Consider the following 57,671-nt stretch of genomic DNA (forward strand, 5'->3'; position numbering starts at 1 on the left):
ATCGTGCTTTACAACATGATTTGCAACGTTTGGTTGACCGTTTTGAGCAATTTGAATTGTTGAATCCAACTGATCAAAGCTTGAAATGGCACTCATAGGAAATGGAGCTAGTCTGTAATGGAGCTGAGTGATGCATGCTGATGTAATAATTGAAATTCCATTTCATGATGTAGATACCATGAATATTGTTTGGCATGGGCATTACATCAAATATTTTGAAATCGCACGTTGTAAATTATTGGATGAATTTAATTATAACTATGTGCAAATGAAAGATTCTGGTTATGCATGGCCAGTGATTGAGAGCTATGTACGTTATGTACAAGGCATCGAATTTCAACAGAAAATTCGTGTACGTGCCATTTTAAAAGAATGGGAAAATCGTTTGAAAATTGAGTATCAAATTTTTGATGCCAATACAGATAAGCGCTTAACCAAAGGATTTACCTCGCAAGTTGCTGTCAATATTGAAACGCGAGAGATGTGTTTTCAGTCTCCGCAAGTATTATTTGATCGTTTAAATGACTGGTCAAAGTTTCAGCCTGCTTAGTCTAAATCTTTATAGGAAATGATCATGAAGCAGAACACAACGCTGATGTCGCAACAGATTTTGGATTTGCATTTTTTATTGGCGCTCAAATCATTTTATTTATCGAAAATGGTGAAAACTTGGTGCAAGCTGGTGATTCTGGTTTTAAGTATGGTTTTGTGTGCAACTTATACAAATGCTACGCAGGCTCAAAATACTCAAGTGGGGCAGATTTTCAAGCAACTTTCTACAACACCCACAGTACGTGCTAATTTTCAACAGCAGAAGAAACTTGCTGCTTTAAATAAAACTTTTGTTTCGAATGGTACTGTATTATTTTCTAAACAGTATGGCGTGTTGTGGCAAATTCAAAAACCCGTGCAAGCCAGTTTGATTGTGACGCCTCAAAAGTTGGTACAAAAAACGCAGCGTACGTATAGTCAAATTGAAATTGATAAATCGCCTTATGGTTCTGTAGCAACCATGTTTTTACAGTTAATGTCAGGTAATGAAGTTGCTTTGGCAAAGAACTTTAATATTGTGTCAGCACAGTATTCTCCGACGCAATGGAATGTGACTTTGACACCAAAAACGAGTTTATTTAAAAAATTATTTGATCGTGTAGAGGCTCAAGGGCAACGTTATGTCGACCGTATTGTGATTACTGAAAAAGCCAATAATTCGACGACCATTCAATTTAGTCAGCATAATCCCCAACCCGTTCAACTTATGGCTTCAGAAGATGCACTTTTCAAATTGGCCAAATAAATTTACCGCACTTTGGCTGAGCACTTTATTGTGTGTTGCTCTAAGCTTGGCGTATTCGTGGTTTAAACATGATATTCATATTCAAACCAATGTCTTTGCATTATTACCCAAAGAACATCAAGATGCGCAATTAGAAAAGACGCAAGACTATGTTAATCAACAATTGAATAATAAAGTGTTCTTGGTGATTGATGCGCCGAATGATCAGGCGCTACAGCAAGCAACAGATATTCTTAAACAGCAAGTCACGAATTCACAATTATGGCAACCTTTAAAACCACAATTAGACACTGACAAATTTGCTCAAACTTTATATCAACATCATGCCGGTTTATTGAGTCTGGAAGACAGTCAACTGTTAAAACAAAAAGATTATGCCGCTTTAACCGAGCAGGCATTATTACAAGTCATGAGTCCAGGGATGCCGATTACCGCAGACCTGTTGAATCATGATCCATTATTACTGTTCCCTCGTTTCGCAATGGGTTTGTCGAATCAAAAAACAGATCAAACCATCGAGCTAGAACAGGGCTTTGCCACCATTCATGATGAATATGGGCATTCTCGCTTCTTTAGCTTAGAGCTCACTCAAAGCCCATATAATATTGATTATCAAGAAAGTACATCCGCTTGGATGCAACAGGTTGATGCTGAGTTAAATCAGTTGAATGTTAAAACGCATTGGACTGGAACGCTGTTATTTTCAAGTTTTGGCACGCAGTCCGCGGAAAAAGAAATTTCAACCATTGGTTTAGGTTCTAGTTTAGGGGTTTTGCTACTGGTCTGGTTTGGTTTCAGATCTTTACGCCCGATGTTGACTGAATTTATTGCAGTCAGTAGCGGTATATTGGTTGCTTTTACGGTAACTCATTGGGTTTTTGGTGAAATCCACTTAATGACTTTGGTATTTGGTGCAAGCTTAGTCGGTGTATGTGTCGATTTTTCTTTTTATTTCATGGCATTGCAGTCGCAGCATCGGAATACAAATGGATTCACTATTTTAAAACCTGTTTTACCCAGCCTGTTCATGGGACTGATGACGACCTTAGTGGCTTATGTATTTTTGACCTTTACGCCGTTTCCAGGCTTTCGTCAAATTGCAGTATTTTCAATTGTTGGACTCAGTGCTGCATGGGTCACCAGTATCTTGCTATTACCACGCTTGAAAGCATTGAATGCTCAACCTGCGATTCATGCATTACGTTTCATTGGATTGGCGCGTCACTATTTTTTACAGCGTGATTTTTTGCGCTATGCCGTGATTGTTGTGATTATTTTAACGTCGACCACAAGCTTATATTTCTTAAAAGCCAATGATGATATTCGTAATTTACAGAGTATGGATCAGAAGTTGAAACAAGAAGACCGTTATGTGCGGGAGCGTTTTGGTCAGCAGCAAGGGAGTGATTATTTTGTGATTCGGGCAGAAAATACAGCGCAGCTCGAAAAACAAGAACAAGCATTATTGATCAAATTAAATCAACTTAAACAGCAAGGTCAGTTGCAAGGTTTTCAGGCTATTGGTCAGTCAGTACCCTCTATTGCAACACAACAGGAAAATATTCGGTTATTACAACAGATTCCAGTAACAGAATTAAAAGCTTATGCTTTGGCAATGCAGTTGAATATCGATGATGTTTTGACATGGCAAAAGCAATTGGCAAATCAGTCTGTGTTGACTTTAGGTGCATTTCAAAATCATCCTTTGGCTTTTTTGCAACCTAGTCAAAATGAGCGTTTGGTTTTGCTACAAGGTATTCACAATATCCAAAATATAAAACAACTTGAAACTGTGCAAATTAAACTCCTTCAACCCGTTACTCAGTTATCTCAACTCTTTAAAGAGCATCGTATTCAAGCACAGTCTTTATTATTTTATGCTTTGATTGTCTTGGTGATTGGCTTAAGTATTATTTATGGAATTGGCTCAATCTTTGCCTTAATATTACCTGTAAGTTTAGCCTTACTGAGTACCTTTGCTGTGCAAGCGTGGTTAGGTGTAGAAATCAACTTATTCAGTATTATGGGAACATTTTTAATTATAGGGATCGGAGTGGACTACGCTATTTTCTATCGGCATAGCCATGACCACCCACAAGTTGTTGGAATGGCGCTGTTTTTATGTATGATGTCGACTTTACTCGGTTTTGGATTGTTGTCGTTTAGTCATACCTATGCCATTCATTGTTTTGGTTTGACTGTTTTATTTGGCGTAATCTTTTCATTTGTGTATGCCACGATTTTTACCAAAGCAGACGATCAACATCGGGTTATTTTACAAAATCAGCAAGATAGCTGAAAACAAAGAGAGAATAATGAGTTTAATTCAGCAAACAGATGTACTAATTATTGGTGCAGGGCCATCAGGTAGTTCGGCAGCCGCACTATTACGCAAAAAAGGCTATGCAGTAACCATTATTGAAAAACAATATTTTCCACGCTTTTCAATCGGCGAATCTTTATTGCCACAGTCGATGGTGTTTTTAGAAGAAGCGGGTTTATTAGAAAACGTTAAAAATCATGTCGATGAATATGCATTCCAGTTTAAAAATGGTGCTGCTTTTTTAAAAGGGCAACAGCGTAGCTTTTATGATTTTACTGAGAAGTTTACCGATGGCCCAGGTACCACATGGCAAGTACGTCGCGCTAATTTTGACCAGCTTTTAGCCCAGCAAGCTGAACAGTATGGGGCTGAAATTCGCTTTGGGCATGAAGTCACGGCTGTTGATGTTGAAACTCAAAATCCAATCCTTACTGTGAAAGATGAACAAGGCGAACAGTATCAAATTCAGGGTAAATTTTTACTGGATGCCAGTGGGTTTGGACGGATTTTGCCGAAATTTTTAGACTTAGAAAGCCCATCAGACTTCCCTGTGCGCCGTGCGATATTCACGCATATAGAAGATGGGATATTGGATGATCCTGAGTTTGACCGTGAGAAAATTTTAATTACGGTACATGAAAAAGACCCACGTGCATGGTATTGGTTGATTCCGTTTGCAGACGGTCGTTCATCGTTTGGGATTGTTGCTGAACAGGATTTCTTTGAGAATTATCAGTTTGATGATACAAGCGCAGAAACTTTACAGGCAACATTTGAACGTATTCTTGCAGATGATCCAGCCTTGTCTCAGGTATTGCGCAATAAAAGGTTTGATACAGCGGTAAGAACCTTGGTGGGGTACTCTGCCAATGTTAAACACCTCGCAGACCGCAATTATGCGTTGTTGGGTAATGCGGGTGAGTTTTTAGACCCTGTTTTTTCTTCGGGTGTGACGATTGCTTTAAAATCCTCAAGCTTGGTTGTGCCTTTACTTGAACGTGTTTTAGAGGGCGAGACTGTTGACTGGATGCAAGCGTATGAAAAACCGTTAAGAGCGGGAATTAAAGTATTTCGAGCATATGTTGAGTCATGGTATGAAGGTGAGTTTCAAGATGTTGTATTCTCCAAGAATCAAAACGACAAAATTCGCCGCATGATCGCATCATTATTGGCAGGCTATGCTTGGGATAATACCAATCCAATTCATAAAAATCCGAAACAGCGTTTAAGTACTTTGGCTGAATATTGTCGTGAAGAGCAGTCACAGATTGCTTCGATTGGAATTGAATAATGTCGAATAAATGGAAACATTGTGCTTTGGCGATAGTGTTGATTTTGCCTTTAACGGCATGTCAGCAAATACGTCCTAAAGCACAGGGTTTGGCACATTCTCAGTGGATTACACAGCATTATCAGCGTCAAGATTTGGTTGAAGTGCAATGGAAATCACACAGTTTTAGTTTTTTGTTATATCAACAACAGCAAGCGCAGAATTTAGATTTATTGGCTTTGAGTTTAACAGGGCAACAGCTTTTTAAATTAGGTTTTGATGGGCAGAACGTGAAGGTAGAACAGCGTATTGATCAAATGAAGCTGTTGCCTTTTGATTTTTTAGTGCGTGATATCTTGTTTGCAACCTACCCAAATTTTATCAATCACCCACCTCAAGATGTTCAAGTAGAGTCTAAGCAACAAGACCATTCAACCACGATACAGAACATTTTGATTCATCAAAATAAGGTGTTAACAATTCGACATACGCAAGATCATATTGAATTGGATAATGTGCAAGTGCCATATCAAATGGTGTTTAGTGAAGTGCCAAATACTTTGGAAAATAATGAGTAGTTGCCAAAATGCCTGAAATTATCGATCAAAAAAATCCAGCAGTAGGCATTCAGTATAGTGTTGGATTGTCTGCTTTGGGTTCCACCTCAACGCAATTAAAACAAACCCTGACCAATATTGAAAATACTTTAAGTTTGAGTCGCGTATTTATTCCCGAAAAAGATGTTTGGGTGGGGGCTTATTCTGCTGAATTGATTCAACAGGTTCCTGCACCTTTAAACATGTTTGAAACACGTAATTTACGTTTTGCACTGACAGCATTGCAGCACATTGAAACTGATATTCAGCGTTATGTTGCTCAGTTTGAAAATAAACGTCTTGCTATTGTGATGGGAACCTCAACATCAGGTATTGCAGATAATGAACCCGAATTAAAACTTCACTTTCAAGGTGATAGCACCATACAAATCAAACAAAAAAAACAAGAAATGGGATGCTTAGCCAAAGCTTTACAAGTTTATTTGGGCTGGGAAGGGGTGGCATATACCATTTCTACGGCATGTTCTTCTAGTGCTAAAGCATTTGCAGCAGGGCAACGTTTAATTAATGCAGGGCTTGCTGATGCAGTATTGGTCGGTGGTGTTGATACCTTGTGTAAATTAACGCTCAATGGTTTTAATAGCCTAGAAAGTTTATCTGATGGTATTTGTCAGCCGTGTGGACAAGATCGAGATGGGATTAATATTGGTGAAGCAGCAGCTTTATTCTTATTATCCAAAGAAGTTGCACCTGTCATGTTAATGTCAGCAGGTGAGTCGATGGATGCATGGCATATTTCTGCACCTCATCCTGAGGGGGATGGTGCTGCGAGAGCAATGCAAGCGGCTTTGGACATGGCAAATTTGAGTGCATCAGAGATTGGTTATTTGAATTTACATGGTACGGCGACGCCACAAAACGATGCGATGGAAATTAAAGCGGTACATACAGCCTTTCAAAATTATGCTGTGCCGTTGAGTAGTACTAAACATAAAACAGGGCATTGTTTAGGTGCTGCGGGGGCGATTGAAGCAATGATTTGTAACCAAATTTTAAAAGATCAAAATTGGTTGCCATTGCATCAACAGGTTGTTGTGGATAGTGAATTGACTGGGTCGAACTACGTACGCCATCCACGTTTGGATCAACCAATTCAATATGTTATGTCCAATTCATTTGCATTTGGTGGCAGTAATATCAGCTTAATTTTTGGAACACAGTTAAAATGAATTCGTCTAAAAGTTTAAATGCGATTGATTTTATTCCGCATGAAAAACCGATGGTTTTTATTGATCGTGTTGTAGAAATAGGCGATAACTTTGCTATAGCCGAATTATTGATTCGCCCAGAGTTGATGTTTTGTGAAGAACAAGGTTTACCGACTTGGTCGAGTATTGAATTGATGGCACAAACGGTTAGTTTGTATGCGGGTTCTCAAGGTGTAAAGCTAGGACAACAGCCTAAAATTGGTTTTCTTTTAGGAACACGCAAATTGCACTTACCCATTCCATTTTTTAAAATGGGTGAAACCGTTACGATTCGAGCAGAAAAGCAGTATTTACACGAAGGATTGGGACAATTTGCCTGTGAAATTTATTATCAAAACCATACAATCTCGGCAATGTTGAGCGTGTATGAACCTGAAGAATAACAGCAGGTTTATAAAGATTAGGATGAAAGTGTGACAAGAAGAGTTTTAGTAACAGGGTCGAGCCGTGGTATTGGAAAAGCGATAGCATTACAGCTGGCAGAAGCAGGTTTTGATGTTACTGTACATGCACGTTCAAAAAAAATAGAAGCAGAACAGGTGGTTGCTGAAATTAAAGCCTTGGGTCGCAAGAGTCATACACTTTTATTTGATGTCACTGAACGAGAACAAGTACGACATTTATTAGAACAAGATATTGCACAACACGGTGCTTTTTATGCTGTGGTATTAAATGCAGGCTTAACGCATGATGCTGCATTTCCCGCTTTAACTGACAATGATTGGGATGAAGTTATTTCTACATCTTTAGATGGTTTTTATAATGTATTAAAACCATTGGTGATGCCAATGATTCGCCTAAAACAAGGTGGCCGTATTGTGACCATGTCTTCGGTATCTGGTGTGATGGGAAATCGTGGGCAAGTGAACTATAGTGCAGCCAAGGCAGGATTGATTGGTGCAACCAAAGCGTTAGCGTTAGAGTTAGCCAAAAGAAAAATTACCGTCAATTGTGTTGCACCTGGTTTAATTGAAACTGAAATGGTCAGTGACGAAGTTCAGGAACATGCTTTAAAAATGATCCCGATGCAACGCATGGGGCAAGTGGATGAAGTCGCAAAAGTGGTTAAATTTTTATGTAGCGATGATGCAAGTTATATCACCCGCCAAGTGATTTCGGTGAATGGGGGATTGATATGAAGCGTGTTGTTGTAACTGGAATGGCTGGGATCACTTCATTAGGTGAAACAGCAGATACTATTTTTGAGCAAATTACAGCAGCAAAAAATGGTATTCGCTATATGCCTGATTGGGAAGTCTTTGCTGATTTACGTTGTAAAATAGCGGGTCCAGTTGAACATTTTGAAATTCCTAAACATTTTAATCGTAAAGTTACGCGAGGCATGGGACGTGTTGCTTTAATGTCAGTGATTAGTGCTGAAAAAGCCTTAGTTGATGCCAACTTATTAAACGATCCTATTTTACAAAGTAGTGAAACTGGGGTTGCCTTTGGTTCTTCAGCAGGAAGCGTAAACGCCGTTGCTGAGTTTGGTTCAATGTTATTGGAAAATAACATGAGCAAAATCAATGCGACGACTTATATCCGTATGATGTCGCATACCAGTGCGGTCAATATGACGGTTTACTTTGGCTTAAAAGGACTGACATTACCCACATCGAGTGCATGTACCTCTGGTTCAATGGCGATTGGTCAGGCTTATGAAGCGATTAAGTATGGTAAGCAGACCGTCATGTTTGCAGGCGGAGCAGAAGAGCTCAGTGCCGCAAGTGCCGCAGTATTCGATGTATTACTGGCAACCAGTGGTATGAATGATCATCCAGAACGCTCTCCTCGTCCTTTTGACCGTGACCGAGATGGATTGGTTGTTGGTGAAGGCGCAAGTTGTTTAATTTTAGAAGAATATGAACATGCCAAAAAGCGTGGTGCAAAAATATATGCAGAAATCATCGGCTATGGCAGCAATACCGATGGACAGCATGTAACTCGTCCAGACTCAGAAATGATGGGGCGTTGCATGGCTTTAGCGCTAAAAGATGCACAAATCTCAGCTGAACAGATTGATTATGTCAATGCGCATGGAACATCGACAGATCAAGGTGATATTGCAGAAACCCAAGCGACCGCACGTATTTTAGGTTACAAACCGATTAGCTCACTGAAAAGTTATTTTGGTCATACCTTAGGTGCATGTGGTGCGATTGAAGCTTGGTTGAGTATTGAAATGATGCGTCGGCAACAATTTGTTCCCACATTAAATTTAGAAAATATTGACCCATTATGTGGTGATTTGGATTATATTGTGGGACAAAATCGAGAAATAAATGCCAAAATTTTAATGAGTAATAATTTCGCTTTTGGAGGAATTAATACTTCGATTATTTTTAAAAAATTAGATCACTAACGAGGGTATAACATGTCTATTCAATCTATTAAAAAAATCGCCATTGCTTTCGCTTTAACTACCAGTGGAATGGCTTCTGTACATGCAGCTGATACAATTCATCAATTTAACTTTCAAGAAGCAGTTAATCGTGCTGTTGCCGATGGTTTTTTAGATGGTTCAGTGAAGTTTTATTTAGCTGGAACTAAATCTGGTGGTAAAGTCATTGAAAAAGGTTTAGTGACCAATAAAAAGACCAATGGTTTTGCTAAATCTGCTGAATCTTCTTGTGATCGTGTTTTGCGTTCAGCACTTATTCAATTCCAAAATACAGCGAAAACGCGTGGTGCAAATGCTGTGACCAATGTTGTCAGCTTTTACAAATCGAATGAAACACGCAGCACGACAACGTATGATTGTGCAAAAGGAACTGCAATTGCAGGTGTTGCATTGAAAGGCGATATTGTAAAGTTCTAATGACGGCATAGATGTTAAGGTAATTGGGTCAATGAAACAGAATGAAATTCAAATACATTTGATTGCATTGGCTCAGTTACTCGGACTAGATCGAGATCAATTCAAAGATTTTCCTAGTTATAATCAATATAAAAAAAATCAAATTTATCAATATCGTAATCAAATTTTATCAGACTTACTTCAAATTGAAATTAATGATCAATCGATTGTCAAAACTGAATATGGCAAACCGTATTTAATTGATTATTCTCAAGTTGTTTTTAACCATTCCCATAGTCAAAAACATTATGCACTTGCCAATAGTCTACGAGTGCAGGATGTTGGTATTGATGTGGAAGATTTAGATCGAGTCGTTCGTTTTGAAGCCTTGGCCAAACATGCTTTTCATCCAGAAGAATTACAAACTTGGCAGGATTTAGATTTTGATTCAGCGTTTTGGTTTAAAGTTTGGACGACCAAAGAGGCAGTATTAAAAGCATCAGGTTTGGGAATTCGATTAAGTTTGAATGAATTAAATACGCATGCGCATCCTATAAACGATGGGGGGATCTGTACCCATCCGCAATTGGGTAGTTTTGCATATCAAAACTTTAATTTAGGTCATGTGATGCTGACTGTGTCTTGGCGCACAGCTTTGTCGTGTAAAGGTTTTGCGTTTCCAAATATACAGATTATTCAGCATTGATGATGCATAAAAATAAATTCAAAGATTGTTGTTAACACTTAAAAACTTTCAAAGCGTAAAAAAGCCCATCAGAAGATGTAATGTCGATTAGTTAAGCGTAATTTTATTATTACCGATGATAAATCTCCCCTAACCCCTCTTTACAAAAGAGGGGAATACTCGTGAATTCAATGCGGTATTGAATCCAAGATACTCCCTCCTTTTTCAAAGGTGAGGAGCATGCTCCGCAAGGGGGAGGATTAAAAATACTTAACTAGCATTACATCCAAAGATGAGCTATTTTTAACCTAAAACTGAGAATTAATGAGGAATATGCTCTTCATCTTCAAATTCAGGTTTAACTTGTACAATAAAGTCTTGACGGTTTAGACCACGCCATAATGCAAATGCAGTCCCGATATAAATCGAAGAATACGTACCGACAAATACACCAATAAACATTGCAACAGAGAACCAATGTAGACCATCGCCACCCAAGAACATCATTGCAAGTACAACCAGCAAGAGTGTCATAGACGTATGAATGGTACGTTTTAAGGTTTCGGTCAAAGCAATGTTGACGATTTCGAGTGGTGATGCACCACGAATCTTACGGAAGTTCTCACGAATACGATCCGATACAACGATGTTATCGTTCAATGAGAAACCGATTAATGCCAAGACTGCTGCTAAAACAGTTAAGTCAAATGGCCATTGCATCATTGCAAAGATACCAATGGTCACGATGACGTCATGTAGTAATGAAAGCACTGCGCCCACTGCGAGTTTAAACTCAAAGCGGATGGTGACATAGATCAACATCAGTAGCATAGCTAGTGCTACAGCACCCGCAGAACGTAAATACAGCTCGTTACCCACTTGACCACCGACTGAGTCCACTTTATGCACGACAGCAGGGTTATTTGGTAATTGAACCGCTTTAGTTAACGAATTGCTTAAATCTTCAACATTGACGTCTTGTGGTGGCATACGCACGATGAGATCTTTATTACTTCCCAAGGTTTGTACAACAGCATCTTTAAAGCCAGCTTTATCTAAAGTCGCTATCACTTCAGCAGGTTTTGCTGCAGATTGATAATTCAATTCTGCTGAAACACCACCAGTAAAGTCTAAACCAAGGTTTAGTCCTTTGGTGACAATAAAGAAAAGACTAGCAATCGTGAGGATGATAGAGATGATTGCCGCTGGTTTGGCAATCTTCATAAAGTTAATTACGTGCTCATCATCTGGGCGCCCGTATTTCTTTTTCGCTTGAGTCACATCAGTCATCATAGATCTCCTTATATGCTCAACTTATTCAAGTTACGTTTTTTGCCATAGATCAATTGGATAATTGCACGTGTTACTGTAATTGAGGTAAACATCGAACAAACAATACCAATCATCAATGTGACAGCAAAGCCTTTGATTGGGCCTGTCCCAATAGCAAACAAGATAAACGCAACCAAGAAAGTGGTTAAGTTTGAGTCGAGAATGGTGTTATATGCTCGATCATAACCCGCAATAATGGCCTGTTTCGGTGAAGCACCCCAGCGCATTTCTTCTCGTATTCGTTCACAAATCAATACGTTGGCATCGACAGCCATACCAATGGTGATGACAATACCAGCAATACCCGGAAGGGTAAGCGATGCGCCAATCCACGACATGATGGTCAATAACATGGCCAAGTTTACGACCAATGCAAAATCTGCAATTAAACCAAATAGACGGAAGAATATTACCATCCACAGTGCAACAAGGAGGAAACCTACAATTGTAGAGGTTACACCTTTATCAATATTTTCTTGACCAAGACTCGGGCCTACAACACGTTCTTCTACGAAGTACATTGGCGCAGCCAAAGCACCTGCACGGAGCATCAATGCAAGTTCTGCTGATTCTTGTGGAGAGTCTAAGCCTGTAATACGGAATGAAGAACCTAATACCGCTTGAATCGTTGCAGCGTTGATCACTACAGATTCAGTATAAGGCGTACGAACTTCCGTCATCACACCTGTTACAGGATCTGCAACAGACGTAATTTTCTGTTTATTTTCAATAAACAGTACAGCCATACGTTTACCAACAGCATTACGTGTTGCATCAGACAATAACTTACCGCCCGCGGTGTCTAGAGTAATGTTTACTTCAGAGCCACCTGTATCTTGGCTAAAGCCACTCGATGCATTTTGAACACGTTCACCTGTTAAGATACGGTTACGATTTAATAAAAGCTCTTTACCACTGTCCAGAGACTCATAAGCAAAAACTTCAGTGCCTGGAGGTAATGGCTGGCCATTATATTTACCTGTAAAACGGTCAATATATTGATCATTCAAATCAGAAACCAAACGGAATTCTAAGTTCGCTGTACGACCTAAAACACGTTTTGCTTCAGCAGTATCTTGTACACCTGGAAGCTCAACCACAATACGGTTGCTACCTTGGCTTTGTACCAATGCTTCAGCAACACCAAGTTCGTTAATACGATTACGTAAAGTCGTTAAGTTTTGATTCAGTGCATAAGACTGGATTTCTTGTTTAGTTGTATCGTTATAGGTCAGTTTTAGCGTAGAACCTGATTCAGTTGCTAAAGCTTGTTGGTTATATTTATTACCTTCACGACGTAAAAAGTCCATGACAGCAGCGCGGTCATCATTATTTGCAAACTGAATCGTAATTGTGTTGTTATTTAAAGTTAAGCTGTTGAACTTGACTTTATTTTCACGGAATTCACGACGTAAATCAGATGCAGATGTTTCCATACGCTGTGCAATTGCTTTATCCATATCTACTTCAAGTAGGAAATGAACACCGCCACGTAAGTCCAAACCAAGCTTCATTGGTTTAGCACCAATTTTTTGCAACCACTCAGGTGTCGTTGGCGCGAGGTTTAGTGCAACCGTATAGTTTTCACCTAAGCCTTTGCTCAACGCATCTTTGGCTTTTAACTGTGCTTCAGACGTACTTAAGCGTAGAAGAGCAGCGTTGTTGGTGAAAGTATTATCATGACTGCTAATATTTTCGCTTTTTAAAATTTGCTCTGCTTTCTGTATCACAGTCTGATCAATCGTGGTACCTGCCTTGGCGCCAGAAATTTGAACAGCAGGCTCGTCAGGATACAGACTTGGCAGTGCGTATAATGTACTGATCACAAGTACAACTAGGATCAATATATATTTCCATGCAGGGTAACGCATTCGCTTTCTTCTTAAAATGAAAAAGTCGTGCTCATGCACGACCGTTTTATGATTAAAGGTTATTTAATGTGCCTTCAGGAAGTACTGAAATGACACTTGCACGTTGAACTTTTACTTCATTTCCTTTGCTTAATTCAACTACTGCAAAGTCACCATCAATTTTGGTGATACGACCCATTAAGCCGCCAGCAAATACAACTTCGCTACCTACACCTAAGCTTTCGATTAAAGTACGGTGTTCTTTTGCACGTTTTGCTTGAGGACGCCAAATGAGAAAATAGAAAATTGCGACAAATACTGCAATCATCAATAAGTTTGCCATCATACCTGGCCCCTGAGCGGGAGCTGCAGCAGCGTGAGCAGAAGAAATAAATAAGCTCATTTCAGTTTCCTAAAGTTAAAAAATTTTGTCATTTTCATGACTTTTAAATTGACTTGTTCAGCAATTTACCTTGTCTTGGAGTTCAGCGCAAATACTGTTGAATGAATCTTCAATGCAGATTTATATTGGGGCATTAGTTCTCAGGACAAGGCGGAACTTCTAAACCACGACGTTGATAGAAATCTGCAACGTACTCATCGAAAGTTCCATTGTCTAATGCATCACGAATATCTTGGGTAAAACGTTGGTAATAGCGTAAGTTATGGATTGTACCTAACATTGAAGCGAGCATTTCTCCACATTTTTCTAAGTGGAATAAATAAGCACGGGTAAAGTTAGTACAGGTATAACAATCACAGTGTGGGTCTAATGGACGTTGGTCATGGCGATATTGACTGTTACGAATACGGACTAAGCCATCTGTGACAAAGTAATGTCCATTTCGTGCATTGCGAGTTGGCATGACACAGTCGAACATATCGACACCACGACGAATCGCTTCAACGATATCTTCTGGCTTACCTACACCCATTAAATAACGCGGTTTATCTTCAGGCATTTTTGCAGGAAGATAATCTAAAACTTTGATCATTTCTTCTTTAGGTTCACCGACGGATAAACCACCAATCGCAAAACCATCAAAATCAATTTCTTTTAAGCCATTTAAAGACTCTTCACGCAGGTCTTCATACATACCGCCTTGAATGATTCCAAACAGGGCATTTCTATTTTTCAATACATCGTGATGTTGCGTTTTACAGCGCTTAGCCCAGCGTAAAGAAAGCTGCAATGATTTTTGAGCTTCTTCGTGAGTTGCAGGATAAGGCGTACATTCATCAAAAATCATCACGATATCTGAGTTCAATGTATGTTGAATATCCATTGAAATTTCAGGCGATAAGAAAACTTTTGAGCCATCAATCGGTGAGCGGAAGGTTACACCTTCTTCTTTGATTTTACGCATTGCGCCTAAACTAAAGACTTGGAAACCACCAGAATCGGTGAGAATTGGTTTGCCCCATTTCATAAACTCATGTAAGCCACCATGTTCACGAATAACATCTAAACCGGGTCTTAAATAAAGATGAAAGGTATTACCTAAAATAATTTGTGCTTTGATATCTTCAATATCGCGAGGAAGCATCCCTTTAACAGTACCGTAAGTACCTACAGGCATGAAAACAGGTGTTTCAATCACACCATGTTCTAAAGTTAAACGACCACGACGGGCACGCCCCGACTGACCTAATTTTTCAAACTTCATAAATGACCTAAATCTGGCGGAAAAACAGTCCGCTGATTGATAATAGCAAAAGGAGGCTATTTTCCCTGATTTTGTGGTCGAATACCAGTCATGTTGTTTTTGATTCTGTTTAAATTTCTAAAACTAGGCTTGGACGGTATGCTTTAATTTTGATGGATTGAACGCAAAGTTATTATCCTTCAAGCTTGAAAAGATCATGTAAATGAACCCGTTTACTTTGCTATATTTAAAAACAAATAAAGCAAGCCATTGCTCACTTTATTTATGATTTTATTTTTTAGATAAGTTTTGTATTCATTGGTTTAATTCTATTTTTTAGAGAAACGTCCAATCACAATAAAACCAACAACCAATAAAATCATGATGAAAATTCCATAATGATTCCAAAAGTTACGTTGCATTTTATTTTCTTGATACTCAGGGTTTGTGCTCAATGTCGTCACAACATCTGCAGGTAACTCGTAAAAGGTATCTGGTTCTGCATCGGTCATTCCGACGAGTGTACAGTCCCAAGTTTTGACATCTGCCCATAGAATACCAAAATGACTACATTTATACCCAGCATTCAAGTCTTTAAGTTCTTCATATTGGCTTAAAACTTGTTGTGGAAATGCACCCACTTTAAACATTTCATCCCCAGTATTAAACACCAGTAAACCCTTGGCTTGAGCTGGCGCTTGCCAGAGGAAGCATAGGCATAACATCATAAATAGTTTTTTTAACATTGAATATTCCCCAATCTTTAGATTGTTTTGTTGTAAAGAAATCAGTTGTTTTTTTAGTCAATGGAAAAATATCAGAAAAAAATCGAGATGTCATTTTTTATATTTTATAAAAATAATGAATTCTTTCAATGATATCTTCCTTACTTAGTGCAAAGTCATGATTATCTATTGTTGAAATATGTCGAACTAAATTTTGAATATGAAGATTTGCTTCATTAAATTCATGTTCAAATGTCAGTAAATAGGCTTGATGCGCGACAAATAATGAGTCGAATGGTTCAACCATTTCTACGATTTGCGCTAAATCGATCAGTAGATCTTTATCCGCTTGATTGAGTTTGATCGGCTGTTGATTTGTTACTTTAGACCGAATTTTAAAATCTGCAATAAATTCAAATAATAATGATGATGGCGGATTCAGCTCTTGAGCAGTCTCTAAGATTATATTTTGTTGATTTTTTACATTTATTAAGAAAATAATCCGAGAACGATCGAGACTATAAATTTTAATCAAATACACAATGGCTTGGGTAAATATGTCTAAATACAAATTGAGCTTTTCTTGTTGATCTTGTTGTGGGTAAATATCTTGAAATATAAGCGAAATAACAGAATCTTGCTCTGAAAAATGACGATCTTTATTGAGAATCTGTTTATTTTCTTCACTTATTTTATTGCGATATTTCCATTTGCTTAGATTCCACTTGTCTTGTTCAAGCAAATATTGCTGTTTATCTTCAACATCACTAAAAATAGAAGCTTCTGTAGAGACTAAAAAATTTTGTAGAGTCGAGTTTTCATCCACTTCGATGACAAAAGCATAAAGTGCATGTTTTTTATAACGATAATAGAATTGCTGAAAGGCATCAATAATCAATGTTTTAAGCAGGACTTGCTGTTTTTCTACTTGGTTAGGCATCGCCATCTCTACATGATTTAAACATTTTCATTTTTCTAAAATAAGATCAAATTTTTTTATTGACCTTCAGTTTTTTGCACTAGCTTTTAAGAAATAGAAGCAATGGAAAAGTATGCAAATAAATGACTTTTGTATTGCTTATCCTTCTTTTGAAAATAGTCACGCTTTCCATTTATTTGTATTCATTGCACTTATCATCAATATAAATTTCAGGTTGTTGCTATATTCAAAGGGCTTAGATCACAAGTCATATTGCTTTAAGATTGTTTTGGTCGAAATTTGGAAAAGGCAAATGCCAAAAACAATCAAAGTGAATAATTGTGATTTAGTATGCATTTTATATTAAATTTGTTAAATAAAAAATACTATTGTTGGCTATTTATTCAGTTTTTCTTTAAAATTATATGGAATAAATTGTGTAAACATTCTGTTCCGCCATTTATATTTGTACAGAACAGATATTTTTTAGAAGACGCTTGCAGTGAGTAGAGCGTTTAGAAATTTGGTTTATAATCAAAATTTTGTGTAACAACATGATCAGAGAATGGGCGAATCGATTTCTTTGCTAATGTGATGGTATTGACCATATTGTTCGGAAAAACTTCAATGGTGTTATTAAACTCTTCAACATTGCGGTTAAAAATCGTGATTGCTGCGCCCACATTTTCATTCTGTTCTTGGATATCATCCATCATTTTGGCATACAACGTATCTGCTTTAAGTTCAGGATAGTTTTCAACCACAACATTCAAACTTTTCATCAAATCTTGGTTTAATTTTTCAATGTGTTGAAGTTGAGAAACATCTGTATTATTCAGGTTTAAATTTAAAATCTGTTGGCGTAATTCAGTTACTTTTTCTAAGGTTGATTTTTCAAATTGAGTATATTGCGCTAAAGTTTGTTCTAAGCTTTCCAAAGTCTTTACTTTTTGACGTTCAAAATTGGCAACTTCTGCCCACGCACGCTTAGTCGCATTGAAATAACGCACGATATTATTTCGGATCAGAACGCCCCAAACCATGAGAATGATAAAAATCCCAATAAATACGATTAACCCCATTTTGATTATTCCTTATAAATTATGAAATTAAGTTTAACATGCATCGTTTGAATTTTTCATATTCAGGCATGGTCAATGTTCTTAAATGTCCCCTCAAAAGCGAAATATCATTTAAATTTTGTTTCTTGCGTGAAATATAAAAGAGGTTCTGATCTCCCATATAACACAACATATTTTCCTCAAAATGATAAACAATATCACCTGAATAATATTGAAAAAAATCAATGAGTTTGAGTGTAATACTTGGGCTAATGGTTCGTGCAAGTTGATGTTGATTTAAACCAAAAATGTGTAACTTTTGATTCACTAAAATATCACTGGTTTTCCAAATTTGAGTATAAGGTGCAATAAATTCATCATGTTGATTGCTGGCAGCAAATCCGAGCGCAGGCATTTGAAATACAAAAGCACCCCATTGGTTTTTATGTATTTCCTTAATTTTTTGTTTTTCACCTTGACGATTTGGAAGTGAATACTCATCCACATAGTGATAATGAAAAAGCATAACATGATGCTCTTGTTCACCATCAAACCATGTTGTCGAAGCAAACTGTTCTATTTCATTTGACAGATTGCCTTGAGAGAAGAATGGAAAATTTTGTTTGAGCTTACTCATTACCAATAAGGTATTGGTTGTTGTTGGAATATGCTTAGGTGTTTTGTTGTAATGTAAATCGTAACGCAGCAACATGATGCGTTGTTCTAGAAAATAGATGACATCATCAATTGGATCACGTTCTTCATAAATTAAATAGGCCAGAAAGCAGCACAGCAGACCTGCCAATAAACTCAGTGGATAGGGAATATAGTGATGAATCAGCAACCCAAATAAGGCTGTGAATACACCACAAATAAATAAAAGTTTCGGAATAATATTATGAAAATACAAATCCTTAACTTCTCCCCACGGATGTAAACCATCCAAAATATCTTGTGCAGACTGTGCTTTCTGACCGATTTCCCAGAGGCGAGCAATATTTCGCATCACGTGCTGATTTTTCTTGGTTCGAATGTGAAGCAGTCGTTCAACAGTTTCTATTGGCATATAAAAATCTAAAAAGGCGTTATTTTAATCGTGGAGATTAGCGTTGAGGTGTGATTCGCACATCAAAGATAACTGAAAATAAATTATTTTCATGTGTTCTAGTTGAATGATTATGCAATAAATTTAATCAGAAAAGAATCTAATTGTGACATTGTTGGAAGGGCAGCATTTGTGATGAGTTATCGCTTTGTTGTTTTTAAGATAAGGCGCAATATGTATATAACGCCCTATCTTAAGGTCAAACTGATTTAGTTGGCATTCTCAATCAGCATGGCGTCACCATAACTAAAGAAGCGATATTGACTGTCTACAGCATGTTTATAGGCATTTAAAATATAATCACTTTTGGAAAGTGCCGAAACTAACATTAACAAAGTTGATTCGGGTAAATGGAAGTTGGTAATCAAACGATCCACAACACAAAATTGATAACCTGGATAAATAAAGATTTGAGTGTCTCCAGTCCACGCCCCAATTTTCCCACCACAAGCTTGTGCTGCACTTTCTAAAGCTCGTGTTGCTGTCGTACCAACGGCAATGACTTTATTGCCACGTGCTTTGGTTTCTTGGATGAGCTTAACGGTTTCTGCAGGTACATCACACCATTCACTATGCATGATGTGATTTTCAATATTGTCTGTGCGTACAGGTAAGAATGTACCCGCACCGACATGTAAGGTCACAAAAGCTTTTTGAATATTCTTTTGTTCGAGTTTTTCTAATAAAGCTTCATCGAAATGTAAGCTTGCTGTTGGTGCTGCAACACTCGCTAATTTTTTTGGGTCATTAAATACGGTTTGATAGCGTTTAGTATCAATATCTTCTGCTTCACGATTAAAGTAGGGTGGAATAGGAAGCTGACCGTACAAATCCAAAACTTTTAAAATCGGTTGTGAAAATTCAACAATATATAAATTTTCATGGCGACCTGTGACGGTCACTTTAACTTCATCAGGGCCTATAAAAAGCTCTGCACCTGCTTTAGGAGAGTTACTGGCTTTAATATGACAATGCGCAATCGTCTGGTCGAAAATACGCTCAACTAAAACTTCAATTGCACCACCTGAAGCACGTTTACCTTTGAGTCGCGCTTTCATGACTTTGGTATCATTTAAAATGATTAAGTCACCTTCGTTAAATAAGTCGAGAATGTCGGTAAACTGATGATCTTGGTAAGAACCATCAGCATTTAAATGTAATAGGCGAGATGCGCTACGCGTTTCTAGCGGGTAACGAGCAATCAGTTCGTCAGGGAGATCAAATTTAAAATCAGAGAGTTGCATCATGGAGAGAATATTTGGCATTTAAAAATTAAAAACTTTGGCTAGTATAGTCTTTTTTCAAATTAATGGCTGAAATTGATGCTTTATAATCCAAAAAAACGCGATATGATTTAAAATTAATCAAATATAATAACTTGTCGTTGACAAGAAAGTTAAACGCGTTATTATACGCACACAACCTCTCCCGAGGTGGTGAAATTGGTAGACGCGGTGGACTCAAAATCCACTGTCAGCGATGACGTGTCGGTTCGAGTCCGACCCTCGGGACCAGATTTAGAATCTGATGATTCTACAAAACCCAAGCTTGTACTAACAGCTTGGGTTTTTTGTTTTTTAAATTTGCTCATTATAATTTTTCTCAGTTTTATTTTGAGTTTCTCATCAGTAGCATTCGCTTATTGGGCGGTATAGATCTTAATTGCAGTTGTTCAGCCTATTCGAGATTTTGTTATATCAAGGCATAAACTGACTCAAATTGTGTATTTGGTAAGTTTAGGGTGTATTTTTAACGTATTAAATTCTGTTTGATGATGTCCTAAAACAGTTCTCTAAATAACGAAAATAAAAAAGCCGATGCATTTACATCGGCTTTCTTTTTACACCACTGATTCAATCAGCGTTGTATTTAACTTATTGAGCTGCTGCAAGTGTTGCATTTAAGGTTGCACTTGGGCGCATTACAGCTTCAACTTTAGCTGTATCCACTGCATAGTAACCACCGATATCCGCTGGCTTACCTTGAGCAGCTGCAAGTTCTGCAATGATTTTGTCTTCATTCTCAGCCAATGCTTTTGCAAGAGGAGCAAACTTAGCTTTCAATTCAGCATCATCATTTTGCGCAGCCAGTGCTTCAGCCCAGAATTTCGCAAGGTAGAAATGGCTACCACGGTTGTCTAATTCACCCGTACGACGTGATGGAGACTTGTCATTATCCAGTAATTGACCAGTCGCTTGATCCAATGTCTTCGCCAATAACTTAGCACGTGCATTGTCTTCTTTAAGACCTAATTCTTCCAAAGAAACAGCCAAAGCTAAGAATTCACCCAAAGAATCCCAACGCAAGTGGTTTTCTTCTACAAGTTGCTGTACGTGTTTAGGTGCTGAACCACCCGCACCTGTTTCGTACATACCACCGCCCGCCATTAGCGGAACAATAGACAACATTTTTGCAGAAGTCCCCAATTCCATGATTGGGAATAGATCTGTTAGATAATCACGTAAAATGTTACCTGTGACTGAAATTGTATCTAAGCCACGTGCTACACGTTCAAGCGTATAGCGCATTGCACGTACTTGAGACATGATTTGAATATCAAGACCACTGGTATCATGATCTTTCAAGTATTTTTGTACTTTTTTAATCAATTCATTTTCATGTGGACGGTATGGGTCAAGCCAGAAGATCGCAGGCATACCTGAGTTACGTGCACGTGTTACAGCAAGTTTTACCCAGTCACGAATCGGAGCGTCTTTAACCTGACACATACGCCAGATGTCGCCTTCTTCAACGTTTTGCGACATCAACACTTCACCTGTTTCAAGATCGGTGATGTTTGCAACACCAGCTTCTGTGATCTCAAAAGTTTTGTCGTGTGAACCGTATTCTTCAGCTTTTTGCGCCATCAAACCAACGTTTGGAACAGTACCCATAGTACGTGGGTCAAAATTACCATTCCACTTACAGAAGTTGATCATTTCTTGGTAGATACGCGCGAAAGTTGATTCAGGCATAACAGCTTTACAATCGTACTGCTTACCATCAGCACCCCACATCTTACCACCGCCACGGATCATTGCAGGCATAGAAGCATCAACAATTACATCATTTGGTGAATGGAAGTTGGTAATGCCTTTTGCAGAATCCACCATTGCAAGAGCAGGGCGGTGTTCTTGGCATGCATGAAGATCTTCAATGATTTCTTCACGTAATGATGTTGGTAAAGTTTGGATCTTTTCGTAAAGACCTGCCATACCGTTATTGACATTGATACCTAATTCGTCAAATAACTTACCGTGTTTTTCAAACGCATCTTTGTAATAGATTTTCACGCAGTGACCGAATACGATCGGGTGTGAAACCTTCATCATTGTTGCTTTTACGTGTAATGAAAATAAGATTCCTGCATCACGGCAATCATCAAGCTCTTTTTCATAGAAATCACAAAGCGCTTTTTTGCTCATGAACATTGAATCGATGACTTCACCATCTAACAATGCAACTTTTGGTTTTAAAACAATGTGCTCACCACTTTTCGTGATCAGTTCCATTTTTACATTGCGCGCACGATCAAGTGTCATTGACTTTTCGCCGTGATAGAAATCACCTTCTTCCATGTGCGAAACGTGAGTTTGTGACCACTGTTTCCATTCGCTCATTGAATGTGGATGTTTCTTGGCGTAGTTTTTTACTGCAGCAGGTGCACGACGGTCAGAGTTACCTTCACGCAAAACAGGGTTTACTGCCGAACCTAGGCATTTACCATAACGTGTTTTGATTTCTTTCTCTTCATCAGTTGTAGGATTTTCCGGATAATCAGGAATTGCATAACCTTTTGATTGAAGTTCTTTAATACACGCTGTTAACTGTGCAACTGAAGCACTGATATTCGGCAGTTTGATAATGTTCGTGTCAGGATCTTGAGTAAGACGACCAAGTTCTGCAAGGTTATTCGGTACTTTTTGCTGTTCAGTTAAGTAATCTGTGAATTCTGAGAGTACACGTGCGGCCACGGAAATGTCACTTTTGACGATTTCGACACCTGCCGGCTTAGTAAAAGTCTCAATGATCGGCAGCAGCGAGTAAGTCGCCAACAATGGCGCCTCGTCGGTCAGTGTGTAAATGATTGTTGACTTTCCACCAGCCATATATAGCCCCTTACGTTGAATTAAGTTTTTAGGAGTGAATTTTCAACTCAACTCCTATGAACCGATTTGCTAAAAATAAACCCTAAGAGTATCAGCCTTCATTGCATTTCAGTCAACGTGAGTTCTGTGATAACGACATTTCGCTGAGAAATACTACATCATTCATGTTTATAGTCGTGCCGCTTTTTTATGTGAAAAGGTGATCTTTTTAAGGTAAAAATAATGATGATCTTTGGAAAAGTATAAAAACAATAAATAGTAGATTGTATGTGTGAGTACTAAGCGTGTTGATTAGCACTACAGTAATAGTTTTAATTTTAAGCCTTATTTTGTCCATTTGAACAATTTCGAAATTGAAGATTTAACACTACAAAATTCGATAAAAGTGAAGTGATACCCGCTTGGTATTTTCATTTATAAACTTATAAGTGATCACATGTTTAGTTAAATTGATACAAATAAAGGATGAGTTTTATCGAAATTTAAATAGATTTGGTTTTATTTAACAATATAACTGTTATATTATTTTATGTGAATATTTGTAAATACTATGTTTTATAAGTTGATTAAATTTTTTTAATTTTTGAAGGGTTGGATAAACGACATTATATTTTAGGGCTATTTTAGAAAAGCTACTTCATTAACTGAAAGGCAAGATGAGGTGAATATGGGATTAGAATTTTTAGAGGCTCATCAAACAGACCAGCTCAGTGCTTGTAAGTTGTCTTTACTTTTGGGTGTTTATACTGCTGATAATAAAATTGCACGCTTTATGCGCATTGCACGTGCAGTTTTGAATGTCGAAAATGCAATTTTTACGTTTCATAATGAACCTTATAAATGGATCGCATCGGAAGCGTCCGATTTTCAAGCATTATTGGTACAAAATAAGAAAAACTTTGCTGCTTGTTTTGAAAATGATTTAGTCATTACGCAAACACATCCCCATTATGAAACGCTCTCAACACATTTATTCAAATTGGGTATCGACCATGCTCGGTTGTTGTGTTACGACTTACGGTTTGAAATGCAGGAATCGATTGCTCATGTTTATTTCTATGATCAGCAACAATTAGAATTTACCACTAAACAGTTAGATTTATTAAAAGAATTAACGACTGGTCTAGTTGCAACATTGCAAAGAAATTTTGAATCCGAAGATTATTATGAGTTATACGAACAAGAACGTGCCTTGAATTTTAGTAAAACAAAATTCTTTCAAGTGATTGCACATGATCTACGCGCACCATTTCATGGGCTAATTGGTTTTTCAGATGTCCTTGCCAATGAGCGCGACACCTTGGATGATGATAATGCTCAGAATATTGCCAATTATTTATATGAGACTTTGCAGTCTACGTATTCTTTACTTGAGAATTTACTCAATTGGGCAATGTCAGAGGGGGGGCGTTTTGAATATCATCCGATTAATTTTAAATTAAAACAAACCTCTAGAATTGTTTATGAGGTGTTAAATACATTAGCAGTCAAGAAAAATATAGAGCTGATTGAAGATATTTCACCTGATTTGTCAGTCTATGCCGATATGAATATGGTGACATCGATTATTCAAAACTTGGTGTCTAACGCTTTGAAATTTACCCATACCGATGGAACGGGCAAGGTTAGTGTTACTGCAAAGCGTGTTGGGCAAAATATTGAAATTACCATCAAAGATTCGGGACTTGGGATGACACAGTCTCAAATAGACCAAGTTTTTGAGCCGAAAATCAAGGTCAGCTTTAAAGGGACAACAGGAGAAAAGGGAACGGGTCTAGGTTTGGTGCTGTGTAAGCGATTTGTTGATCTGAATCATGGTGAAATTTCAGTAAGTTCGAGTAAAGGCCAGGGAACTACATTTAAAGTCTTATTGCCGATGGCGAAAGAACCACATTTAACCTTATCTGCGAATGAAGTTGAGCAAACTTAAGAGAATCTTCCCAAAATAAGAAAACGATTTGCTAAACAAGCCTCTTTGTTTGTTTTGCATGCTTTATAGATTAAGAAAAATATAAAATCTTCCCCTAAAGTGAAGCCAAACTGCTATAAATAAACTGAGAAAATAGACGTACGAGCTTTCCCGATGAACGCTGAGCAATTGCAAAAAACATTACATGCAAGTCAGTATGCAGAACAAGTATTAAGTTTACATCAAGTTGCTTTAGAACAAGATTATGCGATAGACCAATTTCAGAAGCCACTGAGCACACAACAAATACAACAGTTGATTCAAGATGAATTGATCAATATCCAAGATGAAATTGTTTGGATGAAAACCTTACGTATTTTACGTGCACGGTTAATGTTCCGTTGGATTTGGCAAGATGCCAATCAGCTTACAGATGTTGTTACATTGACCCGTGAACTTTCAGATTTTGCTGATGCCAGTATTAATGTAGCCAAAGATTTTGCACGTATTCCATTGGTCGCCAAGCATGGTGAGCCTGTTGGTTATGGTGGCAATATTCAAGATTTGATTGTCATTGCCATGGGTAAATTAGGCGCACAAGAGCTGAATTTATCCAGTGATATTGACTTAATCTTTGCCTTTGATGAACAAGGTGAAACCAATGGACGTAAATGTATCGATGTCCAACAGTTTTGTATTCATTGGGGGCAGAAAATTATTTATCTGCTCGAGCATATTACCGCAGATGGTTTTGTTTTCCGTGTCGATATGCGCTTACGTCCTTGGGGCGATGGTTCTGCACTTGCGATTAGTCATGCCGCTTTAGAAAAATATTTAAGTCAGCATGGGCGTGAATGGGAGCGCTATGCATGGATTAAAGCACGAGTGGTTTCAGGTGGCAAAGAGGGTGCAGACCTCTTGGACATGACACGACCTTTTGTGTTCCGTAAATATGTAGATTACACCGCTTTTGAAGCAATGCGTGAAATGAAGGCCATGATCGAAAGAGAAGTGGCACGTCGTAATATTGCGGATGACATCAAGTTGGGTGCAGGTGGGATTCGTGAAGTTGAGTTTATTGTGCAGGTTTTCCAACTGATTTATGGCGGGTCTAAATTAGAACTACAAGACCGCCAGTGTTTAGTCAGTTTACAGCACTTGGGGGAAGTCGGTTTATTGGATCATCAATCGGTATTGGATCTTGAAAATGCCTATTTGTTCTTACGCCGTGTTGAACATGCAATTCAAGCTTTAAATGATCAACAGACGCAGTCTTTACCGACAGAGCCTGAACTGCGCCAACGTATTACCGATACTTTGGGTTTTGAGGGGTGGGAAAGTTTTACTGAATTTTTAAATCAAAAACGCAATAAAGTCATTTATCAGTTTGAGCATCTCATTAAAGAAAAAGGACTTGAATCACCAACAGAAAGCTTTAGTCAGTTAGAACAACAGCTTGAAGCTGTATTGGATGATAATGCCAAGAATTTGATTCATGAATTTTGGTTTGGGCATGCAATTAAAAAGCTCCCTGCCAAGGCGGTACAACGTCTTAAAGAGTTTTGGCCACATTTGATTGAAGCCATTTTACAATCCGATAAACCTCAAATTGCATTGATGCGTTTGATGCCTTTGGTTGAATCTGTCATGCGCCGTACCGTGTATTTGGTGATGCTGATCGAGAGTAAAGGCGCATTACAACGTTTAGTTAAAATGGCAACGGTCAGTCCATGGATTTGTGAAGAACTGACACATTATCCAGTGTTGCTGGATGAATTTTTATCGATGGATTTTGAATTGCCAAAACGCAAAGACTTGGAAGATTCTTTACGTCAGCAATTGTTGCGCATTGAGATTGATCAAGTTGAAGATCAAATGCGAGTTTTACGTTTATTCAAAAAATCCAATGTATTAACGGTGGCTGCAAGTGATGTACTTGCAGAAAGCCCTTTAATGAAAGTATCTGATGCATTAACAGATATTGCAGAAGTCTCTGTAAATGCAACTTTAAATCTTGCTTACCAAACTGTGGCGAAACGTCATGGTTATCCTGTTGATGTTGAAGGTAAACGCTGTTCACTAGATCACATGGCTTATACCGTGATTGGTTATGGCAAAGTTGGTGGCATAGAACTGGGCTATGGTTCTGATTTAGATCTTGTTTTTATTCATTATATGGATGAGCAAGCGGATACAGATGGACATAAAGTGATTAGTGGTTTTGAGTTTGCGATACGGGTTGCACAAAAGTTTCTGTCGCTAATGACAACACAAACTTTAGATGGGCGAGTTTATGAAATTGATACTCGTCTACGTCCTTCTGGTGAGGCGGGTTTATTGGTTACAAGTCTCAAAGCTTTTGAACAATACCAACTTAAAAATGCATGGTTGTGGGAACATCAAGCAATTGTTCGTGCACGTTCAATTGCGGGTGAGCAGAGTTTAAGAGTAAAGTTTGAAGAATTACGTTGTCGAATTCTCACATTACCGAGAGAAGAGGAAACCGTTCGCCAAGAAGTATTGAACATGCGTCAGAAAATGAAAGATCATCTGGGTTCATCAAAAGAACAGAAAAAAGATGGTATTTTTCATTTAAAACAAGATGCAGGTGGTATCGTTGACATTGAATTTATGGCACAGTATATGGTGTTAGCCTGGAGTGGGACGAATCAAGATCTCGCCCATTATTCCGACAATGTACGAATCCTAGAAGACGCTGCAAAAGCAAATCGCTTATCCAGTGATGATGCATCAGCCTTGATTCAAGCTTATCTCAGTGAACGTGCCGAAAGCCATCGTTTAGCACTTGCAAACCATAATATGCAAGTTAATGCTAAGGATTGGCAAGATACCCGAGAGGTCGTTTGCAAGTTGTGGCAAAGATTAATTGATCCAACAGCGACTTTCGTTGTGGAAAGTGAATAATTGTATAAAAATTTGGAGTGTGCGCCATGAACTTGGCTGATCGTGATGGTTTTATTTGGCAAGATGGACAAATGGTTGATTGGCGTGAGGCTAAAATTCACGTCTTAACTCATACATTACATTATAGTATGGGGGTTTTTGAAGGTGTCCGTGCTTATGAAACGCCGAATGGTACCGCGATTTTCCGCCTTCAAGACCATACCAAACGCTTATTGAACTCTGCAAAAATTTATCAAATGAAAGTTCCATTTGATCAAGCAACACTTGAGCAAGCTCAAATTGATGTGGTACGTGAAAATAAACTGGCTTCTTGCTATTTACGCCCAATTATTTTTATTGGTTCTGAAAAATTAGGTATCGCTGCAACAGATAATAAAATTCATGCAACTGTTGCGGCATGGAGTTGGGGTGCTTACCTTGGTGATGAAGCAATGGCACGTGGTATTCGTGTTAAAACTTCATCATTTACGCACCATCATCCAAACGTGACGATGTGCAAAGCGAAAGCCTCTGGTAACTACACGGTATCAATTTTAGCGCATCAAGAAGTTGCTCATTCAGGTTATGATGAAGCGATGTTGCTTGATCCTCAAGGTTTTGTTTGTCAAGGTGCTGGTGAGAACGTATTCCTGATTAAAGATGGTGTATTGCATACACCTGATTTAGCAGGTGGTGCATTAGAAGGGATTACTCGTCAAACTGTAATCACGATTGCGAAAGACTTCGGTTACGAAGTGATTGAACGTCGTATTACGCGTGATGAATTCTATATCGCAGATGAGGCATTCTTTACCGGCACAGCTGCGGAAGTGACACCAATTCGTGAGTATGATGATCGTGAAATTGGTTCAGGTACACGTGGTCCGATCACTGAGAAAATTCAAAAAGCATTCTTTGATGCTGTTCAGGGTAAAGATCCTAAATATGCACATTGGCTAACTTATGTAAAATAAGTGGCTGAATATTAAAAAGGATTCCAGTTGGAATCCTTTTTTTATTTCTAAATTTAGATAAGTTTTTGAATATTCTTAACTAAAAGTCTTAGCTAAAACAATAGAGCCTGATTCAACTTGATAAAAAATTAGACTTTATAAAAATCTCTGTACCAATCCACAAATTGTTTTACGCCATCTTCTACAGATACTGATGGTTTATAACCTACGCTTTGTTCTAAAGCCGTACTATCCGCAAATGTGTCAGGAACATCACCTGCTTGTAAAGGTAATAAATCTAAAATGGCTTCTTTACCCAAAGCCTTTTCAATGGCATGAATATATTCAATTAATTTAACAGGATTGTTATTGCCAATATTAAAAATACGGAATGGTGCATTACTGGTCGATGGATCTGGATTTTTACTATCCCAGTTTGGGTTTGCTTGTGCAATTTGATCACTTGAACGGATCACACCTTCCACAATATCTGAGATAAAGGTGAAGTCACGGGTATGATTGCCATGATTGAAAACAGGAATTGGTTGATCTTGAATAATATTTTTAGTGAATTTGAATAGAGCCATGTCTGGACGACCCCAAGGACCATAAACCGTAAAGAAACGTAATCCTGTTGTCGGTAGCTGAAACAAATGACTATAACTATGTGCTATCAATTCATTAGCACGTTTGGTTGCAGCGTAGAATTGAACAGGGTGGTTCACGCCATGCTGCTCACTAAATGGCATAGTCGTATTCGCACCATAAACACTGCTGGTACTTGCATAAGTAAGATGTGGTGTTTTCGAGTAACGGCATGCTTCAATAATATTGGTAAAGCCAATCAGATTGCTTTCAACATAGCTCAGTGGATTTTCAAGTGAGTAACGCACACCTGCTTGTGCAGCTAAGTGTATCACTCGGTCAAATTGATGATCTTTAAAACATTGATCAACAATAGCTTTGTCTGCAAGATTTGCTCGAATAAAGATAAAAGATTGTTGAACTTGTTCAGCTGTTTCTGCTAGAACTTTGAGTCGTGCTTCTTTCAATGCAGGGTCGTAGTAATCGTTAACATTGTCAAAACCAACAACATCATCACCACGTTCTAAAAGTCTTTTGGCAACATGGAATCCAATAAAGCCTGCTGCTCCAGTAACTAAAACTTTCATTCATCTGCTCCGAAAATATCTCGTGTATACACTTTATCTAATACATCGCTTAAATCATTGGAAACACGATTGGCAATGATCACATCACTAAGTTGTTTGAATTGTTCTAAATCATTGACCACTTTAGATTTAAAGAAGTCTTCTTCATCTAAAGTCGGTTCATAAACAATTACATCAATCCCTTTGGCTTTAATACGTTTCATCACGCCTTGGATGGCAGATGCTCTGAAGTTATCTGAGCCACTTTTCATGACTAAACGATAGATTCCAACTGTATTAGGATTCCTTGCAATAATTGAATCTGCAATAAAATCTTTACGCGTGCTATTTGAGTCAACGATTGCTTGAATCAGATTACTTGGGACTTGATTGTAATTGGCTAAAAGCTGCTTAGTATCTTTAGGAAGACAGTAGCCGCCATATCCAAAAGAAGGATTATTATAATGATTGCCAATTCGTTGATCTAAACATACACCTTCAATGATTTGCTGTGTATCTAAACCAAAAATTTGTGCATAGGTATCTAACTCATTAAAGTAAGCGACCCGCATAGCCAAATAAGTATTGGCAAATAATTTAATGGCTTCTGCCTCTGTAGAATCTGTGAATAAAACAGGGCTGTCTTTTTTAATTGCACCTTCAATCAACAGATCCGCAAAAAGCTGTGCGCGTTCTGATTTTTCACCCACAATAATGCGAGAAGGGTACAAATTATCATGCAGTGCTTTACCTTCTCTTAAAAACTCAGGGGAGAAGATAATATTTTCAGTATTGAATTTTTCTTTTAAATTCTGAGTAAAACCTACTGGGACAGTTGATTTAATAATCATCACTGCTTGAGGATTAATCTCTAGCACTTGTTGTACGACGCTTTCAACACTTTGCGTATTAAAGTAGTTGGTACGTGTATCATAATCAGTCGGTGTTGCAATAATGACAAAATCAGCGCCAGTATATGCTTCCACAGGATTGGTCGTCGCTTTGAAATTTAACGGTTTTTCTTTTAGGAAAATTGAAATATCCGCATCTTGGATTGGCGATATTTTATGATTCAGTAAATCAACTTTGTCTTGAATAATATCTACAGCAACAACATCGTGATGTTGTGCAAAGATCATTGAATTGGATAAACCAACGTAACCTGTTCCAGCGACTGCTATTTTCATAAAAACCTAGTATAGAAAATGTGCTTGCAAAAGTGTATTGACTGTCACAACTGATTTATCGAAATATTGAAAAATAAAATGATCATTATCAGTTTAGATCGTGACAGCATCATAACATATTCTCAATAAACAAATTGTTCAGCTTATGCAATCGGATACAGTAACTTGGCGATGGTAATGGTATGATATGCCTATTGCTCAGGTGGAAGATTGATGCATGCAGGTCAATGAATCAAATTTACAGTCGAATTTAGTTGAATCAGAACAGAATATTGTTTTATGTATGAAATGGGGCACCAAATACGGTGCTGATTATGTCAATCGACTTTACAACATGGTAAAACGACATACCACCATCGATTTTAAAATGGTATGTTTGACTGATCGTACAGAAGGGATCGATCCAGCTGTTCAATGTTTTCCAATTCCATCATTGGCATTGCCGGAAGGAAGCCCTGAACGAGGTTGGAATAAGCTGTCTACTTTTGAGCCTGACTTATACGGCTTAAAGGGTAATTTGCTATTTTTGGATCTTGATGTTGTCATCGTAGACAATATTGATGATTTCTTTACTTATCCAGGTGAATTTTTAATTATCCATGACTGGAAACGACCTTGGCGTGTGACAGGCAATAGTTCAGTTTACCGATTTAAATTGGGTGCATTCCCTGAAATTTTGCCGTATTTCCGTGAAAATTTCGATGAAATCAGTCATAAATTCAGGAATGAACAAGAATACTTGTCTTGGTATGTCGATCAGCAGAAAAAACTGAGCTATTGGCCAAAAGACTGGTGTAAGAGTTATAAATACCATTGCTTACAGAAGTTGCCATTGGCGTATTTCAAACCACCCGTAAAACCTCAAGATGCTAAAATCATCATTTTCCACGGTGAAATTAATCCACCTGATGCGATTTCTGGTGGCGGCGGTAAGTGGTATCGCTATGTATTGCCATCTGATTGGATTAAGGATGCTTGGCAGTAATTCATCGATTTTATTTGATACTATTTGAGAACAATATAGATGCAGAATCTTGATATCGTAATTGCTTGGGTTGATGGCAATGATGTTGAGTTAAAACGGAAACGTCATAAATATCTGACAGGTGAAGATGCTTCTGATGCTGTGAGTGATACACGTTTTGCCAGTAATGATGAAATTTACTACAACATTGCATCTATATTGAAATATGTACCCTTTTGTCGCCGTATTTATGTTGTGACAGATCATCAAAAACCTGAGTTTTTAAATGAATTTGTTTCACAAGGTTTATGTGATGCGGATAAAATTCGGGTCGTAGATCATCGTGAAATTTTTTCGGGTTATGAGCAGTTTCTACCAACGTTCAATACTCGATCTATTGAAAGTATGCTTTGGAATATTAATGGTCTTTCAGATTATTTTATTTATTTAAATGATGATTTCTTTTTCAATTCTGAAGCGAATATAGCAGATTTTTTAGAATCCAATAAAATCGTGACTTATGGACATTGGAAGCGTTGTTTGAGTTATAAAACTAAACTGAAATATCGTAAGTTTTTAAATCGAAATTTTAATAAACCGATTCAACCTGGTCATGTCATTGCGCAAATGTTGGGCGCAGACATTTTAGGTTTCAAAGAATTTTTTGAAATTCACCATTATCCACATTGTGTTGATCGGAAAATATTGGCGGATTATCTTCTAACCCATCCTGATTTGTTGGAAACACAAATCAAATATAAATTTAGAAGTGTAGAGCAACTGAATCCAATTTCATTGATGAATCATTTAAAAATTCAAAAAAATGAAGCAATCTTAAAGCCTGATTTAGCATTGGCATATTTAAAAAATGCTGAAAGTGTTGTGTCATTCATTCAAGCATTAAATCAGAATGATATTCAGTATGGTTGTATTCAAAGTCTAGATCAGCTTGATGCTGAAAATGCAGCCTTGGTTCGAAATGCAATGATCGAAAAATTACAGGGCTATTTGCCACAATCTGTAATTTCTTAAAAAGTAGGTAATTGGAAGTAGCGCATGAAAGTTGAAACTTATCTTATTAATTTAGAGGGTAGTGATGAACGACTTGCGAGAGCGACTGCGCAATTACAAGCGGTAAACTGGCCGTTCGAGCGTTTTGCTGCGTATGATGGTCGTGGTAAAGCACTTTCATCTTTTGAAAATTATGATGATCAATTGACACAGCAAACATTGGGACGACGCCTACTGAATTCTGAGTTAGGGTGTTATTTAAGTCATTATGGTTGTGCAGAAAAGTTTCTACAAAGTGATGCGGATTATCTTGTTGTATTAGAAGATGATATGAAAATAACCGATGATTTCAAAAAATCTGTGGATGAGATTTTAGCGTATTTAGATACGCATCAAGATTTAGATTGGTATCTTATCAACTTAGCAGCCAAAAAGAAAAAACTCGCAAAAGATATCGTAAAGTTAAATGAGTTTACATTATGGCATGCTTATTATTTTCCTATCCGAGGTTTAGGTTTGATCTGGTCTAGAAAGGGTGCGGAAGCATTTATTGCCCAAGGAAAAACCATGAGCATGCCTGTGGATATTTTCTTTCAAACGTGGTTGAGTAAAAATGGCAAAGGCCTAGGTGTTTGGCCAGCTTTTGTTAAACCAGCGGGCTTAGATAGTGATATTTTAGGTACAGTTGCAACACAAGGGATTTCCAGAAAAGACAAAGAAAACCGTGATGGTTCTTATGGTTTTAAGAAACAAAAGCGTATGTGGCGAGATCGAATGTATGCATTTAAACATCTTTATTTTTAATAAAGATAATATATTTTTTGTTTAAAAAATAAGCTGTTTTTTTAAAGTCTTTTACGGATCCTTATTTGGTTATTTTAATGAATAGATTTGATTTAATAAATTAGGTTGTTGTTATGAAAATTTTTAAAAAATTATTTTATTTAGCTAAGTTTAACTTGATGTATTATTATAAAATTCGCCATGTTAATAATAAGATTGATAATTATGCTGGCATGTTGGTTTTCAACCCTTTGGAAAAGATGATTGAATTACCAAAGAAAATTTGGATTTATTGGGAAGGTCAATTTCCTGATTTTGTTGAAAAATGCGTTGAAAATATTCGTGTGAAAAACCCAAGTTATGAGGTTTATTTACTCAATCCTGAGAATGTGAGTCTATATAGCCAAATAGATTTTTCTCAATTGATGGATGCAACTCCTCAACAGAAAGCTGATTTGCTAAGATTTGATCTTTTATATCATCATGGTGGTATTTGGTTAGATGCCAGTATTATTGTTTATGAAAGTTTAGATTGGATCGAAAATATTATGCAAAAAAACAAAACAGAGGTTTTTGCATACTATCGACGGAAAAATACAACCAATGTAAATTACCCAGTTTTAGAAAATTGGTTGTTGGCAGGTATTGAAAATAATCTTTTTTTTAAAAATTGGTTTGATGAGTTATATCTAGCTATTCAAAAAACACCAAAAATTTATATTCAAGAGATTAAAAATACAGAGAAAAATACGAAAGATATTTTTCAAAGAATTAGTAATTTAGAATATCTAGTTGCTTATGTTGCTTGTCAAAAGGTTTTAAGAAAATCTTTTCCAAGCATCACACTAATTGATTGTGATGAAAATGCATTTTATTATCAAGTAAAAAATCGCTGGGTAAAAGAAAAGATTTTAATTGATATGGCTGTTAATTATCCTGCGGAAGAATACCCGAAGTTAATTAAACTTGCAGGAAAAGAGCGCAATTATTTATGTAGATATTACGATAAAGGTATGTATTTCAAAGATTCGTATATTGATTTTTAGATACCTGTTCTTAAACAAAATTTTGAGCATCCAATTTTTTGAAGGCTTGGATAGCACTTTGTGTAGAAAGATTAACAACCTGAACTTGCTGTTTCTCTAAGAAATGGGCAGCAGTTTCAAATGCACTTGAAATTGCAGTAAAATCTTGTTCTAACCGAGTAGGTTGTTTATTGTCATCTGATTCATAAAATCGAGGCTGATTGAAATTACTCATATCAAGCCCTGCAATTAAAATGTTTTTGTAATTTAATGCATAAGCAATTTGTAAGGCGACATATGCAACTGTGTAATAGTCATATATAGCATCAAAAATGTTTGTTGAGAAACCAATATTATTTTCCATATAAGCATCAGGTAGAGGGGAGGCTAATGTTGCTTTAGCGCCCATAAAACGTTCAATCTTAGTTTCAGTAATGATTTCTATAATCTTGAATGTGCATTGAACTTTATCAATATCGTAGGTTCTTAAAATAACTTCCAAACAACGTGCAGTTGTAAAAAGTGTACATTCAGCATTATTCAAAACCTTTGATACAAGATCCGTTTTATTCTTCGCAAAATTATGGTCAATAATCACATAATATTTAAAATGAGCGTTTTTTAAACTGATAGCTCCATTTATACCAATATGATCAAATTCATCTTTCATAAATAAGGCTGGATCTGTTGTATTAATAGATGGTCCAGTTGCGATGATTATACAAGTATCATTTTTTGAGACGGGGTGTATCGTGTTATCTGCAATCAAATTATTTTTATAAAATACTTGGTTTAAAAGGCCTTCTTTATTTCGTATAACTTTAAAATATGGCCAATATCTACGATTGTGGTTAAATGATTTTGGATGGGAAATTTTGTATAAATATTTGAATATGTTTCTTAAAAAAACAGCTGTAAAGAAATTGCTCATGAAACAAACTCATTATAATTAAACAAGGATTATTATTAAGCAGTGTTGGTTTACTAACCAGATTTATTTCACCAACTCAAGCTTAATTACTTATGATGTTCAATAAAATCATTAATCATCTAAAGTAAATTTGTTACTTTTAAATTTTGATTTGATTTTACCCAAGGTACGGTTAAACCAATTATTATCATTATTTGGACGAGTGATTTTATTTCCATGATAATTAATTTGTGTTGCTTTTAAAAAATCGCCATAGGCAGAAATTCTATAGTCTTCAAGCTTATACCCAGCAGTGATAGCTTCTTGATAATATTGGTCAAAAAGTTCAGTTAAATCTGATCGAGGGTGTGTCATGATTTCGCCATCAAACCAGTGCTTTAATCCTTCTGATTCGAGTCTAGGAATAGAGTATTTATGGCTAAATTGGGTTCCCATGTCTGAGTAATGAAGTATTTTAATATCATTTATAGGAAGTTCTTCTCCATCAATACAATTATAGCTATCTGTATAATTTTGAACTAAATTAGGTTGCTCTTTAATCAGTTTCATTAATTTTTTATGACCATCAGGGTCTTGTTTTAGTTGTTGTAGTTTTGGCAAATAATTTTCAGCTACAGCGCAATTCCATACGCAAGTACATAAGCGTGCGGTGCTTTTCCCGCCTTTTGCGATGACCATAGCATTATGATCAAAAGGCGTATTCCATAGTTGTGCAATATCAGTTAAAACAATCACATCGGCATCCATATAAATGGCACGACCTTGAAAGTTGCATAATTCAGGAATAGCCCAACGAAAACCCGAAAAAGGTGTTGCCCATTTTTCGGTGCGCCACCCTGAAAGCTGAGTTTGGTCTGAGAACCAAGGACTATTTTGGTCATGACTTAACTGCATCCATGTAATTTCTACAGGATGTTGAGTGTTTTTTCGGATGCTATAGTCAAGAACCATCATCTGTTCAAGGTCGCAGTTGTTTGGATCGCAACCTACAAAAATTTTAATGGTATCATTTGTCATATAGATGCACTGCCAACGATGTTTAGTATTTATATCTTAACAACTCTTATCAGCAATAAGAATCATTTTAAAAAAAATTGTCATGGAACTGCTTTTTGAGCTCTTATCGAATTTTCCCTGCACATTTCTATTCCATCAATGATTTGATAGCTGTAGTGTCAAGACTATTGAACATCAGTCTTTGGTAATTCAATCTTTTGGTATGGGGGGAGATCTAATATATTTTTGATCCAATTCTCAAAACTATATTTTTCTACAATATTTTTATCTATCTGAACATATGGACGAGCTAAAAAACTTGTAATATTTGAAAGGTCTTGACCATCCCATATTAGAATATTATCTGGATGATAAAAGTCATAATGTTGGATTACAGCGTTGTTCGTAATTAGTTTTTTTCCATAGTATAAAGCTTCGAAGGTACGAAATGATAAGCCATGATGTACTGGATTAACAACGTCGACTAATATATCGGCTTGATTAATACGAGCTAGATTTTCATCAAACTCAATATTTTTTTTGATAAATTTAATCTCTGCATTTTTATATTGTGCATATGCATTTTTAACGTCTTTAAGCGCTCGAACGTTGAAGTCTAATTTGATTCCATGCTCGGTTAATACTTTTGCACAATGATCCAAGGACTGTGATCGTTCATCAAAATGCAAACCTACAAAGTAGGCAATGGTTCCTTGATGTGCTACAGGTTGAGGATGGTACATATCGAAATAAAAATTTGTCGTACCTATAAGGTTGTACTTTTTATATTCAGGATTAGATAAATCCATATTATCAAATATAAAAAAACGATTAAATTTATTAATAGATAAAAAAGTATCAGGAAAACGGGCTAGACCGTTCCATTGGTAACCAATAAAGTTTTGATTACTTTTTGTTTTCAGGGTATTCAAATGCTCTAAAGAAAATAAATCAGGGCGAATAACTAAAGTATAGTCTGATTGAGTGTTAGAGATATCCATTTGAATTTTTTGACTTATCATTTGGTGCTTTAAATTCTTTTTAATTTTAGCTTTATATGTAGAGTCAGATAAAAAGAATTGGCGGAAATAATGATAAATAGAGTGTAGTAAAGGAATCTTTATCCGTTTTAAATGCTCAGGAGAACTGTCAATAAATTTAATATCGAAATTATGATGTTTAAGATTCTGTTGGATGGGGGCTGCGAAGTTACTATGGCTTGGCATAGCTAACACAATTTTGATTTTATCCAAACTTGAACTCCTGAATTTATATAAAAATATGAGTTTAAAATGTATTACAAAGGCTACTGATTTAGTGAATATCAAAAAAATTATAGAAATGTATATAAATGTGAAGAGAAGGCAATTAAGTTTACATACCGTTTTGTGTCATTTATATAAATTCTTCCCACCTTCTAATTTACGAAAACGTTTGTATGCCCATAAGTACTGTTCAGGTGCCATATCAATCATACGCTCAATTTCTTTATTTAAAGTATCGACAGAAAGTTGTAAATCTTTTGACAAAATATCTTTAGATAATCCAGTTACATAAAGATCATAGCCTGATAGATCTTGACGACGAATACAACTGAGTCCAACAACAGAACATTGTGTTTTTGCTGCAAGTTTAGACAGCAATGTAGATGAAAATACATTCAGTCCAAAAAAAGGAGAATATATTCCTCCTGATGCTTTAGGAATATGATCGGGAAGAATTGCAGAAAAACCACCTTGTTTTAAATGCTTGAACACCGCACGAACACCGGTATCATCAGTAGGCACAAGGGTTGCATTTAAACGCTGTCTAGATTCAAGCATGAAGCGATCTAAATCTTTATTTTTACTTGGTTTGTACATTATCACAGGGCTGGTATGCTGATTAATCCATGCATTCATCAGCTCCCACGTCCCAAAATGTGGCACTACTGCCAAAGCACCATTCGGGTTTTTGAGGGCATCTAAAAAGATATCGAGATGGTGTACTTGTTTTATTTGTTCTAAGGCAAATTCAGGTGATGACCCCCAAATTTTGATTGATTCAGCGTAAGTCATACTTTGACTTTTTAAACTAGACTTAATCAATTGTTTTTGTTGTTGATCATCCAGTTGTGGATAGGCTGCTTTTATATTTAGTTCAGTGGTATGTTTTGCAGAAGAATTGCTAATAAATAACAATGTCCCAATAGCACTTGCAAGGGATTGAATAACCCTTAATGGCAAGCGCGAAAAGTTTTTAAGTAAGCTGTACATAGATTTATTTAGAATTACTCTCGATCAGCATTACCTTTTAATACCAAGTAAATTAATGCTGAAATGATAAAGAAACCAGCAATAAAACTACTCATACTGAAATAAAGAATACGCTGATAAGTGTCTAAATTGAAGAGTTGATTGCTTAAGATATAGCGCATAAATCCCCATTGAACCACTGAAAATACAATGATAATAATTGTATGACGAAGAACAGCAGGACGCATAGCCATCGGTTTTCACCTCATAAGTTAACATGAATATTATGCCATTAATGAGAGCTTATCTCAATTCGTGAATGGCATGTAGATAAAAAGAAAAACCCTGCATGGAGCAGGGTTTTTAGCTAAATCATGACGAATTATTTAGATTCTTCAGCTTTGGCTTTTTCACGTAAACGAATACCTAAATCACGCAATTGATTTGGTTCAACTGGTGCTGGTGCTTGAGTCAATGGACATTCAGCAGTTTTGGTTTTCGGGAATGCAATCACATCACGAATAGATGATGAACCTGTCATCAACATCACCAAACGGTCAAGACCAAATGCTAAACCACCGTGTGGAGGCGCACCGAATTTCAAAGCATTTAACAAGAAGCTGAATTTCTCTTCAGCTTCTTCTTCGTTAATACCTAAAGCTTCAAAGATTGCTTTTTGCATTTCTAAGTTGAAGATACGTAAAGAGCCGCCACCAATTTCAGTACCGTTCAATACCATATCGTAAGCAACTGAAAGTGCAGCGCCTGGGTTGTTCTTCACTTCTTCAACAGTTGATTTTGGTAATGTGAATGGATGGTGAACAGACGTCCATTTACCGTCATCTGTTTCTTCAAACATTGGGAAGTCAACAACCCAAAGCGGTGCCCACTCACAAGTTGACATTTTCATGTCATGACCAATTTTGATACGTAAAGCACCCATTGCATCATTTACAATTTTAGCTTTATCCGCACCAAAGAATACGATGTCACCATTTTCAGCGCCAACACGTTTCAATAAATCAAGCACGATTGGCTCGATGAATTTAACGATTGGAGATTGAAGACCTTCAATGCCTTTTTCAAGTTCGTTGACTTTGATGTAAGCTAAGCCTTTTGCACCGTAGATCCCTACGAATTTTGTATATTCGTCAATTTGGCTACGTGGAAGTGAACCAGCGCCCGGTACACGAAGTGCAACAATACGACCTTTAGGATCTTTTGCAGGGCCAGCGAATACTTTGAATTCAACGTCTTGCATCATGTCTGCAACGTCAACCAATTTCAAAGGAATACGTAAGTCTGGTTTATCCGATGCATAATCACGCATTGCATCTGCATAGGTCATACGTGGGAATTTATCGAAGTTTACGTTAAGAAGTTCTTTGAACATTTTAACCGTCAACGTTTCCATCAAATCCATAATGTCATCGTCACTCATGAACGATGTTTCAACGTCGATTTGGGTAAATTCTGGTTGACGATCCGCACGTAAATCTTCGTCACGGAAACATTTAGCGATTTGGTAATAACGATCAATACCACCCACCATTAACAATTGTTTGAACAATTGTGGTGATTGTGGAAGCGCATAGAAGCTACCATTTGAAACACGGCTTGGAACTAAATAGTCACGCGCACCTTCAGGTGTCGCACGTGTCAAAATTGGTGTTTCAACGTCCAAGAAACCATTTTCTTCAAAATAGTTACGGATCAAGTTTGTTAGTTTAGAGCGGAAACGTAAACGATCTAACATTTCTGGACGACGAATATCAAGGAAGCGATATTTCAAACGAATTTCTTCAGAGATATTCGAATTTTCATCATTCAATGGGAATGGAGGAGTTTCAGACGCAGCAAGAACTTCAATTTCTTTACCTAGAACTTCGATTTGACCACTCACCATATTGGCATTTTCAGTACCTTCATAGCGACGACGTACACGACCAACGATTTTTAATACAAATTCTGAACGTGCTTTATCGGCAGTCGCAAATGCTTCTGGGGTATCTGGGTCGATGACCACTTGAACGAGACCATCACGGTCACGCATATCAAGGAAAATCACACCACCGTGGTCACGACGACGGTGTACCCAACCACACAGGGTTACGGTTTGGTCAATTTGAGCTTCGGTTAAAGAACCGCAATAATGAGTTCGCATCATAGCGTTAAAAATCCAACTATATGGGTTAAGGAAGCGAATACGTAAACAGCGCATCGCCTAAAAATGTAATGTGAGATTATGCCTCTTTGAGCGATGAGTCACAAGGACTTGAGTTCAAAAGCAGCATATTCTCAAATAAATTTAAGCCGAATTTAATCAAAAATGAGTGATCAAATCGGCAACTTCACGATTAATCAAAGTATTTTCGATGATTTAAAATGGAGAAGATCATGCATCCTACTGAGAAACAAACAATTGCACCTCGAGTAAATGCTTTTATAAAAAAGCCAATTAAATGATATAAATCGGTATTTGGGGCTGTGAAACCCGTTTTTTGAGCGAAATAAATATAATAAATACAACCACTAAAAAACGAGCAGATGAATAAAAGGTAGCCAAATAGTTGTACTTTATGATTTAAACTTTGTTTGACGTGGTATTTAAAAAAATAGTGAATACCCATCCATATCAAAAAAGGCAAAGCGATAGCAGAGCAACCGATTTGTAAAACCTTATGCATTGGATATTCATGACTCAAAATCAAGACAGGTTGTGCCAAAAACTCATGAAAAGCAAAGGTTCTGAAGTCCAAATGGGTTAAACCATCCCAAATGATATGCGTTGCTGTGCCAATAACAATGGCCATGATGATTGAAAGTAAAAATTTACAAAATGTTGAAAATGATTGAATATTTAAAGGCTTAGAAACACCTAAGAATTTAAACAGCATTGGGCGGTAAAGTGCATACCAAAAAAAGCAGAACAATAAACCAACCAACAGATCAGGATAAATAATTCCTTGCCATTGATGATTTAACAGAATTTCTGTTTCGGCCAATAAGCGATAAAGATCGGGTGTCATTGTGCCAATCGCCAAAGCAGCAATCGGTAAGCGATTGCCAGTCAGTTTGGCGATGGGTGGGGCAAGTACAGCATGCGAGAGGGTAAAGGGCATTTTTTAGGTTTCTTTGAATATGACCATGATAAAATCAGCGACTATGGTTGTCGTTGTTTAAATTTTCAATATAAATAATGTTCATTAAACTTAATGTGATTAAGAAGATAAACATACTCGGGAAAGAATAAAACAATAGGTAATCACTCATACTGCAAATGATTAAATAAACTGTACTGATTAAACCTGAAAATGCGAGAAGTTGCGTTGATGGACTGTTTTTCTGAATCATATTTTTTGTAAAATAATAAAGTGTCGCGAATGCCAATATTAAGATATTCAAAAGCCCCAATAAACCATGTGCAGCCAACTCTTGAAATACAATATTGTGCGCATGCGGTTGGCAATTTGGAACTTCATTTTCCGCATTGGGTGTACAAATTTTATTTTTAAAATGAATAAAACCATGTCCAACATAGGGCGATTGTTGAAATTGTCCGATCGCAAAATGCCATAATGCAAATCGAGTACCGACACTGGTATTATAATTATCTTTCTCCAGTAAAGAAGCATCACTTTTTAAAAGATCAATCCGTTCGATAATAGGTGAATTCGGCATAATCGCCATAGTTAGTGTTAAAATAGCAGATGTAAAAAGCATGAAAAGTATTTGTTTTAAATGGGTCTTATAAAAGTAAATTGAGATCATTAGAAGTGCTATTGGAATACCTAACCAAGCACCACGGCTTCCATGTAATACGATCAGTGAAATGTTGATAAGACATAAGCTAATGTATAAAAAAGCAAGTTTTCCTTTCAACTTAAAACAAGCCCAATCAAACTTAATGCGACAATACAATAATCGTAGAGAATGATTGATTTAAATTCTGCAACAAATAAACCTCGATCAAAATTAAATTGAATATTCAAATAACTATTGAAAATGACTGAAAAACCAATACTTGCAAAGATAATTTTTTTAAATGTTTCAGGGTTGAAATTGGAAAACTTAAATAATGTCCCGAGAAAAATCAAAGGGATAATATACAAAAACTGATAGATATATTTATATGCCTGTTTATTAAACTCAAGATCTGGTGATATTTGACCTGTATGAAAAATATATTCATTTAGGGTGATACAGAGCGCAGATGAAATCCCAATAATAAGAACCAGCGGATGAATGTAAAATGTTTTATTTTTAAGTAGATATAAGATCAATAAAACCAGTGGGATATAGACTAATGACCAACTTGCTCGATCATCTGTAATTAGATTAATAAAAAAATTTAAATAAAAAAACAAGAGTCCAAAGAAAATGATGGGCTTTAAAGGAGGTTTTTGAAGCGATAACATTACATGGAACTCTATGGTAAATCTTAGTTTTTCAATTCTCTCAATTTTTTGAAAGAGAATTACATTCAATGATTTTAGCATAACGCTACGATGTTCTTCTTAGAACAAGTGCTGAAACAAAGTGTGTTGTTCTATTGCAAATTTAATGAAATGTTATAATATAACAAATATTCAAAATACCGAGCTTTGAGAGCCAGTCCATGACTTTTGCAAAAAGTGCCCTGACACTTTCTATTTCAACAATTTTTTCAACTTTAACTTGGGCAGATACAGGCGTAGCGGATACAACAGAACCGCATATTCAGCAGTTAGAAACCATTACTGTTGTTGGTCATCCATTGGTTGCTTCGAGTGCTGATTTCGGTGTTGCAGACCAAACTGTTTCACGTGAAAAATTACAGCAAGGCGGAACAACGCTAGGTGAAGTGTTAAAAAATGAATTGGGTGTATATTCAAACACTTTCGGTGCTGGTTCAAGTCGTCCTGTGATTCGTGGTCAAGAAGGTGCACGAGTAAAAGTGACGCAAAATGCGACCGAAACCATGGATGTTTCTAGCTTATCACCAGACCATGCAGTGACTGTTGATCCTCAGTTGGCGCAAAAAATTGAAGTAATTCGTGGGCCATCAACATTACTTTATGGTGCGGGTTCAGTGGGTGGTTTGGTCAATGTAATTGACACAAAAATTCCGACAAAAATGCCAAAAGACGGTTATGAAGGAAATATCGGGCTACGTTACAACACGGGTAATGATGAGAAAATGGCACATGCAGGAGCGACTGTTGGGCTAGGTTCGAATGTTGTATTACGTGTTGAGGGCTTAAAACGTGATGCAAATGATTACATCACACCCAACTATATTGTGACAGAAGATCATGATGATCATACACATAGTACGAAACAACGTCGTGTAGGCGATACTTTTTCTGAGTCGGAAAATATTAATCTAGGTTTATCATGGATTGGTGAACGTGGCTTTGCAGGCGTTTCTTATAGTCATCGTCAAGACCAGTATGGTTTACCGGGACATAATCATGAATATGAATCTTGCCATTTGCATGATTTAACATTGCATTGTGGTAGTCATGATGATCATTCGGGACATGACCATGATGAAGAAGAGCATGGTGCTTCAGGTCCTTGGATTGATATGAAAACAGAACGTTATGATTTTCGTTCTGAGTTAAATGATCCTTTTGCTGGTTTTAAAAAATTACGTGCGCAAGCAAGTTATACCGATTATCAGCATGATGAAATTGAAGGTAGTGAAGCGATGACGACCTTTAAAAGTAAAGGTTATGAAGGTCGTGTGGAATTAGTACATCATCCAGTTGCGCAATGGGAAGGTGTGTTGGGTGTTCAAGCTAGCCAGCAAAAGCTTGATATTACAGGCGAAGAAGCGGTACTCGCACCGAATAAAACTCAAAAGTATAGCCTATTTGCTTTAGAGCATCGTCAATGGAGTGATTTCCACTTTGAGTTAGGTACCCGTTTTGATCATCAAGACATTGATGTTGATTCTACGCAAAAAGATTTTGATGGCAATGCATTTTCCTATTCAGGTGCGATAAATTGGGAGTTTACTCCTAATTATAAATTATCATTGCTTGGTTCACATCAGGAACGTTTGCCTTTGGCACAAGAGCTCTATGCAGATGGAAAGCATTATGCAACCAATACTTATGAATTAGGCAATGACCAATTAGACAAAGAAAAATCCAATAATGTCGAGTTGGGACTGCATTATGAGGGTGACAAACTCAGTTACCACGTGCATCTGTATCACAATTGGTTCGACAATTATATTTATGCAAAAACTTTGGATCAGTATGAAAACTTTCGTTTAATCAAGTATTCACAAGACAGTGCCAAAATTTACGGTACAGAGGCTGAAGTGGCTTATCAATTCAATGATGTCTACAAAGCAAGTTTATTTGGTGATTATGTACGAGGCAAAATTGACAATGAAAATGCACCACGTATTCCTGCAGGGCGTTTAGGTACGCGTGTAAATGCAGATTTTGATGATCATTGGTCAGGTTCTGCTGAATATTCACATGTATTTGATCAAGATAAATTTGCAGCTTATGAAACTGAAACCCAAGGCTACAATATGGTGAATGTAGGGATTGCGTATAAATATCCGCTGGCAAATAAACAAGAAGCTAAAGTTTTCTTTAATGCCAATAATTTATTGGATGAAACAGTGTATGAACACACTTCTTTTTTATCCAATATTCCACAGATGGGGCGTAACTTCGTTGTTGGTGTAGATTATAAATTCTAATTAATTGCTTTTATTCACCAAACCATCATTGAAAAATAAAGAGATTAGACCTAGTCTGAAGACATTGGATTAGGTTTTTTCTTATGCGTATCTTTAATAAAATTCATAGTAAGTTGAGTTGGTCACGACGACGTTACTTCGGCATCATTGTTGGTATATTGGCTTTAGGCTACTTGTCTTCTGCGATATATCATACTTTTAAACCCATGCCGCAAGGGCTGGATTTTACAGGTCAACTTAGACATGGTAATGTGAAGTTTATAGCGGATCAAACTTATATTGATGCGCAAGGAAAACAACAAATCGATCAGCATATTTTTGATCAAATTTTACAGTTGATTAAAGAAGCCAAAACCACCATCGTGGTTGATATGTTTTTATTCAACAGTGAAGTCGGTAATTCGAAAGTCCAACATCGAGCGCTCACTGAGCAATTGACACAAGCGCTCATCAATCAAAAAGTAGTGAATCCTACTTTAGAGATCAAATTTATTACTGATCCGATTAACTCCGTATATGGTGGGGTTGAACCTGAGCAATATCGAAAATTGCGTCAGCAGGGTATTGATGTAATTGAAACCAATTTAACGCCGTTACGTGCATCAAATCCAACATGGTCAGGTTTTTGGTACTTATGTTGTCAAAATATTGGCAACAATGCTGAAAAAGGATGGTTGAAAAATCCATTTGGAAATCAGCCAATCACGATTCGAAGTTATCTGAATTTATTTAATTTCAAAGCCAATCATCGTAAAACCATTGTGGTAGATACTGCAGAGGGCTGGAAAGCGATTGTCACTTCTGCAAATCCACATGATGGCAGTTCACGCCATTCAAATATTGCATTGCAAGTAGAAGGCGCGACAGCTGTTGATATTTTAAAGTCTGAACAACCTGTTGCACAGATGTCGGAAGGTGATACGCCTTTTGTGGTTGTTGGAAAATTACCTGAAAATCCGAATGATCCTCAAGTACAAGTATTAACAGAAGCAGCAATCTATAAAGCAGTTTTGAACATGCTTGAAACAGCGAAAGCCAATGATCAGATCGATTTAGCGATGTTTTATTTGTCGGAACGAAAAATTATTAAAGCGCTAATCGCCGCAAAACAACGAGGTGCAAGCTTACGTATTTTATTAGACCCCAATAAAGATGCTTTTGGTCGTCAAAAGAATGGGATCCCGAATCGCCAAGTCGCTTCAGAATTACATGATGCTGGCATAAATATTCGCTGGTGTAATACGCAAGGCGAACAGTGTCATAGCAAAATGATCATCAAACGCAATCCACAATCTGCGGAAATGATTTTGGGTTCTGCAAATTTCACGGCACGAAATTTAAAGAATTATAATTTGGAAACCGATTTAAGAGTACTTGGAAATTCACAGCAACAGGTTTTTGTGGATGCAGAGCAGTATTTTAATTCGGCTTGGTCAAACTTGAATGGACGCCAAATGAGTGTGGATTATGCGAAATATGCCGATGATTCCAAGTTGAAATACGGGCTATATCGTTTTATGGAGTGGAGTGGTTTGTCAACATTCTAATGCCGAATTTCTCTCTAATTCACTATGCTTAATTGAGAAAAAACCCTTCTTTTTTAAAGAAGGGTTTTTATTGATTTAATCTTTCAAGTTTTAATGTTCGGGATTGGGTGGAATCATCTGATCCAAATCTTTATCAGAAATTTTATCCAATTCATGCAAATCTGTTTTAATTTTCCACTGACTTTCATCTTCAACCGGTTTAGGTAAACGTGCCTCTAACCAGTCACAAACCACATCTGGTGGAAAGTCTGCATGATTACATTGAATCACCCATGCGAGGAATTGTTTAGCTTCACCATTCATATAAGGTGGCGGAGAAACAGGAAGGAACTGAGTCGGTAAACGTTCATTTTTAGAAATATAATTCAAAACATGTCCAAGCTCTTGCACAGTTTGCCAAGCTAAAGGGTGTTCGATATTAATCTGGAATTTAAACCACCATGCTTGTTTGCCATCTGAGCCATAGCTATCAATAAAGCTTTCTTGCACACTTGGCACTTTGCAAAAGAATTGATGTAAACGGTCAAAACTCAGTTCAGCCACAATACAGCATCCATCAGAATAAAATTATATCTTATCAGATTGATCACTGAATTGACTCAGCTTGCTGTATAAACATAGGTGTCAGGTTAAAAATTGCATATCATTTATCCATTATTTGTCTTTAATTAGGCGTTAAAATAATTCATAGCGATCAATTTGGAGGTTGAAATGAAACAAGTACTCAGTTTAAGTGCATTGGCATTGATACTTTCAGGGTTTTCGATCGCTGCCTATGCTGATGGGAAGGATTGGGGTGGTTACCGTAGTGTTGAGCGCCCACAAAAAAAATATCCAACGACAACGTATAAATATCAAGATCAATATGGCCGTCCGATGACACAGGAAATCCCTGTACGACCGCCACAGTATCATCGTCCGTATCCTCATTATCCCAACTACCCACATCAAGGTTATCCACAATATCCAAACCATGGTTACCCAAACCGTCCTTATCCTGTTTACCCACCGCAGAATGGTGTGACGATTATTTATAATCATCAGTTTCCGACACAGACTGAATATCACTCTGACAGCTATGGTTATGTGAATGGGCAGGGTGGCAGTATTTCAAGTTCAGAATATACCTTGATCAGTGATTGGCGACGTTATGGCTTACCTGCGCCACAAGCAGGCATGCATTGGATTTATGAAAATGGGCGTTATTTGCAAATACCGAATGATCGCTAAGTCATTTATTCATATCAATATTTATTTAAAAATTATTCTAAATTTGAGTTTTTGTTCATTCATCACATCCTGCTCTTGGTTAGAAAAGGATGTGAATGAAGAATATTAAGCCAACTCATCATCTTCAGGACGTGGTGTTTTACCATGAGGCAGAGTTTGTTCAGTATGTTTATCTCGAATGACCGACGGATATGTCCACGATGCGTAACGAACAATTAAAATAGCAATTGCTAAAATCAACACTGAACCTGTGATAATGATGAGGTCAATATCTGCTTTATGGTCATGTTGAATATCTGAAATCAATAATCGTGTAAGTGCAGTAATCGCAATATAAATTAAAAAACGAACGGGCATATGATTGGTTTTAAAGTAAATTCCAACCATTGCACCCAATTCTAAATAGATGAAAAGTAATAAAATATCATCAATACTGGCATATTGTTTTACGGTTAATATTTCAATAATGGTATGTACCGCAGACCAAGCAATCATACAACCGATAATAAACAGCGCAATATAATGAAATGCTTCAACGGCAAGATTGCCAAATTTGTCGAGGAGGTTTTCGATTTTTTCAATACGTGGGTCTTTATGCATAACGGCCTCTATTTCTTTCATTTTAGAGTCAGTAAAAGCTATGCAAGTTTCATGCACATGACTGAATAATGAAGAATTGTGAAAACTGTTTTTGATCTTTATTGATGCTATGTTAAAAGTGATTGATGGAATTCTTTAGGAAGAACGATGTATCTACCGACTCATTTTAAACAAGAAAATCATTCTGAATTATTTGATTTAATTTTAAAGAATCCATTAGGAAGTCTTATGGTAATTCATGATGGTGTGATTGAAGCCAATCATATTCCTTTTGAATTAGATCATTTACATGGTGAGTTGGGTATATTGAAAGGGCATATTGCTAAATCTAATCCATTAACAGACATGATCAATCAGCCTCTGTCTGCATATGTTATTTTTCATGCAGATCAAGCTTATATTTCTCCAAATTGGTATGAGGGGAAGTTAGAGCATCATCGGGTTGTACCGACGTGGAATTATCGTGTGGTACATGTTCAAGGAACGATTCGAAAAATAGAAGATGAGAAATATCTACGCGGTATTTTGGCGCGACTGACTCGAACGCATGAAGCAACTCAAGAAAATCCATGGAAAATAGGGGATGCACCGCAAGATTTTATTGAAGCGCAGTTAGAACAAATTGTTGCGATTGAAATTGAAATCGAATCGATGGTTGGAAAGTTTAAAGTCAGTCAGAATCGTTCTCAAGCAGATGCCAAAAATGTTGCAAAAGCTTTAGAAAGTTCAACGCCTGAAATGGCCCAATCTATCCAGAAATATTTTCCTAAGCCATAAAAAAACGCCTGATCAACAGGCGTTTTTTAGAATGACGAACGATTAAGATTGAGTTGTAAAATAATCTTCGCTGAAATTCATAATCACTTCTGAACCTGCTTTGATTTTTGCAATACGTGCATGTAAATCAGGCAAGATACGTTGAATGAAGTAATGAGTAAGCGCTAACTTGTCTTGATAGAATTGACCATCTTTAGACTGTGCAGCATTCGCGATACGTGCAAACATATAAGCGAAGCTCAATAGGCCGACTGCATGTAGATAATCAACAGCAGCAGCGTTTGAGAATTCTACATTTTCCTTAGCACGCTCTAAAACATATTGAGTGATCATGTCTACTTCAGTTGCAACATCTAAAGTCGCATCTTTAATGAAGTTCAGGTCAGTGTCTAAACCATTGGCAAAATCACGGATTTCTGAAATATATTCAGCAATAAATTCACCATTACATTTAATGGTTTTACGACCAATTAAATCTTGAGACTGAACGCCGTTAGTGCCTTCATAGATCTGTGCAATACGTAAATCACGTACACACTGTTCCATACCCCATTCACGAATATAACCATGGCCACCGAACACCATTTGTGCATCAATCGCTGCATTGAAAGCAGTATCTGTTAAGTATGCTTTTGCGATTGGTGTAAGTAATGCAACACGGTTATTGGCTTTAGCAACAGCTTCAGGATCAGTTGAGAATTTAGTGATGTCTAATTGCTGACCCACATATACTGCAAATGCGCGAGACGCTTCATTGTTAGCACGTGCATTGAGTAGCATACGACGTACATCACCATGTACTAAGATGCTATCTGCAGGTTTATTTGGTGATTGAACGCCAGAAGCGCTACGACCCTGTAAACGATCAGTCGCATATTGTGCTGCATTTTGGTAAGCGTATTCAGAAGCACCAAGACCTTGAATCCCCATAGATAAACGTTCATAGTTCATCATGACGAACATTGCTGCTAAACCTTCGTTTTCTTTACCAACAAGGTAACCTTTTGCAGCATCAAAATTCATTACGCAAGTTGCAGATGCTTTGATCCCCATTTTATGTTCAATTGAACCAGGACCAGCAGTATTACGTTCACCTAAAGAACCGTCAGCATTGACGATGAATTTAGGCACGATGAACAATGAGATACCACGTGAGCCAGCAGGTGCATCAGGTGTTTTTGCTAAAACAAGGTGAATGATGTTCTCAGCAAGGTCATGGTCACCACCAGTAATGAAGATTTTAGTCCCTGTAATGTTATAAGTACCATCTGCATTCGGTTCAGCTTTAGTTTTGATAATGCCTAAATCTGTACCTGCATGTGGTTCAGTTAGACACATTGTCCCTGACCATTCGCCTGAATAAATTTTTGGCAAATAGGTTTCTTTTTGTTCTTGTGATGCATAGCTGTTTAACGCCATACCTGCACCTACAGAAAGAAGCGGGTAAAGCATAAATGATGGATTGGTTGCAAATAACATTTCATCTGCAAGTACAGTCAGCATTTTAGGCATGCCTTGACCGCCCCATTCTTCGTCTGCACCTAAACCGATCCAACCGCCTTCAGCATATTGTTTAAACGCTTCTTTAAAACCAGCAGGTGTCGTCACAGCACCATTTTCAAAGTGAGCACCTTCTTCATCTCCGCTACGGTTTAATGGAAGGGTAACGTTTTGAGAGAATTTAGCCATTTCTTCAAGAATCGCTTCAGCCGTAGCAGCATCGAGGTGTGCTAGGTTTTCATTCGATTGCCAGAATTGCTCTGCATTAAAGACATCATTTAGAATGAATTTCATATCTGCAAGTGGTGCATTATAAATTGGCATGTTGGTTCACCTGATTTTGTTTGAATCTGTAGTACGAGGTCAGTTTAAGCAACTATTGTGAAAGTTGTTATATGACCAAAGACAAAGGATGCTCTATTTATAAAGAAAAAGGACAATCAAAGCTATGACTGTCCTTTCTCAATTTCTGCACTCAAGGGTACAGTTTTTTAAGACTACGCTCTAAAATTGAATCTTAGAAAGCAAAATCTTCAGCATCTAACGCCATCAATGGATCTAGGCCACCAGCGATCACATCTACGTGTGAACGTACGCGCGGTAAGATTTTCTTGAAGTAGAAGTTTGCTGTTTTAAGCTTAGCGTTGTAGAAAGCAGCATCTGTAGTGCCTTCAGCTAACGTTTGTTGAGCAACAAGTGCCATACGAGCCCATAGGTATGCAAGTGTTACATAACCAGAGAAGTATAGGTAATCTACAGCTGCAGCGCCGACTTCATCAGGGTTTTGCATTGCTCTCATACCAATCTGCATGGTCAAATCACCCCACTCTTTGTTTAGCGCAGCAAGTGGTTCAACAAATGCTTTCATTTCAGCATTGTCTTTGTTTGACTCTACAAATTTATGAATAATTTTTGTGAAGTCTTTTAACATTGCACCTTGAGTTTGAAGGACTTTACGACCTAACAAATCAAGTGCTTGGATTTCAGTTGTACCTTCGTATAAGCAAGAGATACGTGTATCACGTACAATTTGCTCCATACCGTGCTCAGAAATAAAACCGTGACCACCAAATACTTGAACACCGTGTTTCGCAGACTCAGAACCTGTTTCAGTTAAGAATGCTTTAGCGATAGGTGTAAGAAGTGACAACATGTTGTCTGCTGATTTACGTTCTTCTTCAGTTGCACCTTGCTCAACGACATCTGCATATTGAGACAAGAAGTAAACAAGCGCACGACCGCCTTCAGCAAATGCTTTTTGAGTCATCAGCATGTTACGAACAGCAGGGTGAACAATAATTGGATCTGCTTCTTTTTCTGGTGCTTTAGGGCCAGAAAGTGAACGCATTGCTAAACGATCTTTCGCATATGCAAGCGCGCCTTGGAAAGATGCTTCAGAAGCAGTCAAACCTTGAACCGCTGTACCAATACGTGCAGTGTTCATGAACGTAAACATTGCGTTTAAGCCTTTGTTTTCAGGTCCGATCAAGAAACCTTTTGCACGATCAAAGTTGATTACACAGGTAGAGTTACCGTGGATACCCATTTTGTGTTCAATCGAACCACAACGTACGCCGTTACGATCTGAAATAGAACCGTCAGCATTTACGTTAAATTTAGGCACGATGAATAGCGAGATACCTTTAGTACCTTTTGGCGCACCCGGTAAACGTGCAAGAACGATGTGAATAATGTTATCCGCCATGTCGTGTTCACCAGCAGAGATAAAGATTTTCTCGCCAGAAATTGCAAAGCTACCATCTGCATTTGGTTCAGCTTTAGTACGGATAATACCTAAGTCAGAACCTGCATGAGATTCTGTTAAACACATGGTACCAGTCCATTCACCTGAAACAAGTTTCGGTAAATAAAGCGCTTTTTGTTCAGCAGAACCGTGGTGCTCAATGGTACGTACTGCACCATGAGAAAGACCAGGGTACATACCCCAAGCCCAGTTTGCAGCACCAACCATTTCAGAAATAGCTGTACCTAATGAACCTGGTAAGCCTTGACCACCATGTTCTTCAGCAACAGATAAAGATGGGAAGCCTAATTCTACATATTTGTCATAGGCTGCTTTAAAGCCTGTAGGCGTAGTAACAACGCCGTCGTTCCACGTACAACCTTCACGATCGCCCACTTGGTTGAGTGGAGATAATTCGTTTTCACAGAAATCAGCACCAGCTTCTAGGTATTGATCGACCAATTCACGGCTTACGACATCTTTGTATGCAGGGAGTTTTGCGTAATGTTCTTCAGCATTTAATAATTCATGCAAAACGAATTGCATATCACGTAAGGGTGCTTTGTATTGTGGCATATCGGTTTCCTCAATACTGGTTAGACCAGATTTATAATCCTAATAAATACGATGCGTGTCTTCGGTGACACATATTTGCTCTATTACATCGTGCTACATCTTGTAGTCACGTACAAGTATTTGATGGTTAATTCTCTGTGACTGTAAAGTCAAAGAAAAATAGCTTGAATATTGTAAGTGCTTTGAGTGTAAACACTTTTAAAAGAAAAATAAGCGCACACATAGTCAAAATCGTAAAAAGATATGTCCAATAAAAAAGGTGCTAAAAAGCACCTTTGTAAGAAAATATGAGATTATGCTTTAGGTGGCATAGCTGGTACAGGTGGCATTTTACTGTCTGCGTTGAATTGAGGTTGGAACTTAACGACACATTGACCATCTAAAAGTTTATCGCCCAATTTCACTTGAATGGCTTTGCCATTAGGTTGCCCTACACAAGATTTTTGTACAGCTTCCCATTGCGCTTTACGTTCAGCTCTTTTTTGTTCAAATTGTTGTTGAATTTGCGCACGTTGTTCTTCAGTCATATCATTCATACGTGGTCCATCATGACGCATCATACGACCATGTTCTTTACCATTATGAGCAAAATCACGTTTCATTTCGCCCATTGCTTTACGGTCAGCTTTGAAAACGATGTTACAAGTACCCTCTAAGGTTCTATCGCCTGCTTTGACTTGAACTGTTTGTCCAATTGTTTTGCCATCACACGCTTTTTGCATTTGTTGGCGCATTTCTTTATGTTGCGCGCGCATTTGCTCCATTTGCTCACGTTCTTCAGGAGACATTTTATGATGACCACGATGGTCACCCATCATGTGTCCTTGATGCTCTTCTTTTGGACCTTGCGTTGATTGACATGCAGTTAACGCGCCCATGCTTAGAAGGCTTGCTGTAACCAAAGCGATTTTTGTCATCGTTTTCATTGTGGTTCTCCAACGATTTTTCTAGATTCTGTCGATGCGTTAAAGATTAAATAATAATGATGTAGAAACAATGGAGAGTATTTTGATCGAGTGTTGAGTACAATGTTGAAATGAGAAGAAAAATGAGAGATCAGTTTTGAAAATACGCCGAGTCCCCATCGCACTGCGTCTTTTTCTTACCGTGTTGTTAACCACTTTGTTGATTACTACGGTCAGTTTAAGTGTTTTGCATTGGACGATGCAGAAAAACTTTGCCAAATATGTTGCAGATGTCGAGATGCAAAAACTCGATCATCTGATTGAAAATTTGGCTGATGTTTATGGTGTTTATCATGACTGGGGCAATGCTGTTCAAGCTCAGATTCTGCAAATCGAAGGGCAGGCTGCACCTGACGATTATGATAAATTATCTCGTTGGTGGTTACGCCGTCAGTATGATATTGCATTACAACAGCGTTATTTCAAAGAACACACGATGCTCAATCCAGTTGAGCAAAATATGGGGACACTCCCTAAGAAACAAATTGATCAAGATGAATTAAAGATTTTAGAAGAGAATTTACCTTCAGCTTACCAACCTTTTGAGGGTTTGAAGTTTCCATTAAGCTCAAATGAGGGCTTGTTTAGACCGCCCGATAAGAACGCTAAGAATAATAAACCACCGAATATGATTTCTACTGAACAAAGAGATGGAAAGAAGCGTTTTATTTCTATGCCTGACCGTTTAGGGCTGAGTTCACGTCTGTCTTTATATGATGTGAAACACCAATTTGTCTTGGGAGAGCCTTCGGATGATCAAGTGTCTTATCGCCCAATTACAGTGAATGATAAAATCGTGGGTTATTTGGGTTTAAAACCTGTGTTAGATCAGGATGATGCTTTAAGTATTAATTTCTTTAGTAATCAAAAACGTTATTTGGTTTTAATTTACATTCTCAGTTTTTTAAGTAGTTTGGTCGCAGCATTATTATTGGCAACCTATTTTAGAAAACCTATTCAACGCTTACTTGATGCAACACGGGAATTAACCAAAGGTAATTTTCAGCATCAAGTGATCGTCAATCGGAATGATGAACTCGGCGATTTATCTACAGAGATTAATCAACTTGCAACGATACTCGATCAGCATGAAACTTCACGTCGTCAATGGGTTGCGGATACTTCACATGAGCTCAAAACACCATTGGCAGTGTTACAAGCTCAAATTGAAGCCATGCAAGACGGGATTCGTAAACCGACACCCGAGCATTTCGAGGCAATGTTAAGGCAAGTCACCAGTTTGAAAAAATTGACACAGGATTTGGCTGATTTAGCACAAGCAGAAGCGCAACAATTGAAATGTTATTTTGCTGAAATAGATCCGTGGTCTGTGGTTTTGCAAGAGATTGAAAATTTTAAACCTAAATTTGAACAGGCCAATTTATCGATTTCTGCTACTGGTCAAGGTGCAAAATTACAATTAGATATAGATCGTTTTAAGCAAATTATGGTCAACTTGTTGAGTAACAGTATTCGTTACACAGAATCGGGTGGTGAGGTTCAAGTACACACCGAACAAGATGATGTGTCGTGGAGTGTCATTGTTGATGACAGCCCATTTGGTTTGAGTGATGAGCAAATTGCACGTTTAGGTGAGCGTTTTTATCGTGTAGATGATTCACGAACTCGTAGTACAGGTGGTACAGGTTTAGGTTTAGCATTATCAGGTAAAATTGCACAGGCTTTAGGTGGTCAACTCACGTTTGATCATTCACCTTTAGGTGGTTTGCGTTGCAAACTGACATTTTCAAAACACATAAAGAGTTAAAAGGAAAAGCACAACATGAAACATATCATGCTGGTAGAAGATGAAGTTGAACTTGCGCAATTGGTACGAGATTATCTTGAAGCGGCAGGTTTTGAAGTCAGTATGTTCCATGATGGTCAGGAAGCATATGATAGCTTTTTACAACGTAAACCAAGTTTGATGGTTTTAGACTTGATGGTACCTCGCATGGATGGTTTAACCATTTGCCGTAAAGTGCGTGAGCAAACAGATTTGCCAATTATTATGGTGACAGCACGTACGGAAGAGATTGACCGTGTTCTTGGCTTAAATATGGGGGCGGATGATTATGTCTGTAAACCATTTAGCCCAAAAGAATTGGTGGCTCGCGTACAAGCAGTTCTGCGCCGTTTAGAACGTAAAGCTGAACCTGAAAGTAATGATCTATTTAGAATTGATAAAGCACAACAACGGATCTGGTATCAACAAAAGTCGTTGAATTTAACGCCAACTGAATTCCGCCTATTAGAGCTTTTCCTCGAACATTTAGGACAAGTCTACTCTCGTGCGCAACTTTTAGACCATATTAACCCAGATAGTTTTGATGTTGCAGACCGTGTTATTGATAGTCATATCAAGAACTTACGTCGTAAAATTTCTGAAGCAGCAGAAACAGGAAATCGTCATGAATGGGTACAAGCGGTATATGGCGTAGGTTATCGTTTTGAATATCCAGAAGATTAACTTTTCAACATTATCTGTTTGAGATTGTGGATAAACACAGGTTTATCCACAGATTTTGTGGGTAAAAGTGTATAACACTCAAATTTATTGATGAAGAACTGAACATATAAACAATAGTTAATTTATATATTTTAATTTTTAATAAGTTTCCGTTTGTTGAAAACTGCATGTATACATTTCTGTAGATCTACTTTTTCAAATGAATCTATCAAAATAATAACCGACACTTATTTTTGAGTAAGTATCAACCTGGAAAAATTTGCTTAGCCATCACAATAATCTGCTATACAATGCAGTGAACAGAATAACAATAGAACCGAATATGGCCAATCTTTCCGATTATTATTATACCCGCCGCTTTTTAGCAATCTTATGTTTTATTGCAGGTTTTGCTTGTGGGATTGGTTTCTTTGTCACGGGTATGACGAATTACCTTTTGTTGGTTTTGATGGTGGTATTTTTTATCCTCACTTACTTTATTGCGCCTTATGCACAAGGGCGACAAAGTCGAAGGTCTGATGGTTGGGATATTTTACCGCTCGATGATTGGATTATTTCAGGATT

The 57,671-nt window shown here is 37.3% G+C and carries 52 protein-coding genes and 1 tRNA gene (2 of these 53 running past the window's edge); 27 read left to right on the top strand and 26 right to left on the bottom strand.

Features of this window, described 5'->3' with window-relative positions; genetic code table 11:
- From ACY45D_RS02975 to ACY45D_RS03030, 12 genes are all read left to right on the top strand, one after another.
- A protein-coding gene (locus ACY45D_RS02975) for an HAL/PAL/TAL family ammonia-lyase (protein ID WP_463109411.1) crosses the window boundary here: on the top strand, window positions 1-98 show its end. Its footprint begins 1,456 nt before the window's first position; the window shows 98 of its 1,554 coding nt (coding positions 1,457-1,554); the start codon falls outside the window, past its left edge; it ends in the stop codon at window positions 96-98.
- A 32-nt stretch (window positions 99-130) separates the two neighbouring features.
- A complete protein-coding gene (locus ACY45D_RS02980; protein WP_463108372.1) occupies window positions 131-550 on the top strand; it encodes an acyl-CoA thioesterase in 420 nt (139 codons plus the stop codon).
- Between the two features lie 150 nt (window positions 551-700).
- A complete protein-coding gene (locus tag ACY45D_RS02985) occupies window positions 701-1,297 on the top strand; it encodes an outer membrane lipoprotein carrier protein LolA (RefSeq protein ID WP_463109412.1) in 597 nt (198 codons plus the stop codon).
- Complete coding sequence (locus ACY45D_RS02990; protein WP_463108373.1) at window positions 1,272-3,596, top strand: MMPL family transporter; 2,325 nt, start codon at window positions 1,272-1,274, stop codon at window positions 3,594-3,596. Before ACY45D_RS02985 ends, ACY45D_RS02990 begins: the two co-directional genes overlap by 26 nt.
- Before the next feature lie 16 nt (window positions 3,597-3,612).
- The gene (locus ACY45D_RS02995; RefSeq protein WP_463108374.1) at window positions 3,613-4,911 is read left to right on the top strand and encodes an NAD(P)/FAD-dependent oxidoreductase; all 1,299 of its coding nucleotides are present in this window, start codon (window positions 3,613-3,615) and stop codon (window positions 4,909-4,911) included.
- A complete protein-coding gene (locus ACY45D_RS03000; protein WP_463108375.1) occupies window positions 4,911-5,468 on the top strand; it encodes a DUF3261 domain-containing protein in 558 nt (185 codons plus the stop codon). Before ACY45D_RS02995 ends, ACY45D_RS03000 begins: the two co-directional genes overlap by 1 nt.
- An 8-nt stretch (window positions 5,469-5,476) precedes the next feature.
- Entirely contained in the window at window positions 5,477-6,676 is a 1,200-nt protein-coding gene (locus tag ACY45D_RS03005; RefSeq protein WP_463108376.1) for a beta-ketoacyl-[acyl-carrier-protein] synthase family protein, read from the top strand.
- Window positions 6,673-7,098 (top strand): ApeP family dehydratase, encoded by a 426-nt coding sequence (locus ACY45D_RS03010; RefSeq protein WP_463108377.1) that lies wholly within the window; start codon window positions 6,673-6,675, stop codon window positions 7,096-7,098. Before ACY45D_RS03005 ends, ACY45D_RS03010 begins: the two co-directional genes overlap by 4 nt.
- A 30-nt stretch (window positions 7,099-7,128) precedes the next feature.
- The gene (locus ACY45D_RS03015) at window positions 7,129-7,854 is read left to right on the top strand and encodes a 3-ketoacyl-ACP reductase FabG2 (protein ID WP_463108378.1); all 726 of its coding nucleotides are present in this window, start codon (window positions 7,129-7,131) and stop codon (window positions 7,852-7,854) included.
- Window positions 7,851-9,077 (top strand): beta-ketoacyl-ACP synthase, encoded by a 1,227-nt coding sequence (locus ACY45D_RS03020; protein ID WP_463108379.1) that lies wholly within the window; start codon window positions 7,851-7,853, stop codon window positions 9,075-9,077. The genes ACY45D_RS03015 and ACY45D_RS03020 overlap by 4 nt, the downstream gene beginning before the upstream one ends.
- Window positions 9,078-9,146: 69 nt before the next feature.
- Entirely contained in the window at window positions 9,147-9,533 is a 387-nt protein-coding gene (locus tag ACY45D_RS03025) for an excinuclease (protein WP_463109413.1), read from the top strand.
- A 31-nt stretch (window positions 9,534-9,564) separates the two neighbouring features.
- Complete coding sequence (locus ACY45D_RS03030; protein WP_463108380.1) at window positions 9,565-10,218, top strand: 4'-phosphopantetheinyl transferase family protein; 654 nt, start codon at window positions 9,565-9,567, stop codon at window positions 10,216-10,218.
- Window positions 10,219-10,518: 300 nt separating this feature from the next.
- Here the strand turns inward: ACY45D_RS03030 and secF are convergent, their stop codons facing one another.
- The 9 genes from secF to queA all read right to left on the bottom strand — a co-directional run bounded on the left by secF (window position 10,519) and on the right by queA (window position 20,079).
- Window positions 10,519-11,490 (bottom strand): protein translocase subunit SecF, encoded by a 972-nt coding sequence (secF, locus tag ACY45D_RS03035; RefSeq protein WP_463108381.1) that lies wholly within the window; start codon window positions 11,488-11,490, stop codon window positions 10,519-10,521.
- Window positions 11,491-11,498: 8 nt separating this feature from the next.
- Window positions 11,499-13,400, bottom strand: a complete 1,902-nt coding sequence (secD, locus tag ACY45D_RS03040; RefSeq protein WP_463108382.1) for a protein translocase subunit SecD — start codon at window positions 13,398-13,400, stop codon at window positions 11,499-11,501.
- Window positions 13,401-13,452: 52 nt separating this feature from the next.
- Window positions 13,453-13,782 (bottom strand): preprotein translocase subunit YajC, encoded by a 330-nt coding sequence (yajC, locus tag ACY45D_RS03045; RefSeq protein WP_463108383.1) that lies wholly within the window; start codon window positions 13,780-13,782, stop codon window positions 13,453-13,455.
- Between the two features lie 133 nt (window positions 13,783-13,915).
- The gene (gene tgt, locus ACY45D_RS03050; RefSeq protein WP_010112666.1) at window positions 13,916-15,046 is read right to left on the bottom strand and encodes a tRNA guanosine(34) transglycosylase Tgt; all 1,131 of its coding nucleotides are present in this window, start codon (window positions 15,044-15,046) and stop codon (window positions 13,916-13,918) included.
- A gap of 308 nt (window positions 15,047-15,354) precedes the next feature.
- Complete coding sequence (locus ACY45D_RS03055; protein WP_463108384.1) at window positions 15,355-15,771, bottom strand: hypothetical protein; 417 nt, start codon at window positions 15,769-15,771, stop codon at window positions 15,355-15,357.
- A 97-nt stretch (window positions 15,772-15,868) separates the two neighbouring features.
- Window positions 15,869-16,690: a hypothetical protein gene (locus ACY45D_RS03060; RefSeq protein ID WP_463108385.1), complete on the bottom strand. Its 822-nt coding sequence runs from the start codon at window positions 16,688-16,690 to the stop codon at window positions 15,869-15,871.
- 494 nt (window positions 16,691-17,184) lie between these two features.
- Window positions 17,185-17,751 carry a LemA family protein gene (locus tag ACY45D_RS03065; RefSeq protein WP_463108386.1) on the bottom strand — a complete coding sequence of 189 codons (567 nt, stop codon included), beginning with the start codon at window positions 17,749-17,751 and terminating at the stop codon, window positions 17,185-17,187.
- 19 nt (window positions 17,752-17,770) lie between these two features.
- Window positions 17,771-18,796 (bottom strand): hypothetical protein, encoded by a 1,026-nt coding sequence (locus tag ACY45D_RS03070; RefSeq protein ID WP_463108387.1) that lies wholly within the window; start codon window positions 18,794-18,796, stop codon window positions 17,771-17,773.
- A 248-nt stretch (window positions 18,797-19,044) separates the two neighbouring features.
- Window positions 19,045-20,079, bottom strand: coding sequence for a tRNA preQ1(34) S-adenosylmethionine ribosyltransferase-isomerase QueA (queA, locus tag ACY45D_RS03075; RefSeq protein ID WP_463109414.1), 1,035 nt, complete (start codon window positions 20,077-20,079; stop codon window positions 19,045-19,047).
- 183 nt (window positions 20,080-20,262) lie between these two features.
- Between queA and ACY45D_RS03080 the strand changes: the two genes are divergently transcribed.
- Window positions 20,263-20,349 (top strand) — tRNA-Leu (locus ACY45D_RS03080).
- 360 nt (window positions 20,350-20,709) lie between these two features.
- Here ACY45D_RS03080 and ACY45D_RS03085 read toward each other — a convergent pair.
- Window positions 20,710-22,944: an NADP-dependent isocitrate dehydrogenase gene (locus tag ACY45D_RS03085; RefSeq protein WP_463108388.1), complete on the bottom strand. Its 2,235-nt coding sequence runs from the start codon at window positions 22,942-22,944 to the stop codon at window positions 20,710-20,712.
- Between the two features lie 667 nt (window positions 22,945-23,611).
- Here ACY45D_RS03085 and ACY45D_RS03090 point away from each other — a divergent pair.
- The 3 genes from ACY45D_RS03090 (at window position 23,612) to ACY45D_RS03100 (ending at window position 28,731) form a co-directional block, all read left to right on the top strand.
- Entirely contained in the window at window positions 23,612-24,874 is a 1,263-nt protein-coding gene (locus ACY45D_RS03090) for a sensor histidine kinase (RefSeq protein ID WP_463108389.1), read from the top strand.
- Between the two features lie 153 nt (window positions 24,875-25,027).
- A complete protein-coding gene (glnE, locus tag ACY45D_RS03095) occupies window positions 25,028-27,778 on the top strand; it encodes a bifunctional [glutamate--ammonia ligase]-adenylyl-L-tyrosine phosphorylase/[glutamate--ammonia-ligase] adenylyltransferase (RefSeq protein ID WP_463108390.1) in 2,751 nt (916 codons plus the stop codon).
- Between the two features lie 26 nt (window positions 27,779-27,804).
- Window positions 27,805-28,731, top strand: coding sequence for a branched-chain amino acid transaminase (locus ACY45D_RS03100; RefSeq protein WP_463108391.1), 927 nt, complete (start codon window positions 27,805-27,807; stop codon window positions 28,729-28,731).
- A gap of 128 nt (window positions 28,732-28,859) precedes the next feature.
- On the opposite strand, the gene ACY45D_RS03105 is transcribed toward ACY45D_RS03100, so the two are convergent.
- A complete protein-coding gene (locus ACY45D_RS03105) occupies window positions 28,860-29,882 on the bottom strand; it encodes an NAD-dependent epimerase (RefSeq protein WP_463108392.1) in 1,023 nt (340 codons plus the stop codon).
- Window positions 29,879-31,048: a nucleotide sugar dehydrogenase gene (locus ACY45D_RS03110; RefSeq protein ID WP_463108393.1), complete on the bottom strand. Its 1,170-nt coding sequence runs from the start codon at window positions 31,046-31,048 to the stop codon at window positions 29,879-29,881. The genes ACY45D_RS03105 and ACY45D_RS03110 overlap by 4 nt, the downstream gene beginning before the upstream one ends.
- A gap of 217 nt (window positions 31,049-31,265) precedes the next feature.
- Here ACY45D_RS03110 and ACY45D_RS03115 point away from each other — a divergent pair, with 217 nt between their 5' ends.
- From ACY45D_RS03115 to ACY45D_RS03130, 4 genes are all read left to right on the top strand, one after another.
- The gene (locus ACY45D_RS03115; RefSeq protein ID WP_463108394.1) at window positions 31,266-32,033 is read left to right on the top strand and encodes a glycosyltransferase; all 768 of its coding nucleotides are present in this window, start codon (window positions 31,266-31,268) and stop codon (window positions 32,031-32,033) included.
- Window positions 32,034-32,072: 39 nt separating this feature from the next.
- Complete coding sequence (locus tag ACY45D_RS03120) at window positions 32,073-33,044, top strand: Stealth CR1 domain-containing protein (RefSeq protein ID WP_463108395.1); 972 nt, start codon at window positions 32,073-32,075, stop codon at window positions 33,042-33,044.
- A 24-nt stretch (window positions 33,045-33,068) separates the two neighbouring features.
- On the top strand, window positions 33,069-33,827 hold the full coding sequence (locus tag ACY45D_RS03125; protein WP_463108396.1) for a glycosyltransferase family 25 protein: 759 nt from the start codon (window positions 33,069-33,071) through the stop codon (window positions 33,825-33,827).
- 113 nt (window positions 33,828-33,940) lie between these two features.
- The gene (locus ACY45D_RS03130; protein WP_463108397.1) at window positions 33,941-34,852 is read left to right on the top strand and encodes a glycosyltransferase family 32 protein; all 912 of its coding nucleotides are present in this window, start codon (window positions 33,941-33,943) and stop codon (window positions 34,850-34,852) included.
- Window positions 34,853-34,862: 10 nt separating this feature from the next.
- On the opposite strand, the gene ACY45D_RS03135 is transcribed toward ACY45D_RS03130, so the two are convergent.
- The 9 genes from ACY45D_RS03135 to ACY45D_RS03175 form a co-directional block, all read right to left on the bottom strand.
- On the bottom strand, window positions 34,863-35,762 hold the full coding sequence (locus ACY45D_RS03135; RefSeq protein WP_463108398.1) for a lipopolysaccharide biosynthesis protein: 900 nt from the start codon (window positions 35,760-35,762) through the stop codon (window positions 34,863-34,865).
- A gap of 111 nt (window positions 35,763-35,873) precedes the next feature.
- Window positions 35,874-36,779 carry a glycosyltransferase gene (locus ACY45D_RS03140; RefSeq protein ID WP_463108399.1) on the bottom strand — a complete coding sequence of 302 codons (906 nt, stop codon included), beginning with the start codon at window positions 36,777-36,779 and terminating at the stop codon, window positions 35,874-35,876.
- A gap of 164 nt (window positions 36,780-36,943) precedes the next feature.
- Window positions 36,944-38,011: a hypothetical protein gene (locus ACY45D_RS03145; protein ID WP_463108400.1), complete on the bottom strand. Its 1,068-nt coding sequence runs from the start codon at window positions 38,009-38,011 to the stop codon at window positions 36,944-36,946.
- 138 nt (window positions 38,012-38,149) lie between these two features.
- On the bottom strand, window positions 38,150-39,013 hold the full coding sequence (locus tag ACY45D_RS03150) for a lysophospholipid acyltransferase family protein (RefSeq protein WP_463108401.1): 864 nt from the start codon (window positions 39,011-39,013) through the stop codon (window positions 38,150-38,152).
- A gap of 14 nt (window positions 39,014-39,027) precedes the next feature.
- Window positions 39,028-39,246: a hypothetical protein gene (locus ACY45D_RS03155; RefSeq protein ID WP_089605718.1), complete on the bottom strand. Its 219-nt coding sequence runs from the start codon at window positions 39,244-39,246 to the stop codon at window positions 39,028-39,030.
- Between the two features lie 128 nt (window positions 39,247-39,374).
- Complete coding sequence (gene aspS / locus ACY45D_RS03160) at window positions 39,375-41,159, bottom strand: aspartate--tRNA ligase (protein WP_089605719.1); 1,785 nt, start codon at window positions 41,157-41,159, stop codon at window positions 39,375-39,377.
- Between the two features lie 190 nt (window positions 41,160-41,349).
- On the bottom strand, window positions 41,350-42,114 hold the full coding sequence (locus ACY45D_RS03165; protein WP_463108402.1) for a DUF4184 family protein: 765 nt from the start codon (window positions 42,112-42,114) through the stop codon (window positions 41,350-41,352).
- Between the two features lie 34 nt (window positions 42,115-42,148).
- The gene (locus tag ACY45D_RS03170) at window positions 42,149-42,913 is read right to left on the bottom strand and encodes an O-antigen ligase family protein (RefSeq protein WP_463108403.1); all 765 of its coding nucleotides are present in this window, start codon (window positions 42,911-42,913) and stop codon (window positions 42,149-42,151) included.
- Window positions 42,871-43,491 (bottom strand): hypothetical protein, encoded by a 621-nt coding sequence (locus tag ACY45D_RS03175; protein ID WP_463108404.1) that lies wholly within the window; start codon window positions 43,489-43,491, stop codon window positions 42,871-42,873. The genes ACY45D_RS03170 and ACY45D_RS03175 overlap by 43 nt, the downstream gene beginning before the upstream one ends.
- Window positions 43,492-43,610: 119 nt before the next feature.
- Between ACY45D_RS03175 and znuD the strand changes: the two genes are divergently transcribed.
- Together znuD and ACY45D_RS03185 are read left to right on the top strand one after the other, a co-directional pair.
- The gene (gene znuD, locus ACY45D_RS03180) at window positions 43,611-45,698 is read left to right on the top strand and encodes a zinc piracy TonB-dependent receptor ZnuD (RefSeq protein WP_463108405.1); all 2,088 of its coding nucleotides are present in this window, start codon (window positions 43,611-43,613) and stop codon (window positions 45,696-45,698) included.
- Between the two features lie 83 nt (window positions 45,699-45,781).
- On the top strand, window positions 45,782-47,245 hold the full coding sequence (locus ACY45D_RS03185; RefSeq protein WP_463108406.1) for a phospholipase D family protein: 1,464 nt from the start codon (window positions 45,782-45,784) through the stop codon (window positions 47,243-47,245).
- A 90-nt stretch (window positions 47,246-47,335) separates the two neighbouring features.
- Here the strand turns inward: ACY45D_RS03185 and ACY45D_RS03190 are convergent, their stop codons facing one another.
- Complete coding sequence (locus tag ACY45D_RS03190) at window positions 47,336-47,788, bottom strand: hypothetical protein (protein WP_089605723.1); 453 nt, start codon at window positions 47,786-47,788, stop codon at window positions 47,336-47,338.
- 168 nt (window positions 47,789-47,956) lie between these two features.
- Here ACY45D_RS03190 and ACY45D_RS03195 point away from each other — a divergent pair, with 168 nt between their 5' ends.
- On the top strand, window positions 47,957-48,475 hold the full coding sequence (locus tag ACY45D_RS03195; protein WP_463108407.1) for an RcnB family protein: 519 nt from the start codon (window positions 47,957-47,959) through the stop codon (window positions 48,473-48,475).
- 105 nt (window positions 48,476-48,580) lie between these two features.
- Here ACY45D_RS03195 and ACY45D_RS03200 read toward each other — a convergent pair whose 3' ends face one another.
- Window positions 48,581-49,075, bottom strand: coding sequence for a phosphate-starvation-inducible protein PsiE (locus ACY45D_RS03200; RefSeq protein ID WP_463109415.1), 495 nt, complete (start codon window positions 49,073-49,075; stop codon window positions 48,581-48,583).
- Between the two features lie 147 nt (window positions 49,076-49,222).
- Here ACY45D_RS03200 and ACY45D_RS03205 point away from each other — a divergent pair, with 147 nt between their 5' ends.
- Window positions 49,223-49,852, top strand: coding sequence for an FMN-binding negative transcriptional regulator (locus ACY45D_RS03205; RefSeq protein WP_463108408.1), 630 nt, complete (start codon window positions 49,223-49,225; stop codon window positions 49,850-49,852).
- Window positions 49,853-49,894: 42 nt separating this feature from the next.
- On the opposite strand, the gene ACY45D_RS03210 is transcribed toward ACY45D_RS03205, so the two are convergent.
- From ACY45D_RS03210 to ACY45D_RS03220, 3 genes are all read right to left on the bottom strand, one after another.
- Window positions 49,895-51,676 carry an acyl-CoA dehydrogenase C-terminal domain-containing protein gene (locus ACY45D_RS03210; RefSeq protein WP_463108409.1) on the bottom strand — a complete coding sequence of 594 codons (1,782 nt, stop codon included), beginning with the start codon at window positions 51,674-51,676 and terminating at the stop codon, window positions 49,895-49,897.
- Between the two features lie 193 nt (window positions 51,677-51,869).
- Entirely contained in the window at window positions 51,870-53,672 is a 1,803-nt protein-coding gene (locus tag ACY45D_RS03215) for an acyl-CoA dehydrogenase C-terminal domain-containing protein (RefSeq protein WP_463108410.1), read from the bottom strand.
- Between the two features lie 293 nt (window positions 53,673-53,965).
- Window positions 53,966-54,598, bottom strand: coding sequence for a hypothetical protein (locus tag ACY45D_RS03220; RefSeq protein WP_463108411.1), 633 nt, complete (start codon window positions 54,596-54,598; stop codon window positions 53,966-53,968).
- Window positions 54,599-54,734: 136 nt separating this feature from the next.
- Here ACY45D_RS03220 and baeS point away from each other — a divergent pair, with 136 nt between their 5' ends.
- The 3 genes from baeS to ACY45D_RS03235 form a co-directional block, all read left to right on the top strand.
- Window positions 54,735-56,405 carry a sensor histidine kinase efflux regulator BaeS gene (baeS, locus tag ACY45D_RS03225; RefSeq protein WP_463108412.1) on the top strand — a complete coding sequence of 557 codons (1,671 nt, stop codon included), beginning with the start codon at window positions 54,735-54,737 and terminating at the stop codon, window positions 56,403-56,405.
- Window positions 56,406-56,420: 15 nt separating this feature from the next.
- The gene (locus ACY45D_RS03230) at window positions 56,421-57,107 is read left to right on the top strand and encodes a response regulator (protein ID WP_463108413.1); all 687 of its coding nucleotides are present in this window, start codon (window positions 56,421-56,423) and stop codon (window positions 57,105-57,107) included.
- A 322-nt stretch (window positions 57,108-57,429) separates the two neighbouring features.
- Window positions 57,430-57,671: the 5' portion of a hypothetical protein gene (locus ACY45D_RS03235; RefSeq protein WP_463108414.1), read on the top strand. 64 nt of this gene lie beyond the right edge of the window; 242 of the gene's 306 nt are visible here — the first part of the coding sequence; it begins with the start codon at window positions 57,430-57,432; the stop codon falls past the right edge of the window.

Source organism: Acinetobacter sp. BZX-2, from assembly GCF_055179795.1.

Excerpts from the sequence above, each read along its gene's own strand:
- ACY45D_RS02980 (WP_463108372.1), top strand. The coding sequence starts at position 131 with ATGCATGCTGATGTAATAATTGAAATTCCATTTCATGATGTAGATACC.
- ACY45D_RS02985 (WP_463109412.1), top strand. The coding sequence starts at position 701 with ATGGTTTTGTGTGCAACTTATACAAATGCTACGCAGGCTCAAAATACT.
- ACY45D_RS02990 (WP_463108373.1), top strand. The coding sequence starts at position 1,272 with ATGCACTTTTCAAATTGGCCAAATAAATTTACCGCACTTTGGCTGAGC.
- ACY45D_RS02995 (WP_463108374.1), top strand. The coding sequence starts at position 3,613 with ATGAGTTTAATTCAGCAAACAGATGTACTAATTATTGGTGCAGGGCCA.
- ACY45D_RS03000 (WP_463108375.1), top strand. The coding sequence starts at position 4,911 with ATGTCGAATAAATGGAAACATTGTGCTTTGGCGATAGTGTTGATTTTG.
- ACY45D_RS03005 (WP_463108376.1), top strand. The coding sequence starts at position 5,477 with ATGCCTGAAATTATCGATCAAAAAAATCCAGCAGTAGGCATTCAGTAT.
- ACY45D_RS03010 (WP_463108377.1), top strand. The coding sequence starts at position 6,673 with ATGAATTCGTCTAAAAGTTTAAATGCGATTGATTTTATTCCGCATGAA.
- ACY45D_RS03020 (WP_463108379.1), top strand. The coding sequence starts at position 7,851 with ATGAAGCGTGTTGTTGTAACTGGAATGGCTGGGATCACTTCATTAGGT.
- ACY45D_RS03025 (WP_463109413.1), top strand. The coding sequence starts at position 9,147 with ATGGCTTCTGTACATGCAGCTGATACAATTCATCAATTTAACTTTCAA.
- ACY45D_RS03030 (WP_463108380.1), top strand. The coding sequence starts at position 9,565 with ATGAAACAGAATGAAATTCAAATACATTTGATTGCATTGGCTCAGTTA.
- secF (WP_463108381.1), bottom strand. The coding sequence starts at position 11,490 with ATGATGACTGATGTGACTCAAGCGAAAAAGAAATACGGGCGCCCAGAT.
- secD (WP_463108382.1), bottom strand. The coding sequence starts at position 13,400 with ATGCGTTACCCTGCATGGAAATATATATTGATCCTAGTTGTACTTGTG.
- yajC (WP_463108383.1), bottom strand. The coding sequence starts at position 13,782 with ATGAGCTTATTTATTTCTTCTGCTCACGCTGCTGCAGCTCCCGCTCAG.
- tgt (WP_010112666.1), bottom strand. The coding sequence starts at position 15,046 with ATGAAGTTTGAAAAATTAGGTCAGTCGGGGCGTGCCCGTCGTGGTCGT.
- ACY45D_RS03055 (WP_463108384.1), bottom strand. The coding sequence starts at position 15,771 with ATGTTAAAAAAACTATTTATGATGTTATGCCTATGCTTCCTCTGGCAA.
- ACY45D_RS03060 (WP_463108385.1), bottom strand. The coding sequence starts at position 16,690 with ATGCCTAACCAAGTAGAAAAACAGCAAGTCCTGCTTAAAACATTGATT.
- ACY45D_RS03065 (WP_463108386.1), bottom strand. The coding sequence starts at position 17,751 with ATGGGGTTAATCGTATTTATTGGGATTTTTATCATTCTCATGGTTTGG.
- ACY45D_RS03070 (WP_463108387.1), bottom strand. The coding sequence starts at position 18,796 with ATGCCAATAGAAACTGTTGAACGACTGCTTCACATTCGAACCAAGAAA.
- queA (WP_463109414.1), bottom strand. The coding sequence starts at position 20,079 with ATGCAACTCTCTGATTTTAAATTTGATCTCCCTGACGAACTGATTGCT.
- ACY45D_RS03085 (WP_463108388.1), bottom strand. The coding sequence starts at position 22,944 with ATGGCTGGTGGAAAGTCAACAATCATTTACACACTGACCGACGAGGCG.
- ACY45D_RS03090 (WP_463108389.1), top strand. The coding sequence starts at position 23,612 with ATGGGATTAGAATTTTTAGAGGCTCATCAAACAGACCAGCTCAGTGCT.
- glnE (WP_463108390.1), top strand. The coding sequence starts at position 25,028 with ATGAACGCTGAGCAATTGCAAAAAACATTACATGCAAGTCAGTATGCA.
- ACY45D_RS03100 (WP_463108391.1), top strand. The coding sequence starts at position 27,805 with ATGAACTTGGCTGATCGTGATGGTTTTATTTGGCAAGATGGACAAATG.
- ACY45D_RS03105 (WP_463108392.1), bottom strand. The coding sequence starts at position 29,882 with ATGAAAGTTTTAGTTACTGGAGCAGCAGGCTTTATTGGATTCCATGTT.
- ACY45D_RS03110 (WP_463108393.1), bottom strand. The coding sequence starts at position 31,048 with ATGAAAATAGCAGTCGCTGGAACAGGTTACGTTGGTTTATCCAATTCA.
- ACY45D_RS03115 (WP_463108394.1), top strand. The coding sequence starts at position 31,266 with ATGCAGGTCAATGAATCAAATTTACAGTCGAATTTAGTTGAATCAGAA.
- ACY45D_RS03120 (WP_463108395.1), top strand. The coding sequence starts at position 32,073 with ATGCAGAATCTTGATATCGTAATTGCTTGGGTTGATGGCAATGATGTT.
- ACY45D_RS03125 (WP_463108396.1), top strand. The coding sequence starts at position 33,069 with ATGAAAGTTGAAACTTATCTTATTAATTTAGAGGGTAGTGATGAACGA.
- ACY45D_RS03130 (WP_463108397.1), top strand. The coding sequence starts at position 33,941 with ATGAAAATTTTTAAAAAATTATTTTATTTAGCTAAGTTTAACTTGATG.
- ACY45D_RS03135 (WP_463108398.1), bottom strand. The coding sequence starts at position 35,762 with ATGAGCAATTTCTTTACAGCTGTTTTTTTAAGAAACATATTCAAATAT.
- ACY45D_RS03140 (WP_463108399.1), bottom strand. The coding sequence starts at position 36,779 with ATGACAAATGATACCATTAAAATTTTTGTAGGTTGCGATCCAAACAAC.
- ACY45D_RS03150 (WP_463108401.1), bottom strand. The coding sequence starts at position 39,013 with ATGTACAGCTTACTTAAAAACTTTTCGCGCTTGCCATTAAGGGTTATT.
- ACY45D_RS03155 (WP_089605718.1), bottom strand. The coding sequence starts at position 39,246 with ATGGCTATGCGTCCTGCTGTTCTTCGTCATACAATTATTATCATTGTA.
- aspS (WP_089605719.1), bottom strand. The coding sequence starts at position 41,159 with ATGATGCGAACTCATTATTGCGGTTCTTTAACCGAAGCTCAAATTGAC.
- ACY45D_RS03165 (WP_463108402.1), bottom strand. The coding sequence starts at position 42,114 with ATGCCCTTTACCCTCTCGCATGCTGTACTTGCCCCACCCATCGCCAAA.
- ACY45D_RS03175 (WP_463108404.1), bottom strand. The coding sequence starts at position 43,491 with ATGCTAAAATCATTGAATGTAATTCTCTTTCAAAAAATTGAGAGAATT.
- znuD (WP_463108405.1), top strand. The coding sequence starts at position 43,611 with ATGACTTTTGCAAAAAGTGCCCTGACACTTTCTATTTCAACAATTTTT.
- ACY45D_RS03185 (WP_463108406.1), top strand. The coding sequence starts at position 45,782 with ATGCGTATCTTTAATAAAATTCATAGTAAGTTGAGTTGGTCACGACGA.
- ACY45D_RS03195 (WP_463108407.1), top strand. The coding sequence starts at position 47,957 with ATGAAACAAGTACTCAGTTTAAGTGCATTGGCATTGATACTTTCAGGG.
- ACY45D_RS03200 (WP_463109415.1), bottom strand. The coding sequence starts at position 49,075 with ATGCATAAAGACCCACGTATTGAAAAAATCGAAAACCTCCTCGACAAA.
- ACY45D_RS03205 (WP_463108408.1), top strand. The coding sequence starts at position 49,223 with ATGTATCTACCGACTCATTTTAAACAAGAAAATCATTCTGAATTATTT.
- ACY45D_RS03210 (WP_463108409.1), bottom strand. The coding sequence starts at position 51,676 with ATGCCAATTTATAATGCACCACTTGCAGATATGAAATTCATTCTAAAT.
- ACY45D_RS03215 (WP_463108410.1), bottom strand. The coding sequence starts at position 53,672 with ATGCCACAATACAAAGCACCCTTACGTGATATGCAATTCGTTTTGCAT.
- ACY45D_RS03220 (WP_463108411.1), bottom strand. The coding sequence starts at position 54,598 with ATGAAAACGATGACAAAAATCGCTTTGGTTACAGCAAGCCTTCTAAGC.
- ACY45D_RS03230 (WP_463108413.1), top strand. The coding sequence starts at position 56,421 with ATGAAACATATCATGCTGGTAGAAGATGAAGTTGAACTTGCGCAATTG.